The sequence below is a fragment of the Pseudomonas sp. NPDC088368 genome (assembly GCF_044753445.1).
GTDB lineage: Bacteria > Pseudomonadota > Gammaproteobacteria > Pseudomonadales > Pseudomonadaceae > Aquipseudomonas > Aquipseudomonas bambusae.
Map to the genome: position 1 here is coordinate 57,672 of NZ_JBIVNG010000017.1, position 57,217 is coordinate 114,888.

The window sequence follows — 57,217 nt, forward strand, 5'->3', positions numbered from 1 at the left end:
AGACCTTCCACAACGATCTGGCCAACTGGGTCCGTTTCGGTGATGCCGAGCCGGGTGATGCGCTGTACCGCGTTCCGTTGTCGACGCTGCCGTGATGATGAGTCTGCGAGACGTGCGCAAGACGCGGGGCGAAGGCAGCCAGCGTTACAGCCTGGTGATTCCGCGACTGGAATTGGCGGCGGGCAGGCAGTTTGCGTTGGTCGGCCCCAGCGGGTCCGGCAAAAGCACCGTCCTCGACTTGCTGGCGCTGGTTCTCTCGCCCGACGGGGCACAGCGGTTTGACTTCATCAGCGACCAAGGGCATGTCGATGTTTTCGGGCTGTGGCGTGCCGCGCGGCAGAATCAGCTGGCGCAATTACGCAGTCGGCAGATTGGCTATGTGCTGCAAACCGGTGGGCTGCTGAGCTATCTCGATGTGCGCAGCAACATCGATCTGCCGCGCCAATTGCTAGACCTGCCCGATGACGGCTCGGTCGAGCGATTGGCTGCGCAGTTGGAAGTCAGCGAACACTTGCACAAGAAGCCCCAGGCGCTCTCGGTCGGGCAACGGCAACGGGTCAGTTGCGCACGGGCGTTGGCTCATCATCCGCACGTGCTGCTCGCCGATGAACCCACGGCTTCGCTCGACCCGCTGAACGCCTTGCGTGTCATGCAATTGTTGTTGGGCCGCGTAAGAGAGCAGGGCGCCTGCTGCGTGATCGCGACCCACGACGAAGGGCTGGCGCGTAATGCGGGTCTGCATCCACTGCGGATTGCGTGTTCACGTGATGAAGATGGTGGCGTGACCGCAACGCTGGAGGACGCACGCTGATGCGTATTGCTCTGGTGATGTCGCTGGCCTGGCAGGATTTTCGCGCCGACGCGCGACTGTCGGCGTGCGCGGTGTTGGCGCTGGTCGCGGTGATTGCGCCGTTGCTGGTGCTGTTCGGGCTGAAGTTTGGACTGGTGGGCAGCCTCACCGAGCGCCTTGAACGTGACCCCACTGTGCGTGAAGTGATCCCCATGGGCGGCGGTCGTTTCAATGCCGAATTCATCAATGCGTTGGCGAAACGTCCGGACGTGGCATTCGCGTTACCCCGCACTCGGCAGATTGCGGCGACGGCGGACCTGTCGATGCCTGCGCAAGATTCAGTGCTCAATGTCGAAATGATCCCCACTGCTGTGGGCGATCCGCTGCTGGGCGCTGCCTTGGCGCCGACCGAACTGGACCGTGTACTGCTGACCCAGACCGCTGCGGAAAAGCTCGGCGCCAAAGTCGGGGATTGGTTGGACGCCACTTTCACCCGTCAGGTCGCGGGACAACCGCAGGCCCAGCGCACCCGATTGCAGGTCACGGGAATTTTGCCGCTTGAGGCGTTTGGCCGTGATGGAATCTTTACCTCCCTCGCCTTGTTGGAGGCTGTGGAAGATTACCGCGACGGACGCGCCGTGGAGGCCATGGGCTGGGCGGGCGAGGGGTCCAAAACCGTTCAAACACGCGTATTTCCAGCGTTTCGGCTTTACGCCCGCAACCTTGATGACGTCGAACCGTTGCGTGTGTATTTCGCTGAGCAGCACCTGTTGGTGTCGACTCAGGCACAGACCATCGCTCAGGTGCAGTCCCTCAGCCGCAACCTCACGCTGGTCTTCTGGATCATTGCTGCGCTGGCGGTCGCCGGTGCTATCGCCGCTGTGTTCGCCGGGTCCTTGGCGTCGGTCGAGCGCAAGCGTCGCGAGCTGTCGGTGCTGCGCTTGATTGGCTTCAGCACCGGCGCGCTGCTGTTGTTCGTCGTCCTGCAAGCGATCTACAGCGGGGTGCTGGCCGCGATCATCAGTTTTGCGCTCTACGGCTTGGCGGAGCGCGGCCTCAACCATCTGTTCGTGCAGGTGCCTGGCGAGTACGCCAGCCATCTGCTGATACGTCATTACGGCGTGGCCCTGCTGGCGGTGCTCGGTGCCAGTGCGACGGCGGCGGCATTGGGTGGCTGGCGTGTGGCGCGCATCGAAGCTTCGGAAGGAATACGCGATGTTTAAGTGGCGCAAGGCGTTCAACATAAGGGCCGCCGCAATGATATGTGCGTGTCTCGGCCTGTCTTCGGGACTGCTGGCTGCCGACGAAAACACGCTGGATAACCCCAAACCCTTGGCCGACGATGTGGTGCTGCCGTTGCCGTGCGATGGCGAGATGGTGTTCCGCTACGTCTACGTCCTGGCTCAAGGCACGCTGGACGATCGCGAAGTCAGCCTCGGCTACCCGTTCAGCGAGGGCGAGGCGGGGTACAAACAGTCGTTCATCTCCGGTTACCGGCGTGACTTCATCAACGGCCAGTTCACCCTCAACGACCTGCCCGGCGACTGGCGCAAGACCATCAGCCCGCAGTTGCCGAAGACCGACGCTGCCACGCCGCTTAAGCCGATGCTGTATTTCATCGGTAAGTACGAAGTCACGGCTCGGCAATATGCTCAAGTGATGTCACAGGCTCAGTCTTTGGCCAGTGGAGAACCGGCCCCCGCCTGCGAGGCGCCGGAAGGCATGGCGGGTCGCTTGCCCAAGGTCAAGCTGTCGCGCTTCGAAGCCGAGCGTTTTTCGGCGGTCTACAGCGCCTGGCTGATGAAATATCACCGCGATCTGCTGCCCGTCAGCGGACGCGGAAAAACCGAAGACGACGGCGGCGTAGGTTTCGTGCGCCTGCCGACGGAGGTCGAGTGGGAGTACGCCGCCCGTGGCGGTCAGGCCGTCAGCCGTCAGGAGCTTGAAGGCCGGTTATTTCCGCGCCGTGTCGAAGGCAGCGAAACGGACGGCCCGCTGGGCGACTGGGCAGTCTTCAACCAGGTCGCGGGCGGCACCGGACAGGCCGCACGCCTCATGCCCATCGGGACCAGGTTGCCCAACCCCATCGGCTTGTTCGACGTGATCGGCAACGCTGCGGAAATGGTTCAAGAGTCATTCCAGCTCGTACACGCAGGACGGCGCCAAGGGGCGTACGGCGGCTTCGTGGCCAAAGGCGGCAATTACCTGGAAGGCGAGGGCACGCTGTTCACGGGCATGCGTCGCGAGTACCCGCTGTTCGCCGCCGACGGCACCGAGCAAAGCAACGAAACCACCGGGTTCCGAGTCGCCATTGGGGCGCTGTCTGCCCCGCGCTCCCGCTATAAAGAGCTGTTCGAGCAATGGCAGAAAGAAGGACGACTGGCCTCGTTGACCGACGCCATCGACGACGCCCAAGACCCGACCAAGCGCCTCGACACCATCATCGCCGCCAGCACCGACCCTCGCCTGCAAGCCGAACTGGGGCTGGTCAACGAAGAGCTCAAGCGCAACGTCTCACTCATCGCCCAACAACGCGAAGAAGCCGCGGGCAACCTGATCCAGTCCTCGGCCCTCGTCGCTGAAACCATCAACAACTACAACATTCGCCTCACCAACCTGCGCAAAAGCCAAAAACAGGCCGCCGACGCCAAGGATGAAGCCAGCGCCAAGCTGTTCGCCGTGGCCATCGAAAACGGCAGCAGTGCGCTGGACGGGGCCGTCGCCATCTACATCGACAACCTTGCCACCGGCACGCGCTACACCGACGCGGTGATTCAGGCGCAGTTCCAGCGGGTCAAGGAAGAACTCAATCGCAAACCGGTGCTGGGCAAGAGCCTGGTCGCCCGCGCCACGTTATTCGTTCGCCATGTGAGCAACTACCGCCAGCAAAACCGCGCGGACCCACAGGCGATTCTGAAGGAATTGCTCGCTTCGACCGCTCAACCATGACGGTCGTTGTCCAGCGAGCTTAAAGGGAGTCCGGACGGTCATTCGCCTCCGGCGTTGTAAAACCAAAAAAGAGAGCATCACCATGCAGTTATCCCGTAACCCTGCTGTTAACACTGTGGTTTCGAACTCCAAATGCCGTGGGCTGTTGTTGGTCGCCGCAGGATTTGGCTTCGTACTGATGGCGGGATGCGCCAACTCGCCTGTGTCCAAGGTCGGCGCCAGCACCAAGGTCGAGTACTACCCGACGTGCTACGAGCCGGTGCAGCACTTGCGTCAAACTGACTCTGATGTGAGCAAATCCGTGATCGGCGGGGCTGCTGTGGGTGCGCTGGGCGGGGCATTGGCCGGGGCCTTGGTCGGCAACTCCCAAGACCGCGCGCGCAATGTCGCCATTGGCGTAGCCGGTGGTGCTTTGGTAGGTGGCGCGGCTGGCTATTACACCGAGAAACAAAAACAGATCACCGACGACAACCAGCGCATTGGCTCCTACGCCACCGATATCGACAAGAGCGCCGCCGACATCGACCGCAGCGTCGGTTACGCCAAAGCGTCGCAATCGTGCTATCAGGGCGAGTTCACCAAACTCCTCTCGGCGCGCAAAGCCAAGACCCTGAACGACACCGAGGGCCGCAAGCGTCTGGCCGAAATCGTCGCAGGTCTGAAGGAATCCAACGACCTGATCACCGCCGTAAACGGCCGCACCGGTGAAAACCTCGACAACTACACCCAAGCGTACGAAAAAGACCTGCAAACCGTAGGCGTTCAACGCGCCGACGTGGCCACCGTCGCCGCCGCAGACACCACCCCTGCCACCCCTACAACCAGTAAAAAGAAAGCACCGGCGAAGAAAAAACTGCCAACCGTACCTCAAGAAGCAGTCGCCACCGAGAAGACCATTCAGGACGCGAAAACCAAACAGGCCGCAGGCCAGCAGGTCGCCGCGACCGGCCAGTCCCAAGTCAACGCCATGTGCAAAAACCCGGACCTCGGCGACTGGGCACCGGTGCCTTGCCCGAATGTTTGATTAGTTTGGGTTGAGTTGAGTGACAAAAAACCGGCCCTGCTCAGAGAGTGGGGCCGGTTTTTTATAAAGGGGCCAAGTGCCGCAGGCTTAATGAGTCACCGCTTTCTTTGAGCGCGGCTCAGACGCTTTTCCAGTCGAGTGAGTGCCGCCAATTCAACGTCATCGGCGGCTTGCGCCTCTGCGCTTCGACGCTGTTGATCAAACGTCGCATAGCGCTCTTGGGCCACCTTCTTCATATGATCGTGACTGATGCTGCCAGCCGACTTAAGCAGTGGCTGCTCGTTGAAGGCCATGAAACTGTCGATGTATCGCTGCCAATCAGCCAGCTGCAAATGTTGGCGCTGTTCGGCCCGCAGCTCGGCGAAATCCAGAAACATACCGACCAGGCGGTTGAGCTGATCGAGCTCGTCGCTATTCAGGTAGTTCTTGGCGACGACCACATCGGCTTTACGTACCCGATCTCCTTTGAAACTGAGCAGGTTCATGTTCGGCGCGTTCGCATCGGCACGCTGCACAATCAGTTCCGCTGCAGTGGACCCGGTGACTGCAAAAAACAGTTTGTTCTGTACTTCGGCAAAAAGTAAGGCGGTGTCCTTCTCGTTCGCCCGGTAGTCCTCCGCCAGCGTGAACAGATCGCGAACCTTCTGGTAGAAACGCTTCTCCGAGGCACGAATGTCGCGGATACGCTTGAGCAACTCGTCGAAATAGTCCCAACGGGGTTCTTTCAAACGGGCGTCGTCCATGACGAAACCTTTTTGCAGGTATTCGGCCAAGGTGCGTGTGGCCCATTGCCGGAATTGCGTGCCCCGCGTTGAGCGTACGCGGTAGCCCACGGCGATGATCATGGGAAGGGCATAAAGGCGGGTCAGGTAGTTTTTTCCATCTGAAGCAGTTGTAAACTTCTGGTTTACAACTGCCCCTTCAGCCAGCTCTCCATCAGTAATCACCGCTTGAATGTGCTTACCGATATTCTGCTTGCTGGTCTGATAAAGCTCAGCCATTTCCAGTTGCGTCAACCAGACTTGACCGTCCATTTGGCGCAGCGAGAATTGCGCCAGGCCATCTTCCGTGCTGTAGAGGATCAGGTCGCTACCTGTCATTGGGCATTGCCTCCGCGTCTTGCCTCAAGTGCCGACTCTGGCTAATCAAGCCATCGTGAAGAGAAGGCGCAAGCTTAAACTTTCGCCCTGAACAGGACGCCCACAAAAAAGCCCGCGCATCGGCGGGCTTCTTTATAAAGCGGGTCCCGGTCTGCTGTGCATGACTCAGGATCGAAGATGGCGCACCTGGCGGGATTCGAACCCACGACCCCTGCCTTCGGAGGGCAGTACTCTATCCAGCTGAGCTACAGGTGCAACGCGGGCGCCATGATACCCATCTCGGTCCAAAGCGTCCATTGCATTGACTTGCCGTTTGTTTCGCCCTGACAAATGACCTTCGGGGCGTCGTCGTTCTGGTCATGCGCGGCCAGTTTACCCCATCACCCTTTCGCTTCAGCGATACCTATGTACCGCACCCCTCATGCGTCAGCTGCTTCCCTGACGGTCTTTCAATCAGCAAGGACTTTCAGGATGGCGATCGACCTCGAACACTTTGAGCGCAGTCTGCATTCGATGGCGGATGCGCGGGCTGTGATGGCGAAGGCACGTGCTTATTTGGAGGCGTGGCCGGACCTTTATAAGCTGGCGCGCAAGACGGCGGGTGAGTACCTGCTCAAACACACCGGCAAGCCGCTGGACCCGGATCGGGTGTGGTGGAACGTGTTCGACGACGCAGTCAGCGCGCCGACGTTTACCGGTTGGCGTCACAGCGAGGCGCCGACCCAGTCGATGACGTTCACGCAGCTGCTCATTCACCGTTTCAACGACGGATTCCAGGTCGCGCCCGACGTGTTGCCGGTGTATGGCGGCTTTTATACCCGTGGCAGCGGCGCCCGTGAATACGGTCAGCGCAATGAGGTGCAGCTCGACGCGGGCAAAGTGATGGGCGATTTGTGGGCGATGGATTTTGCGTCACTCCTTGCGCAACGTACTGAGCGATTCTGGCGTGAACATGGCGATGATTTCGCGCTGTTGGCGAAGGTGCGGCTCATTGCGAACATTGATGAGGCCTTGAAGTCGGGCGCGTTGACGTCTTCCGACCGCCAGCGTCTGCGTTCGTGGTTGGGGTTAGGACAAGGCGGCGTGACCCTGAGCAAGCTTGAAGCCAAGACGACTGACCATGCTTACCACATCCGGCATTACCTCGTGACGGGTGGGGGGCATCTGATCACGTTGCGCGCCGACGACGGGCGGACGGTGCTGTATTGCCCCGGCACTGAATGGCTTCCGCGCGCGTTTTCCAATCACGGGGATCTGGTGCATTGGCTCAATCGTCAGCTTCGTTCGCCAGAGGCATTCAGCGCACTGTTCCGGGCGAATCAGCAGTCAGGTGCTGAGGCGCATCAGAAGGCCATGGATGATCTGTTGAAACGCTTCGGCCCTGTGGAAGCTCCTGCCTGGCCATTCGGGGTAGGTCGGTGGGTGACCCGCGATCTGTTCGCCGAAATGCGGGATTGGGCCAAGGCCGATCTTGCAGTCAGCCACACGCAAGCTGTCAGCAATGCGGATCTGCGCAAGACACTCTGGCGCGGCTACCTCGGTGCTTTTCTTGGGGTCTTTGGTGGCTTTGGAGCGCTGGCGTGGCCGTTGGGGCTGGTGGTGCTCGGTGTAGGCGTCGCGCGTCTATCGCTGGATATCGACGCGGCTGTGCGCGCGCGTTCTGTGGTCGAGCGCACGCAGGCGGTCATTTCGGCCGTAGCGGACACGGTCGCTGCGGTGTTCTCGATCATCGATGTCGGGCTGGGCGTCAAGGCGCTGCATTTCCAGGCCCCACCCCATGAGCGACTGATGGCCACTCGGACTCTGGAGCCCACTGACCGGCTGAACGACGAGCTGGAGAGCCTGGACGGTAATCGCATCGTGCCGGAGCCTTTGGCCGCGTCTGGCGTGCTCAATGGCGTGAGCGTCGATGACGACGGCTCGACCTGGATCGAGATGAACGACCTCTCGCTCAGGGTTCGGCACAGCCCCGAGGCCGATGGCTGGTTGGCGGTGGATGACAACGATCCGTACGCCTTCCTACCGACGTGTCGGGTGAAAGTGGTGACGGATTTCATGTGGACGCCACTTGAGGTCGTCCAGCCTGAACAGGTGCCGTCCGGTCAATTGGAGACCGTAGCGTCCGGATTCTGGGACACCTACATGCACCCCAACTACGAATCGCACTGGGAGATGTCGCAGGCGTTGCTCGAACGTCAGCGTGAAACGTTATCCACCGTTGCGCTGCCCAGCCCTTCTCTCAGCAACCCGTTGTTGGAAAACCCACGGCAATTCCGTTATCTGCTCAAAGACGGCAAGCCGTTTTACACCTGGGTCGATGAGGAATATTTCAACAATGACCTGGTCGCTACGTACACCGATGAGCTGACGCAGGCCAACGGCGTGTTCCGCCACGGTGTAGAAATTGACAGTGATATGGTGGCTTATCTGAATGACCTGTTCGATTCGCTTGAGCAATTACCTCGTAGCGAAGCCGTGCGCTTATGGCGTGGGGGCAGTGGTGCGCGAGCGACCGGCGGCGGGCAATTTCGGAATGGGGAGCTGAACGTCGGCGACGTGCTGGTGACCACGGACATTACGTCGTTCACGGAAAACCCCTACGCGTTACGCGATTTTGTAGCACCGAAACAGGTAAAAGGGTTGGACCGGATAAACGTATTCGACGACACCTCGGTGGTGTACGAGTTGATTGGCAAGGGCCTGAACAGTGGCGTTCCCATCGGGCCGATGTCGCTGACCACCGCCGAGGCAGAGGTCGTGTTCACCCCCGGTCGCTATCTGCGCATCGAATCTGTGCGGGAAGTACGGGGCGACCATTACCACTTCGTCAGGGTAAGGCTGCGTGAAGTGGACAAACCGGATGTAGGCAGTGTCTATGACTTGCGTACGGGGGAACCCTTCGACCGTGTGGCGTATGTCAACCGCGTGCGGCATGCATCGTTGGTCGAGCGGTTCTTTCCCGCTGCCCAGTGGCCTTGATGAGGACCCGCTGATCCGGAACGTTTCGTAAATCGGGCGCGTTTGTTCTTTTTTTCGAACACCCTATTGTCCTTTGTTGTTCTTGAACCTAGGATTCGTTTGAGATTTCAAACGCTCCCGTTCGGTCACCCGCGCTTTTCGCGATCCGTGCGTGCGGGGCCCGGCGAATGTTTTCCTGACGGCAGCCTCGGCAGAGGCGCCTTTGAACAATCAATAATTCGCTCCGCCTTGCGCGGTGCTGTTTAGGAGGCCGACATGCAGCTCAAAGATTCGAAGTTGTTCCGCCAGCAGGCTTACATCAATGGCGCCTGGGCCGATGCCGACAGCGGCCAGACCATCAAGGTCAACAATCCGTCGAACAACGAGATTCTCGGCACCGTGCCGAAAATGGGCGCTGCCGAAACCCGCCGTGCCATCGAAGCCGCCGACAAGGCCCTGCCCGCCTGGCGTGCACTGACCGCCAAAGAGCGTGGCGCCAAGCTGCGTCGCTGGTTCGAACTGATGATCGAAAACCAGGACGACCTCGGTCGCCTGATGACCCTGGAGCAAGGCAAGCCGCTGGCCGAAGCCAAGGGCGAAATCGCCTACGCCGCGTCCTTCATCGAGTGGTTCTCTGAAGAAGCCAAGCGTATCTACGGCGACGTGATTCCAGGCCACCAGCCGGACAAACGCCTGATCGTGCTGAAACAACCTATCGGCGTGACTGCTGCGATCACTCCGTGGAACTTCCCGGCCGCGATGATCACCCGTAAAGCCGGCCCTGCGCTGGCCGCCGGTTGCACCATGGTCTTGAAGCCTGCTTCGCAAACGCCTTACTCCGCACTGGCGCTGGCTGAACTGGCCGAGCGAGCGGGCATTCCTGCTGGCGTGTTCAGCGTCGTGACCGGCAGCGCGGGCGACATCGGTTCCGAGCTGACCAGCAACCCGATCGTGCGCAAACTGTCGTTCACCGGCTCGACCGAAATCGGTCGTCAGCTGATGGCCGAATGCGCCCACGACATCAAGAAAGTCTCGCTGGAACTGGGCGGCAACGCGCCGTTCATCGTGTTCGACGACGCGGACCTGGATAAGGCCGTCGAAGGCGCGATCATCTCCAAATACCGCAACAACGGTCAGACCTGCGTCTGCGCCAACCGCATCTATGTGCAGGACTCGGTCTACGACGCGTTCGCCGAGAAACTGCAGGCGGCAGTCGCCAAGCTGAAAGTCGGCGACGGCCTGGCTGAGGGCACCACCACTGGCCCGTTGATCGACGAAAAAGCGGTTGCCAAGGTCAAGGAGCACATCGCTGATGCGCTGGGCAAAGGCGCGAAAGTGCTAAGCGGTGGCAACAGCCTGGAAGGCAACTTCTTCGAACCGACTATTCTGGTCAACGTGTCCAAAGACGCAGCTGTGGCCAAGGAAGAAACCTTCGGCCCATTGGCGCCACTGTTCCGCTTCAAAGACGAAGCGGAAGTGATCGCCATGGCCAACGACACCGAGTTCGGCCTGGCGTCGTACTTCTACGCCCAGAACATGAGCCGCGTGTTCCGCGTGGCCGAGGCGCTTGAATACGGCATGGTCGGCATCAACACCGGCCTGATTTCCAATGAAGTCGCGCCATTTGGCGGTGTGAAGGCCTCGGGTCTGGGTCGTGAAGGCTCCAAGTACGGCATCGAAGACTATTTGGAAATCAAATACCTCTGCCTCTCTGTTTAAAGCTGCTGCGCTCGGTGAGGCTGCTTGCCTGACCGTCGCACGCGACGCTTCAAATAGCGGTAGAAGATTCAACCCGCGCAGCGCGAGAGCGACGTTGTGCGGGTATTAGCAGCACCAAAACCATTCGCTGGCCGGGAGGCCGCGGCAGTCGATCATCGTATGCTGCCGCTGTTGACCCCCGCCGCCTGATCCTTGAACCACGCCGCCCGATGAGCGGTGAATGAGGAAACCATGAGCAAAACAAACGCATCCTTGATGAAACGCCGTGAAGCCGCTGTCCCGCGTGGCGTTGGTCAAATTCACCCGATCTTCGCCGAATCCGCGAAGAACGCTACCGTTACCGACGTTGAAGGTCGTGAGTTCATCGACTTCGCCGGCGGTATCGCTGTACTGAACACCGGTCACCTGCACCCGAAAATCGTCGCTGCCGTTCAAGAGCAACTGACCAAGCTGACCCACACTTGCTTCCAGGTATTGGCGTACGAGCCCTACGTTGAGCTGTGCGAAAAAATCAACGCCAAGGTCCCAGGCAATTTTGACAAGAAAACCCTGCTGGTCACCACCGGCTCCGAAGCCGTAGAGAACGCCGTCAAGATTGCCCGCGCTGCCACTGGCCGGGCTGGCGTGATCGCGTTCACTGGCGCTTACCACGGCCGCACCATGATGACCTTGGGTCTGACCGGTAAAGTCGTGCCGTACTCGGCCGGCATGGGCCTGATGCCAGGCGGCATCTTCCGTGCGCTGTACCCGAACGAGCTGCATGGCGTGAGCGTTGACGACTCCATCGCCAGCATCGAGCGCATCTTCAAGAACGACGCCGAGCCAAAAGACATCGCCGCAATCATCATCGAGCCAGTGCAGGGCGAAGGCGGTTTCTACGTCGCGCCTAAAGCGTTCATGGCTCGCCTGCGCGAACTGTGCGACAAGCACGGCATCCTGCTGATCGCTGACGAAGTGCAGACCGGCGCTGGCCGTACCGGCACCTTCTTTGCCATGGAACAGATGGGCGTCACTGCCGATCTGACCACCTTCGCTAAATCCATCGCTGGCGGCTTCCCGCTCGCGGGCGTTTGCGGCAAGGCCGAATACATGGACGCCATCGCACCAGGTGGCCTGGGCGGCACCTACGCCGGTAGCCCGATTGCCTGCGCCGCCGCGCTGGCGGTGATGGAAGTGTTCGAAGAAGAGCACCTGCTGGATCGCTGCAAAGCAGTGGGCGAGCATCTGGTCACCGGTCTGAAAGCCATCCAGGCCAAGCACCCGGTTATTGGCGAAGTGCGTGCTCTGGGCGCGATGATTGCGGTCGAGTGCTTTGAAAACGGTGACACCCACAAGCCGAACGCGGCGGCCGTGGCGTCCGTCGTGGCCAAGGCTCGCGAGAAAGGTCTGATCCTGCTGTCGTGCGGCACCTATGGCAACGTTCTGCGCGTGTTGGTCCCGCTGACCTCGCCTGACGAGCAGTTGGACAAAGGCCTGAAGATCATCGAAGAGTGCTTCGCTGAGATCGCCTGATGCGTCATTGAAGAGGGTCACATTGATCAAAATGTGACCACTTCGTCAGAAAAAACCTGCTTCGGCAGGTTTTTTCGTTTATTGACGTCAGAAAAGTCGCTTAAAGCCTGTCTCGCACGCCGCTCTTTGACTAAGGTACGAAGACTGATGCCGGAGAGTCATGATGACCGTTGTAGAGGCACCTGCTGTTCCTCGTATTTTGATTGCAGAAGGCGATCCTTGGGCACGTGAGATGCTCAATGAGCTGGTTCTGGACGTGCGCTGCGACGCGCAACTGGATGTGTGCTCGGACGGCAAGCAGGCGGTGGAGCTGATGCGTGGCTACATCCCGGATCTGGTGATCGCTTCCCGAGAGCTTCCGGGCGTTGATGGCCTGACCCTTCTGCGCGGCGTGCGCCTCCTTAAGCGCCAGCCGCCAGTGCGTTTTATCCTGCTCAGCAACCGTAACGACAGCGCCAGCGTGCGCGAAGCCGTGCAATTGGCGCCGACGGCCTATCTGACCAAGCCGCTAAACATCGAAAGCCTGCGTCAGCGGCTGGAAAATCTGTTGCTGAAGGACGGCGCACAGGTCGCGTGCGAAGTGCCTGCGCTGGCGCCTGGCGTCGGGCTGGATGCGTTCCTGGAAAAGCGTCGAGAACTGGCGGACGGCGGCCCGTTGTACGTCGATGTCCGCGAAGCGCTGACTCGCTGTCGCACGCCTGCCGGCATCGACCTCAAACGTCTTGAACAAGAATTGACCGACGACCCTCACGTTACCGCGGTGTTGATTGCCGCGGCGAACAGCGCCTCGCAGCATCAAGGCAAACCCCAGCAGACCCTCGGACAGGCACTGACAGTGCTGGGCGCGACTCAGAGCGCCAATTTGATTCAAGGGCTGGCGCTCAAGCGGGGCGCGATTCTGACGGACCCGTCGCTGATCATTCAAGCCAGTCAGGTGTGGGACGTTTCACGTCGAACAGCAGGATATGCGCGGATTCTCGCGCGCACGTTGGATCTGGATCACGAGCGCTGCTATTGCGCGGGCTTGCTCAGAGGGTTGGGTGATCTGTCGGTGATTCGTTGCCTTCAGGAATGGCTACAGGCCGGAGGCGTGCTAGACGATGCAACCATTGCCCACGCGCTGGACCAATATGCGGCGGCGTTCGGCTCGGCCCTGCGCACGCGCTGGCGTATTCCGTTGGAGCTGCGCGAACTGATCGCAGCGGTGTATCAATACACCACCGGGGTCTACACCCGCGAAGTGCTGGCCATGAACCTGGCGGGGCAGATGGGCCGTCTCGGTCAGGAAGACCCGCTGGAGGCGCTGGCCAAGAGCAAATCGGCGCGGTTGTTGAAGGTCAACGCGTCCGATCTGGAGCGGGTGCGAAACAAGCTCGTCGCCTGATTCACCGTCAGAGGGCGCTTCCACACATCCGCATCCGCGCCGCGAAGCACGGCCAGACAAGGACTTAACTGTGGGAGCGAATTCATTAGCGAATGATCGGTCGGCCGCCGGAGATGCATCGCCTGTCCCGGCCTCTCGCGAATGAATTCGCTCCCACAGGTATTTTTACGACAGCGAGCTCTACACCAACACAATCTGATTCTTGCCCTGACGCTTGGCCTGATACATCGCCGCGTCCGCGCGGGCGAAGAGGGCTTCGAGGCTCTGGTCGTTGCTGCCCAGGTTGGTCAAGCCCTGGCTGGCCGTGATGCCGAACGTCTTGTCATCCCGCTGAAAGCTCAGCCGCTGGATTTCTCGCTGTAATCGCTCGGCGATCTGCTTGGCCATGTCCGGTGCACAACCGATGAACACCGCCGCGAACTCTTCCCCGCCAATACGCCCGAAAAGGTCGCCCCGACGCAGCGTCGTGCGGCCGCATTCGGCAATGCGCTGGAGCACGATGTCACCTTCTTGGTGGCCGTAGGTGTCGTTGACCAGCTTGAAGTCATCCACGTCCAGCAGCAGAAACGCCATGGGCGTGCCTTGCAAACGGGCCTGTTCGAACTCGCGCTGGGCACATTCGAAGAAATGGCGACGGTTGCTGCTTTGAGTGAGGACGTCGGTGGTGGCCAAGCGTTGCAGCTCGTCTTCAAGCTGCTTCTTCTCGGTGATGTCTTCCGCGATGCCCACCACGACCAGACGCTGCCCGTGCTCGGCCTGATGGCTGACGAAGCATTTGTCGCTCAGCCAACGAACCTGGCCGTCGGCTCGGATGATCCGGTATTCGCGGTCTTCAATAGAGCCCTTCTCCAGCACTTCACTCAGGCTGCGCTCGGCGTAGTCGAGGTCATCCGGATAAATGCTGTCGCGCCATTCGTTGTAATCGGCCAGCAGCAGGCCAGCCGAACGACCGAAGATGCGCTCGTAGGCGGGGCTGACGTAGATCATGCGCTGGGTTTGCCAGTCGAATGCCCAGAGTACGGCGTTGACACTCACCAGCAGCGAGCTGAACAGCTGTTCACGTTCGCTCAGCCGGGCAACTTCCGCTTGGGCGTGCATCAGCGCCAGAAGAGTTTCTGCTGTGGCGGGGGTGTCTATAGAAGGCGTCTGGTTGTCCATGAGCACTGCATCTCAATATAAGGTGCGGCGCACAGCCACAACATGTCACACAGCATAGTGCGAAGGTGATAATGAGATTGGCGTAGTGGCACTAAGTTCCGACAAACACCCACCCGGACGGGTGGGCGCCGATCAATGGCTTAGCCGTGGGAAGGGCGTAGCGAGTAGGTTTTCAGCTGGTCGGCGAAGTCGCGCAGGGACTGAATGCCGCTGGCTTCCGCTTCGTGGACCCAGTCTTTGATGGCGGCGAGCATGTCGTGGCCGTTGCTGCTGGTGCGCGCCCAGATCTGCTGCAACGCGAGGCGTTTTTCGTAGATCACTTTCAGCGCCTGGCTGTGTTCCAGCATGGTCTGGATGCGCGCCTGATGTTTGTCTTCCAGCAGGCTGGTTTCGCGAGACAGCAGCCGTTTGGCCCGACGGAACTGATGACGAACCGACTCGTCGGCTTTGGCGAGTTCCTGTTTGACCAGCGGCGCGATCACCAGCTTGCGGTACTGGGCCATGATCTGGAACCGGTTGTTGAGGATGGCCATGGCGGTGTCCATGTCCACGTGGCCCTTGCCTGCGACCCGGTGGGCAATCGGCGCCACGCGCTGAACCTTGGCCAGACGCAGCCAGCAGAACACTTTGATCCACGCCCAGCCCATGTCGAACTCCCAGCGCTTGACCGACAGCTTGGCCGAGTTCGGGTAGGTGTGGTGATTGTTGTGCAGCTCTTCGCCGCCGATCAGGATGCCCCACGGCACCAGATTGGTCGCGGCGTCCCGGCATTCGAAATTGCGATAGCCGACCGCATGACCCAGGCCGTTGACCACACCAGCGGCCCACACCGGAATCCACATCATCTGGATCGCCCAGACGGTGATGCCGATGACGCCAAACAGCGCAAGGTCGATGGCGCCCATGATCATCACGCCCAAAAGCGGATAGCGCGAGTACAGGTTGCGCTCGATCCAGTCTTCCGGGCAGTTCTTGCCGTAGATGCGCAGCGTCTCGGGATTTTCTGCCTCGGCGCGGTACAACTCGGCGCCTTTGCGCAGAACCGTGGACAGGCCTTTGATGACCGGGCTGTGCGGGTCATCTGCTGTTTCGCATTTGGCGTGGTGTTTGCGGTGGATGGCCGTCCACTCGCGGGTGTTCTGTGCCGTGGTCAGCCACAGCCAGAAACGGAAAAAGTGCTTGAGCCCGGCGTTGAGTTCCAACGAGCGGTGCGCGGAGTAGCGATGGAGATAAACCGTGACGCTGACGATGGTGACGTGAGTCATCGCCAGAATGACTGCGACCAATTGCCAGACGGACAGGTCGAGCAGACCGTTGTTCCACATAGGCTGAGTTGCCCTCGGTTGTAACGCATGCGGGGTGCAGGGAGGTGAATACCGACCCTGAGACGACAGCGCGCATTATCACTTAGCCACCAGATAAAACCAGTCGGTGTTTTAGATAAGCGTCGCAGGATGTTTCTTATTCTATAATCCCGTCCTTTCGTAAGGTTTTTGGTTTTCATGTCAGCGATTACCCGAGATGCGCTCAAAACCGCACTGTTGTATGGGCTGCTGTCGATTTTCTGGCTGGCGTTCACCGACTATGTGCTCCCGCTTTTGATCGAGGATTCGATTCAGTTGGCCCGTGCTCAACTGATGAGCGGTTATGCCTGGCTGGCGCTCAGCGCGCTGTGCGTCTACTTCGCACGATTCCGGCTGCTGAGCTTCATGGGGGTCAAGGCCCGCCAACGCCGAAAAGAGGACATTCAACGCCTGCGTCTCGCCGCTGCGGTCTTCGACAGCACGCTGGAAGGGGTGCTGGTGACCGATGCAAGCGGCGTGATCGTTCATGTGAACCGGGCGTTCATGGAAATCACCGGCTATCAGCAGGACGAGGTGCTGGGCTTGACGCCGCAGAAGTTCAAGTCCGGACGGCACGGTCCCGAGTTCTACGAGCGCATGTACAAGTCCATTTCCAGCGCGGGCCAGTGGAGCGGCGAGATCTGGAATCGGCGTAAAAGCGGCGAGATTTATCCGCAATGGCAAAGCATTCGCTCAATCAAAGATGATCAGGGGGCGATCACGCATTACGTCGCGGTGTTTTCTGACATCACGTCTATCAAGCATTCCGAACGTGAATTGGTCCATCTGGCCCATTACGACGCCCTGACGGGCCTGCCCAACCGGCTGTTGTTCAGCGACCGAGCCGAGCAGGCGCTCACCCATGCCCGGCGAAAGAAAGAGACGCTGGCGCTGTTGCTGATCGATCTTGACCAATTCCAGCACATCAACGACAGCCTCGGGCACAACCTGGGCGACGAAGTGCTAAAGGCGGTCGGGGAGCGGTTGGCGAGCTTTTTGGAGAAAGGCCTGACACTCGCGCGATTGGGCGGTGATGAATTCGCCGTGTTGATCGAAAACCCACACCAGGCCGTGCAGGCGGCCGAACTGGCGCAAGGCATCCTCGACGGAATGCGCGAACCCTTCGTTATTGAAGGCCAGCCGCTGTTCCTTTCAGCGAGCATCGGCGTTAGCATTTTTCCCCACGACGCGATGAGCGCCGAGCAATTGTTGCGCAACGCCGATGCCGCGCTGTTTCTCGCCAAAAGCCAAGGGCGTGAACGCTACGCCCTGTACACCGAAGAACTCACGGCGCGCGCCCAGCGTCGAGTCGAACTGGCCGTTGAATTGCGGCAGGCGATCGTGCAGAACGAATTGCGCGTGTTTTATCAGCCGATCCACAACCTGCGCACCCGCCGCATTGAGGGCGTCGAGGCGCTGGTGCGTTGGCAGCATCCGCAGCGCGGGATGGTCTCGCCCGGCGACTTCATTCCCGTTGCCGAACAAAGCGGACTGATCGCGGAGATCGACAACTGGGTGCTGACCGAAGCCTGTCGGCAAATGCGCCAGTGGCTCAAGGACGGAGTGGTCCTGTCGTTTGTGGCGGTCAACGTGTCCAGCCGCCTGTTCGGCCGCGGCGATCTGGATCGGAGGGTCGCTCAGGTGCTGCATGAAACCGGGCTGGCGCCGGGTTATCTGGAGCTTGAAGTGACTGAGAGCGCGATCATGGACGATCCCGAGCAAGCGATTGAGCAGATGCATCGCTTGCGGGAGTTGGGCCTCAAGCTTTCCATCGATGATTTTGGTACGGGTTATTCGTCGCTGCTGCGGCTCAAGCGGATGCCGGTGCAGAAGCTGAAAATCGATCAGGGGTTTGTCGCGGGCCTTCCGGAAGATGAAGACGACATCGCCATCGTTCACGCGGTCATCGCGCTGGCCCAAGCCATGGGCATGCGGGTGTTGGCTGAAGGTATCGAGCAGGCCGATCAGGCAAATTTTCTGCTGAACAGCGAATGCGAGTTGGGCCAGGGCTACTGGTTTGCGCGGCCTATGCCTGCCGCGCAGATCGATTGGCAGCATGCGCCGGTGTTTGCGTTGAGCTGACGTCCGACGGCCAGGCATGGGCCTGTGGGAGCGGATTTATTCGCGAAATGGCAGAGGCGATGCAGTTGCATTGTCTGTACAGACCATTCGCGGATGAATTCGCTCCCTCAGTGGATGCCGTGCAGGCAGACGCGCATCCGGCGTCTGAAAAACAGCCAAATTCACTTTGGTTATATCTGCATTCTTAAATAGTATTTTTAAGAATAACCCTCCCTCTCTAATATCGCGCTTACGCCACGAGCAGCCGCCTTCCCACCGCCGCTGCGGGCAACTCTTTCAAGGAGCACGATAATGAGCGCATCTCTACGTAGCGTCGACGGCCAGGACGAAGCAAGCATTCTGCGAGAAATTCAGAGCGCTCTGCGTGACCTGCGTTTCGGCGCGGTTGAAATCACCGTGCACAACGCGCAGGTGGTCCAGATCGAACGCAAGGAAAAATTCCGTCTGCAGAACCCTGGCAAGCAGCAGGGTTGAGCACCACGAACACCGATTACGTGTAGCAGTCCGGCTTGCCGGCGGCGATGTTGAGGGCGCGACCGCCGGAAAGCCGTGCTGTTACAGACAACGCTTGACCCAAAAAACTAGAAAAAGCCAACAACACACAATTTCCAGGAGCTTGATTCATGTCCATTCGTCGTTACGCGCTGGCCGCACTCGCCAGTGCCGTGTTTGCCGGTTCCGCCGTTGCAAAGGACTACACGCTGTTGAACGTGTCGTATGACCCGACGCGTGAGCTGTATCAGGACTACAACGCTGAATTCATCAACTACTGGACCAAGGCCCACCCAGGCGACACGGTCAAGATCAACCAATCCCACGGTGGTTCGGGCAAGCAAGGCCGCTCGGTCATCGACGGTTCGCCTGCAGATGTTGTGACCCTGGCGTTGGCCGGTGACATCGACGAAATCTCGAAACTGGGCAAATCCATCCCGGAAAACTGGCAGACCAAACTGCCTGACGCCAGCACCCCGTACACCTCGACCATCGTGTTCCTGGTGCGCAAGGGCAACCCGAAAGGCATTCACGATTGGGCTGACCTGATCAAGAAAGACGTCGCGGTCATCACCCCGAACCCGAAAACCTCTGGCGGCGCTCGCTGGAACTTCCTGGCTGCGTACGCCTATGGCCTGAAAGCCAACGGTGGCGACGAGACCAAGGCCAAGGCCTACATCAAGACCCTGTTCGAACACGTGCCTGTGCTGGACACCGGTGCTCGCGGCGCAACCATCAGCTTCACCAACAACGGCCTGGGCGACGTCCTGCTGGCGTGGGAAAACGAAGCCTTCCTGTCGCTGAAAGAAGACGGCGGCGCCGACAAGTTCGACATCGTCGTGCCTTCCCTGTCGATCCTGGCCGAGCCACCGGTTGCGGTCGTCGAGAAGAACGCCGAGAAACATGGCACCACCGAAATCTCGACTGAATACCTCAAGCACCTGTACAGCAAGGAAGGTCAGGAAATCGCTGCGAAGAACTTCTATCGTCCTCGCGACAAGGAAATCGCGGCCAAGTACGAGAAGCAGTTCCCGAAACTGGAGCTGGTGACCATCGACAAGGACTTCGGCGGCTGGAAAGAGGCTCAGCCTAAGTTCTTCAACGACGGCGGCATCTTCGACCAGATCTATATTCCGAAGTAATTCTGGCGGATAGGACGCAGTACTGTGGGAGCCGGCTTGCTGGCGAAGGGGGTTTGTCTGATGCTGCTTTGGTGACTGACACACCGCTTTCGCCAGCAAGGTGGAACGCCACCCCGGCGGCTCCTACAAAATTCGTCGTGATCTGCTAGATTTTGCGACGTTTTTCAATATCAGGATTAAAGACCCGGACTCGCTCCGGGTTCTGTGTATCAACCAAGGACCTTTATGTCTCGACGCATATCCCCCGTCATACCCGGCTTCGGGCTGACGCTGGGCTACACCTTGGTGTACCTCAGCTTGATTGTGCTGATACCGCTCGCGTTCATGTTCATCCATGCGTCGCAACTGACCGCCGAGCAGTTCTGGAACATCGTCACCGCGCCTCGGGTGCTGGCCGCGCTGAAATTGAGCTTCGGCACGGCGTTCTACGCAGCGATCATCAACGGCATCATCGGTACGCTGTTGGCGTGGGTGCTGGTGCGTTACACCTTTCCGGGCCGCAAAATCATCGACGCGATGATCGACCTGCCATTCGCACTGCCCACGGCCGTTGCGGGCATCGCACTGACTGCCCTATACACGCCGGCCGGTCTGGTAGGCCAGTTCGCTACCGACTTGGGCATCAAGATCGCGTACACCCCGTTCGGCATTACCCTGGCGCTGACCTTCGTCACGATGCCGTTCGTGGTGCGGACCGTGCAGCCGGTGTTGGCCGACATACCCCGTGAAGTCGAAGAAGCCGCTGCCTGCCTCGGCGCTCGCCCGCTGCAAGTGTTCCGCTACATCCTCGTCCCTGCGTTGCTCCCCGCCTGGCTGACAGGCTTCGCGCTGGCGTTCGCCCGCGGCGTGGGCGAGTACGGTTCGGTGATTTTCATCGCGGGCAACATGCCGATGAAAACCGAAATCCTGCCGCTGCTGATCATGGTCAAACTCGACCAGTACGACTACGCGGGCGCGACCTCCATCGGCGTGCTGATGCTGGTGGTGTCATTCATCCTGTTGCTGCTGATCAACCTGCTGCAACGTCGAATCGAAACCCCGAACTGAGGAGGCGCACTATGTCTGGTCCATCGCTCATTGCCGCTTCCTCCGCCAACGCTGCCCGTCGTGGCAGTGCGGTGTCGCGGCGTATTCTGATCGGCCTTGCCTGGCTGGTTTTTGCAATCTTTCTGCTTTTGCCGTTGTTCGTTGTTGTCAGTCAGGGGCTGAAAAACGGTCTGGGCGGCTTCTTCACGGCGATTCTTGAGCCTGACGCGTTGTCGGCGTTGAAACTCACGGTGTATGCCGTGCTGATTTCCGTGCCGTTGAACGTCGTGTTCGGCGTCTCGGCTGCCTGGTGCGTGAGCAAATATTCGTTCCGGGGCAAGGCGATTCTGGTGACCCTGATCGACCTGCCGTTCTCGGTGTCGCCGGTGATTGCCGGTCTGGTCTACATCCTCATGTTCGGCGCCCGTGGCGTGTTCGGGCCGTGGCTTCAGGATCACGACATCCAGATCGTCTTCGCCCTGCCGGGTATCGTGCTGGCGACCATCTTCGTGACGGTGCCGTTCGTGGCCCGCGAGCTGATCCCGCTGATGCAGGAGCAGGGCACGCAGGAAGAAGAAGCGGCGCGCCTGCTGGGCGCCAACGGCTGGCAGATGTTCTGGCATGTGACTGTGCCGAACATCAAATGGGGTCTCATCTACGGCGTGGTGCTGTGTACCGCCCGTGCGATGGGTGAGTTCGGCGCGGTGTCGGTGGTGTCCGGCCACATTCGCGGCGTGACCAACACCCTGCCGCTGCATGTCGAGATTCTCTACAACGAGTACAACCACGTGGCTGCATTTGCCGTGGCGAGCCTGTTATTGATCCTTGCGCTGTTCATCCTGCTGCTCAAGCAGTGGAGCGAAGCGCGCATTAGCCGTCTGCGCCAAAGCGCGGCGGAGGAATAATTCATGTCGATCGAAGTCCGTAACGTCAGCAAGAATTTCAACGCTTTCAAGGCCCTCAACAGCATCAACCTGGACATCCAGAGTGGCGAGCTGGTGGCTTTGCTGGGTCCGTCCGGCTGTGGCAAAACCACGCTGCTGCGCATCATCGCGGGGCTGGAAACGCCGGATCAGGGCAGCATCGTGTTCCACGGCGAAGACGTCTCCGGTCACGATGTGCGTGATCGCAACGTCGGGTTCGTGTTCCAGCACTACGCGCTGTTCCGTCACATGACCGTGTTTGACAACGTTGCCTTTGGCCTGCGCATGAAGCCGAAAAACCAGCGCCCGAACGAAAGCCAGATCGCCGCCAAGGTTCATGAGCTGTTGAACATGGTGCAACTGGACTGGCTGTCGGATCGCTACCCTGAGCAATTGTCCGGTGGTCAGCGTCAGCGTATCGCCCTGGCGCGGGCATTGGCGGTCGAGCCAAAAGTGCTACTGCTGGACGAACCGTTCGGTGCTCTCGATGCCAAAGTGCGCAAGGAATTGCGCCGCTGGCTGGCGCGCCTGCACGAAGACATCAACCTGACATCGGTGTTCGTGACCCACGACCAGGAAGAGGCCATGGAAGTCGCCGACCGCATCGTGGTGATGAACAAGGGCGTGATCGAGCAGATCGGTTCACCGGGCGAGGTGTACGAGAACCCGGCGAGCGATTTCGTGTATCACTTCCTCGGCGACTCCAACCGTCTGCATCTGGGCGAAGACAATCATGTGCTGTTCCGTCCGCACGAAGTGTCGCTGTCGCGCCATGAAGTGGAAGGGCATCACGCAGCGGAAGTTCGCGACATTCGCCCATTGGGCGCGACGACGCGTGTGACGCTGAAAGTCGAAGGCCAGCCGGACCTGATCGAAGCGGAAGTGGTGAAGGATCACGACAGCCTGATCGGCCTGGCGCGCGGGGAGACGTTGTTCTTCAAGCCGAAGGTTTGGCAGAAGGTTGCCGACATTTAATCGGCGGTCCGCTCACTCGCGAAACCCTGTGGGAGCCAGCAAGCCGGCTCCCACCGGTGCTCATGCAGCAGCCTTCTTCAAATTCCGCTTGTGCGTCCGCCCCACTTTCCCCTCGATGCTGTTCTGCAATTTCTTGCGCATCCCCATCAGAAACGCCGCTTCGGCGGTGACGAACAGCGGGCCGATGATCAGGCCTGTGACGTCGTCGACGAACGCCGGTTTACGACCTTCGTAATAATGACCAACGAACTGGATCGCCCAGCCGATCACGAACAGCCCGACGCCCGAGCCTAGCCAGACCAGCGTGCTTTGCTGCGCGAGGTGCGCGCCGATCCACAGGAACAGCGTCAGTACGATGCCGAGGGCGATGCCCAACGGTTTGTCGAGGCGCAGGTAAAACAGCGTGGCCGCGACCGTCGCCAGCAAGGCGGGCGACAACCACAATTCGCCCAGCGCCCAACTGCTCCAGCCAGGCCGCGACAGCAGCACAGACACGGCAAGGACGATCAGCGGAACACCGACGAAATGGGTAGCAATGTTGCGGGTATCGCGGTGGTAAGCCGCGTACTGGCTGAGATGATCGATGAGGTTTTTCATTGTTATTCCTCCTGCGTGCGTTGATCATGCCGCTGCTTTTTGGGCCGGGGCCTGCCCGTTGGCTCAGCCTGCAATAAAACGCCTACGAGAAAAAGGAGATTCACGTGACGAATGGAACGCAATGGCGCTCATGGTTGGACAACGACCACTGGTTCAATGATTTGCCCGCTGCCTTGCAGGATAGCCTGCTGACCGGCATGCGGCAGCGGCGGGTCACCCCCGGCAAACTCATCCTCAAGCGCGGCGAGCCTGCGTGTGGGCTGTATGCGCTGCTTGCAGGCTCCGTCCGCTTCAACGACGTCAAACAGCAACGTCACTGGCTATCGCCCCAAACGGCATCCAAGCGGCCGTACTGGTTTGGTGAAATCTCCCTCTTTGATGAGCGGCCCCGCCTGCACGATGTCTACGCGGAAGACCAGGTCATCCTCCTGCACATGCCGCAGGCCCCTCTTGATCACATACTCGACCACAACCCTCGCTACTGGCGCTTGTTCCGGCAATTGCTGGGAAACAAGCTCGGCCTGGGCGTTCCTGCGCGGGATGAAATGACCCTGCTGCCCACCGACGAGCGCGTCGCGTTCCGGCTGCTCATGCTCAGCGAAGGCTACGGCGAACTTGACCGCTCCGTGCGCATCGTCTCCGTTCACGACATCCCCTCCAGCCGCTGCCTGGGCCTGACCCCGGACGTCATCGAGCGCGTGCTGACCGATTTCGCATCACGGGGAATCATCCGTCGGGATCATGATTTCATCAGCGTGCTGGATGCCGAAAAACTGCGCAGGGCAGCACGGCATCGGTTGACGCAGTTGCTCGCCTGAATTTTTCCCCAGATAAAAAATTCTGTAACAACCCGCCCGTATTCTTTCCCTATCCCCGGCGAGCTGGGGGCAGACAGCGTGATTATCAGGGCTACTCCTTAAGGCAGGGGGTGGCCCTCTTTTTTGGTCGCGTGATTGACTGTGTTTGCGGCATATGAAATTTGGGTATTAACAAATATCTTCTTATTCTTTTTCGAATATATGTCCCTTCCCTATACTCGCCGCCATGAACGCAAAAAGTGCAGGAGGCGAAGGCCGTGCATAACGAATCGATCCGTTACTTGATCGTGCCAGGCTGGCAAGGATCTGCCGAAGACCATTGGCAAACTCATTGGCAGAACAGCCTGCCCAACAGCGTGCGCGTGGAGCAGGCCGACTGGCTGAAACCTCGCCGCGAAGATTGGGTCGGTGAGTTGCAGCGAGCAATTGCCGTCGACAGTTCACCCGTGATTCTGATCGCCCACAGCCTTGGCTGTGTGACGGTGGCTCACTGGGCGCAACTGGCGCCATTGGAAACCTTGCGACAAGTGCGCGGCGCTTTGCTGGTGGCGCCTGCGGACGTCGAGCGACCGAACTGCCCGCCTGCGATTCGTAACTTTGCGCCTATCCCTGAGCACATGCTGCCGTTCCCGGCACAGGTGGTCAGTTCCGACAACGACTCCGCCGTCAGCGCCTTGCGTGCGATGGAAATGGCCCGCAACTGGGGTGCCGAGATCGGCATTCTGAGCGGCGCGGGTCATATCAACGTGAAATCCGGCCATCAACGCTGGGAACAGGGTTTCGCTTACCTGTATCGCCTGCAAGGCCGTATCGAACAACTCACACGACGCCGCGCATGAAGCCATGTTGCGTGGCGAGGATCGCGTTAGAACGCACGCTGATCACGACCTTTTTCGCCGCAGTGAACCGACGGGCGCTGCGGCCTTTTTTTTAACGCTCAGGCTTTGATGGCTTGGGCGGGAGCCTGCCATGAGCCCATCAGACGTACCTCAACAACCCCTCCTGACTTTTCCCGACGCTGAAAAAAGCCCCCTGAGCATCCGTGCCAAGGCGCTGGTGTTTTTCGACCCACGCTCTCGTCGCTTGCGTGAAGAAATGGAGCAGCTTGCCCCCGTGGATTTGCCGGTCTTGATCCGCGGCGAACCTGGCACCGGTAAAGAACTGTTGGCGCGGCATATCCACCGTGGCAGTGATCGTTCGGGGTTGTTCGTCTCGGTGAATTGCGGGGCGATCAGCCCGACCTACGCCGACGCCGAGCGTTTCGGCTACGCGGCCGGTGCGCACAGCGGGTCAGCGAGTAGCAGGGCGGGATGGTTCGGTTCGGCGACAGGCGGGACGCTGTACCTCGACGAGATCGCGGACCTGCCGTTACCGATTCAGATCAAATTGTTGTCGGCGCTGGAAAATCACGAAGTCACCCGGGTCGGCGCCTCGCAGCCGAGCCCTGTGGACGTACGTTTGGTGGCGGCGACGAGCATCGACCTGAAACTGGCCGTTGCCGCCGGGAAGTTTCACGAGCGGCTCTATAGCTACCTGAGCGAGGGGCGGTTGGACCTGCCATCCCTGCGTGAGCAGCCGGGCAACATTTTGCCGTTGGCCGAGTATTTTCTGGGGATCTATAGCCAGCGCCTCGACTTCGACATGCCCCTTATCAGCGACGCCGCGCAGAAAGTGCTGGAAGCGCACTACTGGCCGGGGAATACACGGGAGCTGGAGAACGTCATTCATTTTGCATTGCTGGTCAGCAGCGGGGCGGAGATTTTGCCGGAACATCTCAACCTTCCTTCCCGCTGACGGTTGAGCCGACCACCTGTGGGAGCAGCGCGACGGCCGCGAGAGCGCTGACGTAGAGCCATTTGGAGATCCTGAGAGATGGCCAAAAGCCTTATGAGAACCAAAAAGCATAACGATTCGCTTAAAAAGTATTGTCTCGGAATAAAAAATCTCGGTAATGTCCGCATCAGCCGCCACCCCATGGGGTCGTACCCGCGGCACTATCTCGACAGAGTTGCCCACAAGGCGACCGGATTTTAAGGACATCGCATGAAAAAGACGTTGTTGTTCACCGCACTGGCGGCTGCCCTCTCCTTTGGCGTCAACGCAGCCCAGGCTGCCGAGAAACTGGTCGTCGGCGCGACGGCCGTTCCCCACGCCGAGATCCTGAACCTGATCAAGCCTGAACTGGCCAAAGAAGGCGTGGACCTGGAGATCAAGGTGTTCACTGACTACGTGCAGCCAAACGTGCAGCTGAACGAAAAACGTCTGGACGCCAACTACTTCCAGACGAAGCCTTACCTGGATGGCTTCAACAAAGGTAAAGGCGCCACTCTGGTGACCGGCGTGGGCGTGCACGTTGAACCGTTCGGCGGCTACTCCAAGAAGTGGAAGTCCATCGACCAGCTGCCTGAAGGCGCCACCGTTGCCATTCCGAACGAAGGCAGCAACGCCGGTCGTGCGCTGCTCCTGCTGCAGAAGAACGGTCTGATCACCCTGAAGGACCCGACCAACGCGCTGGCGACCCCGAAAGACATCGCCACCAACCCGAAAAAACTGAAATTCCGCGAGCTGGAATCCGCTCTGCTGCCACGCGCTCTGGACCAGGTTGACCTGGACCTGATCAACACCAACTACGCGCTGGAAGCCAAACTGAATCCGAAGAAAGACGCGCTGATCATCGAAGGTGCCGATTCGCCTTACGTGAACTTCCTCGTCACCCGTACTGACAACGCCCACACCGACGCGATCAACAAGCTGTCGAAGGCGCTGACCAGCCAGGAAGTCAAAGACTTCATCAACAAGAAGTACGACGGTGCGGTATTGCCAGCGTTCTGATTGAAGTAAGTGCTGTCCGGGCTTAGCGGCGATGCATGATCTGTGGGAGTGAATTCATTCGCGAAAATTTGTCCGGTCGATACACATGTGTCGGCCGGACTGACCCTCGCGAATAAATTCGCTCCCACAGGTTAATGGCCTTGCCCATGGATCGCCCTGATCACTGCCCCACGTTTTTCACGCCGACGGCTCGTACATGCGTCGGCGTTTTTGCATCTGCGCTCAAGGCACGCCGTAAGGCAATGAGCAATTTCACGTTGTCGTCCAGCCCTTTGTCGGACGATTGATCGTTGAAGCCTGCGCGTTCCGGCATGATCGTTCCTCTTTTTCTTATCTCTGGAGAGCGCCTCGGGTCGCAGCGAGCAAGGCTGCGAGGCAGGAGATAGACACGCATTTTGCCTTTCGGGTTCGTGGCTAAAGATAAGAATTTGGTATCCGGACCGTTACCGATACTGGCATTGCGCCGTCGCTAGTTCTTTCAGCGCTATCCATATGCTCTAACGATATTTAAATTTCTCTTCTTATATCTATAAAGTCCCGACTTCTCAGTCACACCTATTCTGGAGTCGGAGTTCTCATGCCAGCAGCCTCCCAAGCTTCCACGTCCGCTCAAGCACCGAGTCAGCAGTTCGATGTGCGTCCATTCGCCGAAAAGGTGGGCGCAGAAATCGTCGGACTGGACCTGTCCCGCCCGCTGAATGACGCAGATTTCGCCCGCGTACACCGCGCGCACCTGGATCACCACGTTGTCGTGTTCCGCGATCAGCAGATCACGCCGCAGCAACAGATTGATTTCAGCCGCCGTTTCGGCGTGCTGCAGATTCACGTGCTCAAGCAGTTCCTGCTCGCCAACCACCCCGAAATCCTGATCGTCTCCAACATCGTTGAAAACGGTCAGCCGGTGGGTCTGGGCGATGCCGGTAAATACTGGCACTCGGACCTGTCCTACAAAGAGCTGCCGAGCCTCGGTTCGATGCTGTACGCCCAGGAGCTGCCGAGCGAAGGCGGCGACACGTTGTTCGCCGACATGCATCAGGCATGGGAAACTTTGCCTGAGCACCTGCGCAAAGCCGTTGAAGGCCGCAAAGCCGTTCACAGCTACACCTCGCGCTACAGCCACGGCAAAAACGCCGAGAACTGGCGCCCGACGCTGAGCGCCGAGCAATTGGCCCAGGTCGCAGTCGTCAGCCACCCGATCGTGCGCACGCACCCGGAAAACGGCCGCAAGGCACTGTTCGTCAGTGAGGGGTTCACCACGCACATCGTGGACATCCCGGAAGACGAAAGCCGCGCGATTCTCGAAGAGATCTACGCCCACAGCGTGCGTACGGAAAACGTCCTGCGCCACAAATGGCAGGAGAACGACATGGTGTTCTGGGACAACCGTTCCCTGATCCACCTGGCGGGCGGCACGCCTGACCATCTGCGTCGTCGTCTGCACCGCACCACCATTCAGGGCGATGCTCCGTTCTGATTCACACCGATTGAGGGAGCCCGCTCCATGAACGCTGTTCTGCAAAGCCACACGGCTAGCAATCGCTCGAACGCGCAAGAGGCCAATCAGCCTACCGCTGAAGCGCTATTGCAAGTCCAGGGCGTCAGCCTTGAATACCGCACGCCGGAGCGCGTTGTGCGGGCCACTCATCAAGTCAGTTTTGAAATCGATCCGGCTGACCGTTTCGTCCTCCTCGGCCCGTCGGGTTGCGGCAAATCGACGTTGCTCAAGGCCGTTGCCGGTTTCATCACGCCCAGCGAAGGGCAGATTCGTCTGGCCGGTCAGCAGGTCACAGAACCGGGGCCTGACCGAATCGTCGTGTTTCAGGAGTTCGATCAGCTTCCGCCCTGGAAGACCGTGATCGAGAACGTGATGTTTCCGCTGCTCGCCTCGCGCACTCTCAAGCGTCGCGAAGCGGAAGAGCGGGCGCGGCATTACCTGGAAAAGGTCGGCCTGAGCGCATTTGCCGACGCCTACCCGCACACCCTGTCGGGCGGCATGAAGGCGCGGGTGGCGATCGCCCGTGCGCTGGCAATGCAGCCGAAAATTCTGCTCATGGACGAGCCGTTCGCCGCGCTCGATGCCTTGACTCGTCGCAAGATGCAGGAAGAGCTGCTGGAGCTGTGGGAAGAGGTGCGCTTCACGCTGTTGTTCGTGACCCACTCCATTGAAGAAGCACTGGTCGTGGGTAACCGGATTTTGCTGCTGTCGCCGCATCCAGGCCGCGTGCGTGCCGAGATCAACAGCCATCAGTACGACCTGAAAAGCCTGGGTGGCGTGGATTTCCAGGCTTCGGCGCAGCGCATTCACCGGCTGCTGTTCGACGAAGGCGAAGCGCCTGCGGTCGAGCAGGATTTGCGGTTTCAGGATATTCGGATCGCTTACTGATCGCGCACTGATGCATGACTTGAACATCACCGAACGCCCGGATTGAACGCGCCTTGTAGGAGCCGGCTTGCTGGCGAAGGCGCCGTATCTGACGCCGCAGTGGTGAATGACCCACCGCTTTCGCCAGCAAGCCGGCTCCTACAGGGGGCCTGCGCTGGCCCAAATGAGACACCACCATGAGCCTTTCCCCCCCCATTCGCGAGGAATACGAAGTCGCACTGGAGCCTTTCACTCAGGAAGACCTGGCCCGCGACATTCCTCTCGTGCAGCGCATCTGGCAGCAAAGCTGGGTGCGCAAGACCGTGATCCTGATCGCCCTGGCGGCGATCTGGGAAATCGCCGCGCGCATTCAGGGCAATGACCTGTTGCTGCCGAGTTTCATCGACACCGCCAAGGCCTTCATCGACGGCATCGTCACTGGCGAGCTGCTGGCGAAGGTGTGGATTTCCCTGACCGTGCTGGTCAAGGGCTACCTGATCGGCATCGTGCTGGCGTTCTTCATGACCACACTGGCGGTGTCCACGCAATTGGGCCGCGACCTGCTCGGGACGCTGACCTCGATGCTCAACCCACTGCCCGCCATCGCGCTGCTGCCGCTGTCGCTGCTCTGGTTTGGGTTGGGCGAAAACAGCCTGATCTTCGTGCTGGTTCACTCGGTGCTGTGGGCCTTGGCGCTGAATACGTACGCGGGCTTTCTTGGCGTGTCCGAAACTCAGCGCATGGCCGGTCGCAATTACGGCCTGAAGGGTATTCGCTTCGTCTGGCACATCCTGATTCCTGCGGCGCTGCCGTCGATTCTGGCGGGCCTGAAAATCGGCTGGGCGTTCGCCTGGCGCACCCTTATCGCCGCCGAGCTGGTGTTCGGCGCGTCTTCGGGGAAAGGCGGTCTGGGTTGGTACATCTTCCAGAACCGCAACGAGCTGTACACCGACAAGGTGTTTGCGGGCCTCGCGGCCGTGATCATCATCGGGCTGCTGGTGGAAAACCTGCTGTTCAGCAATGTGGAGCGCCTGACCGTCAAGCGATGGGGCATGCAGCGCTGAGGCCGGGACATAAGACTCATCCAACACTTTTCGCTTCTTTTGTGAGGAATTTATGGGGACTTCTTTCAAACGCCCGACGCTGACCGCGCTGGCCGTCACACTCGGTCTGACCGGCGCATTGCTGAGCAGCGGCGCACACGCCGAAGGCAAGATCAGCATCGCCCAGCAGTTCGGCATCGGTTACCTGATTCTCGACGTCGTGCAGCAGCAGAAGCTGATCGAGAAGCACGGCAAGGAAGAGGGCATTGACATCAAGGTCGACTGGAACAGCATTTCCGGCGCCACCGCGATGAACGAAGCGCTGCTGGCGGGTGCGCTGGACGTGGTGTCGGCAGGCGTACCGCCGATGTTGACCATCTGGGACCGCACCAAGGGCAAGCAGAACGTCAAGGCCATCGCCTCGCTGGGTTCGATGCCGAACTACCTGCTGAGCAACAAGCCGGACGTGAAGACCGTGAAGGATTTCACCGACAAAGACCGCATTGCCGTCCCGGCAGCGGGCGTGGGCTTCCAGTCGCGCACCTTGCAGATCGAGACCGCCAAGCTGTTCGGTAACGCCAACTACAAGAAATTCGACGACATCTCCGTCAGCCTGCCGCACCCGGACGCCACCTCGGCGCTGATCGCAGGCGGCTCGGAAATCAGTGCGCACTTCTCCAGCCCGCCGTTCCAGTATCAGGAGTTGGAAAACCCGAACGTGCATAAAGTGCTGAGTTCGTACGATGTGCTGGGCGGTCAGGCCACGTTCAACGTGCTCTACACCACCCAGAAATTCCACGACGAAAACCCGAAGACCTACAAGGCCTTCTACGACGCGCTGGCGGAAGCCGAGAAGATCATCAAGGCCGACAAGAACGCCGCAGCGAAGACCTACATCGAGGTCGAGAAGTCCAAGCTGCCGTTGCCGTTGGTAGAGAAGATCGTCAACGACCCGGAAATCGACTTCACCATCGTGCCGCAACGCACTTATATCTATGCCGAGAAACTGAATGAGATCGGCGTGCTGAAGAACAAGGCCGACAGCTGGAAGGATTTCTTCTTTGAAGAAGCCCATGGTGGGGCGGGTAGCTAGCGCGTAATACCTGTAGGAGTGAGCTTGCTCGCGATTGCGTCGTGTCAGACGTTATCAATGGTTCTGATACTCCGCCATCGCGAGCAAGCTCACTCCTACAAAACGGTGATCGTCTCCACCCCGCGTGGGATTGATCAAACGTTCTTCAATCCGGCCAATGCCACGCCGGTTGATCCAGCATCCCCTGACCGACAATCCCGGTCTGTCCCAATTCTTTCTCCAGCACGATGCTGTTGCATTCCGGGTCCTGCTCCAGCGCGGCGATCAGACGGCTGGCGTGTGAGACAACCCACACCTGACAACGCTGTGACGCGCGGATGATCAACCTTGCCAAGGCAGGCAGCAGGTCAGGATGAAGGCTGGTTTCCGGCTCGTTGAGTACCATCATCGTCGGCGGGCGCGGTGTCAGCAGGGCCGCGATCAGCAGCAGATACCGCAAGGTGCCGTCCGACAGTTCGGACGCGGACAGCGGCCTCAATAACCCCTCTTGATAAAACTCCAATGAGAACAGCCCGCCGCCCTGCGCATCGATGGCGACACGCGCGCCCGGAAAGGCATCGCTGATCGCGGCGTCCAGCGCCTCCGGTTCGCCAATCTCCCGAATGGTCTGCAAGGCCGCCGCCAGGTCCCGTCCATCGTGATGCAACACCGGCGTGCGCGTGCCCAGTTGCGGTTTGCGCGCAGGCGCGTCGGAATCGCTGCGGAAGTGATCATAAAATCGCCAACCGCGAATGCTCTCCCGCAGTTGCAGCACTTCCGGCGAGGAGCGCAAGTTGCCCACCTGATCGAACAGGCTGTCGAAGGCCGGTGTGTGTTGCGCGAGAACCTCCCAACTGCGGCCTTCGCGGGTCCGAACCATCGGCCCGGCGCGGTCCACCAGCAGACTGGCAGGGCGATACAGCGGCCCGGCCCAGATGCATTCGCGCTTGATCTCCGGGTCCAGGGCGAATGCCGTGGGCGCGTTCGACGGCGGAGGCAGCCCCAGTGAAATCGCGTAGCTGAAATCCTCGGCCGCAAACCCCAGGCGCAATCGAACGACCTCTTTGCGCGGCCCGCCCTGCACTTCGACTTCGCCGTTGCGCATGCGTCGGCTGATGCTCTCCGGTCCCGCCCAGAACGTGGACTTCAACCCGCCCTCACGGGCCAGCGCATTGATCACCCCGCCTTGGGCCGTTTCGGCCAGCAAACGCAGGGCGCGGTAGAGGTTGGACTTGCCGCTGCCGTTGGGTCCGGTGATCAGGTTCAGGCGTGCCAGCGGCATCACCAGCGTGTTGATCGAGCGGTAATTGGCGACGGCGAGGGTGGTCAGCATCGGGCCTTCCTTGCGATGAGCATGTGCGACCGACGGGTCAGGTTTCGCCGAGTTTAGCGGCCAAAGGAACCCTGATCTACGCTCACAGTCGCATGATCACACCACGACGACGCTCGGCGGCGCGGTGTACGCAACGGCAGTAGCACAAGGAGCTTGCATGCCCGCTCAACCCTCGGTTCTTCACACTGGCCTAACGGCCCTCGCGCTCGGCATGTGCCTGGCGCTGCTGTCTGGCTGCGGCAAGGAAAAGCCCAAAGACCCCGTGCTGCCGCGCGTGCAGGTTCAACAGGTCAAAACCGCCGAGTTCGCGGCGGCCGTCGCGCTGACGGGCGATATCCAGGCGCGGGTGCAAACCCAACTGTCATTCCGCGTCGGCGGCAAGATCATTCAGCGCATGGTCGATGTGGGCGACCGTATTACGGCCAAGCAGGTACTCGCCAAGCTCGACCCCAAGGATTTGCAGACCAATGTCGATTCGGCCAACGCTGCTGTAGCTGCCGAGCAGGCGCGCGTGAAACAGACCGCCGCCGCGTTCGTGCGTCAGGAAAAGCTGCTGCCGAAAGGCTACACCAGCAAAAGCGAATACGACTCCGCGCAAGCCCAACTGCGTGGCAGCCAGAGCGCCTTGAAGGCCGCTCAGGCGCAGTTGGCCAACGCGCGCGAACAACTGGGCTACACGTCGTTGATCGCCGATGCGCCGGGCATCATCACGGCACGTCAGGCCGAGGTGGGTCAGGTGGTGCAGGCGACCATGCCGATCTTCAGCCAGGCTCGGGATGGCGAACGCGACGCTGTGTTCAACGTCTACGAGTCGTTGTTCGTCAACCCGCCAACGGATCAGCCGGTCGAAGTCACGCTGCTGGATAACCCGCAAATCAAGGCCACCGGGAAGGTGCGCGAAGTCACCCCAGCGGTCTCGGCGCAGACCGGCACGCTGCAAGTGAAGATCGCACTGGAGACTTTGCCTCAAGGCATGCAGCTCGGCTCTGTGGTCAGCGCCGCGTTATCGGTGCCTGCGAAACAGAGCGTCGAACTGCCATGGTCGGCGCTCACGAAAGGGCTGGGGGATCAACTCGGCCAACCTGCCGTTTGGGTGGTCGATGACCAGAACAAAGTCAGCCTGCGCGGCGTGACGGTCGGGCGTTACCTGACGGGCAAAGTCATCATCATCGACGGTTTGAAGAACGACGAAAAAGTCGTGGTCGCCGGCAATCAACTGCTGCACCCGGACATGAAGGTCGAACTGGCTGACGTCTACAAGAGCCCGACAGGAGCACCGCAATGAAGCGCCTGACGGGAGTGACGTTGATGGCATTGCTCATCAGCGCGTGCAGCAAGGAAGAGCCACCACCGGAGCCGGTGCGCCCAGTGTTGTTCGTCGAGGTGAAACCTCAGGCGGAGGAAAGCCTGGGACGTTTCGCCGGGAACATCGCCGCGCGTTATGAAAGCACCCTCGGTTTCCGCGTCTCGGGCCGCATCGCCCAGCGCAGTGTCGATGTGGGCGCCGAGGTGAAGAAGGGTGACATGCTCGCCGTACTCGACCCGACCGACCAGCAGAATCAGGTGCGTTCCACCCAGGGCGATCTGGCCCGCGTCGAAGCGCAGTTGATCAATGCCCAGGCCAATGCGCGGCGTCAGCAGGAGCTGTTCGACCGAGGCGTCGGCGCGCAGGCGGCGCTGGATGTCGCAGTGACCGACCTCAAAACCTCACAGTCTTCCTTCGATCAGTCCAAGGCTGCGTTGCAACAGGCCAAGGACCAATTGAGCTACAGCGAGTTGCGCACCGATCACGACGCCGTCGTGACCCAATGGAAAGTCGAAGCGGGTCAAGTGGTCAGCGCGGGCGAGCAAGTGGTGACGCTGGCGCGTCCGGACATCAAGGAAGCGGTGATCGACCTGCCGGGACCGCTGGCTGAACAGTTGCCCAAAGACGTGGTGTTCAAAGTCGCCAGCCAACTGGAACCAGACATCAATACCACGGCCACCCTGCGTGAACTCGAACCGCAAGCTGAAAGCACGACGCGTACCCGTCGCGCCCGCCTGACGCTGGCCGACACGCCGCCGTCATTCCGGTTGGGCACGGCGATCAGCGTGACCCTCAGTTCGGCCATCGAGCCGCGCATCGAATTGCCGCTCACGGCGTTGCAGGAGGTCGACGGCAAGCAGCAGATCTGGATCGTCGACACGCAGAACCAGACCGTGTCGCCGCGCCCGGTGCAGGTCGTCAGCCGCGACACCGACAGCGTGGTGCTGGCCGGTGGTGTGAAGGGTGGCGAGCGCGTAGTGACTGCCGGAGTGAACAGCCTCAAACCGGGGCAGAAAGTCAAAGTCGATAAGGACAGCCCACGATGAAAGGGAAGTTCAACCTCTCCGATTGGGCGCTCAAGCATCAGTCTTTTGTCTGGTACCTGATGTTCGTCGGCTTGCTGATGGGCGTGTTTTCGTACATGAACCTGGGCCGCGAGGAAGACCCCTCGTTCACCATCAAAACCATGGTCATCCAGACCCGCTGGCCGGGCGCGACGGTGGACGAAACCCTGGAGCAAGTCACCGACCGCATCGAGAAAAAACTCGAAGAGCTCGACTCCCTCGACTACGTGAAAAGCTACACCCGACCGGGCGAGTCCACGGTGTTCGTTTACCTGCGGGACACTACCAGCGCGGCCGCAATTCCTGAGATCTGGTACCAGGTCCGCAAGAAGATCGACGACATTCGCGGGACCTTCCCTCAAGGCCTGCAAGGGCCCGCGTTCAACGACGAGTTCGGTGACGTCTACGGCTCGATCTACGCGTTTACCGCCGACGGCCTGACAATGCGCCAGCTGCGCGACTACGTCGAACAGGTCCGCGTGCAAATCCGCGATGTGCCGGGGCTGGGCAAGGTCGAGATGATCGGCCAGCAGGACGAAGTGCTGTACTTGAATTTCTCCACCCGCAAACTGGCGGCGCTGGGGCTGGATCAGCGCCAGGTCGTGCAAAGCCTGCAATCGCAGAACACCGTGACGCCTGCGGGGGTGATCGAGGCTGGGCCTGAGCGCATTTCGGTGCGCACGTCTGGCCAGTTCGCCTCCGAGAAGGATCTGGAAACGGTCAACTTGCGCCTCAACGACCGCTTCTATCGCCTGACCGATATCGCCGACATCAGCCGTGGCTACGTCGATCCGCCCAAGCCGCTGTTTCGCTACAACGGCAAGCCGGCCATCGGCCTCGCAATTGCGATGAAAAAAGGCGGCAACGTTCAAGAGTTCGGCAAAGACCTGCACGCGCGGATGGAGGCGGCGACTGCCGACCTGCCCATCGGCGTGGGCGTGAACAACGTGTCAGATCAGGCGCAGGTGGTTGAAAAAGCCGTCGGTGGTTTCACCAGCGCGCTGTTCGAGGCGGTGGTGATCGTGCTAATCGTCAGCTTCATCAGCCTTGGTATGCGCGCCGGATTGGTGGTGGCGTGCTCGATCCCGCTGGTGCTGGCGATGGTCTTCGTGTTCATGGAATACAGCGGCATCACCATGCAACGGATTTCGCTGGGCGCGCTGATCATCGCCCTCGGCTTGCTGGTGGACGACGCCATGATCACGGTCGAGATGATGGTCTCGCGGCTGGAAATGGGTGACTCCAAAGAGCAGGCGGCCACATTCGCCTACACCTCCACCGCGTTCCCGATGCTCACCGGCACGCTGGTGACGGTGGCCGGTTTCGTGCCCATCGGCCTCAACGCCAGTTCGGCGGGGGAATACACCTTCACGCTGTTCGCGGTGATTGCCGTGGCGATGCTGGTGTCGTGGGTCGTGGCGGTGCTGTTCGCGCCGGTCATTGGTGTACACATTCTCAGCGAGAAGGTGAAAAAGAAAGACGAACACCACAAGCCGGGCCGCATCGCCCGAGCCTTCAACAGCTCGATGTTCTGGGCCATGCGGCATCGCTGGCTGACGATCATCGTCACGGTGCTGCTGTTCGCGACCTCGGTGTTTTGCATGCGCTTTGTGCAGAACCAGTTCTTCCCGTCCTCTGACCGACCGGAAATCCTCGTCGACCTCAATTTGCCGCAGAACGCCTCGATCAACGAGACGCGCAAGGCTGTGGACAAACTGGAAGCGAGCCTCAAAGACGATCCGGACATCGTGCGCTGGAGCACCTACATCGGGCAGGGTGCGGTGCGTTTCTACCTGCCGTTGGACCAGCAACTGGAAAACCCGTATTACGCGCAATTGGTGATCGTCAGCAAAGGCCTGGAAGAGCGCGCCGGGCTGATGGACCGCCTGAAAAAACGCCTGCGTGATGAGTTCGTCGGCATTGGCACCTACGTGCAGCCGCTGGAAATGGGCCCGCCAGTGGGGCGTCCGATTCAGTACCGGGTCAGCGGCGATAACATCGACAAAGTGCGCCAGCACGCGATTGACCTCGCGACGCTGCTCGACAAGAACCAGCACATCGGGGAAATGATTTACGACTGGAACGAGCCGGGCAAGGTCCTGCGCATCGACATCAATCAGGACAAGGCACGGCAACTCGGGCTGTCGTCGGAAGACGTCGCCCAGCTGATGAACAGCATCGTGACCGGTTCGGCCGTGACCCAGGTGCGCGACGACATTTACCTGATCAACGTGGTCGGGCGCGCTGTGGACGCCGAGCGGGGTTCGCCGGAGACCCTGCAAAACCTGCAGATCGTCACGCCGCAAGGCACGTCGATTCCGTTGCTGGCGTTCGCCAATGTTCGGTATGAGCTGGAGCAGCCGCTGGTCTGGCGCCGAGACCGCAAGCCGACCATCACTCTCAAGGCCGCTGTGCGTGACGAGATGCAGCCGACCGATCTGGTAAAAGAGTTGAAGCCCGAAATCGACAAGTTCGCCTCGGCGCTGCCGCCGGGCTATAAGATCGCCACGGGCGGTACGGTGGAAGAGAGCGGCAAGGCTCAAGGGCCGATTGCCAAGGTCGTGCCGCTGATGATCTTCCTCATGGCGACCTTCTTGATGATCCAGCTGCACAGTGTGCAGAAGATGTTCCTGGTGGCGAGTGTCGCGCCGCTTGGGTTGATCGGCGTGGTGCTGGCGCTGGTGCCGACCGGCACGCCCATGGGCTTCGTGGCGATCCTCGGGATTCTGGCGCTGATCGGCATCATCATCCGCAACTCGGTGATTCTGGTGACGCAAATCCACGAATACGAAGTCGCCGGTTACCTGCCGTGGGACGCTGTGGCCGAAGCCACCGAGCATCGACGGCGCCCGATTCTGTTGACGGCCGCGGCGGCGAGTCTGGGCATGATTCCGATTGCCCGCGAGGTGTTCTGGGGGCCCATGGCCTACGCGATGATCGGCGGGATCATCATCGCGACGCTGCTCACGCTGTTGTTCCTGCCTGCGCTGTACGTGGCCTGGTACAAGATCAAAGAGCCGACGCAGGAACAGCGGGATAAATCCGAACAGGAGAAAAAACGCAGAGCCGAGGGCCACGGCGCGGACGATGAAAACGAAGACGAAGAGGGTGAGCCCGCACCTACACGCTAAGTCTCATCGGCCTACGTTGCCGTGGGAAACGTCTGAACGACGTTTGTAGGCTCCCTGAGTACGGTCGACAGCCTTGATCACTCAGTGGGTTGTCGTCATGTCCGGTTTCATTTTGCGTGCCGTGGGAGTGCTGTGTGCGTTCGTTTGCGGGTCTGTTGTCGCTAGTGAAACGTTGGAAAATGAATTCTGGCGGGTCGAGCTTGAGCCGAAGACGCTGGCGATCAGGGTGCATCCCATTGGCCAATCGGCGGTTCATGTGTCGTCGGGCGTTGCGTTGCATGCCGTCGGTCACATCGAACGGACTTCGGATCGCCTGAATTGGCAATGGGATGACGGTGCCTGGGCGCTTGAGGCTCGTCTCGAACGGCGCGAATTGCTGCTGACTGTCAAAGCCCGCGAAGCTGGAACACTGACGTTCCTCAACCAACCCGCCAACGCGATGGGCCGCGCCTTGATCTGGCCACTTGCCGAGGGGCATTACGTGCCTCGCGGTCACGGGGTGTGGCAGCGGTTTCTGGCCGAGCAAGGGCCGCTCAATACCACGCAGGACCTGAGCCTGCCGCTGTGGGGCATGGACCACGGCGCGTTCAGCCTCACGTGGTTGATGACGCAACCGTTCAATAATCGGCTGACACTCAAGGCTCAGGGCGACGGGCTGGCGTTGACTGCGGCTCACGAATTCACGTCCCTCGATCCCCATGCGCCCCTGACTTTTCGCCTTTACCTTGGGGATTCAGATCCGCTGGCGGGTGCGCGTCGCTACCGGCAATGGCTGATCGACAGTGGCGCCTATCAGACACTCGACGAGAAACTCGCCAAAACCCCCGAAGCCCGCAAATTGATCGGGGCGGCCCATGCGTACCTATGGGGCAATGATTTGCTGGGGTTGAAAGATGTTCGATCCTGGTCGCGGCTGATCGACGCGCTGAACTCTTCTGCACCGCTCGCCGTACGTTTCAAAAGGCTCATGAATGCGGAGGCGCGCGCGATGCTTGACCCTTCGCGTCCGCCGCTGCAGCGCTGGGAGCAAGTCGTGGTGTTACGCGATTTGAACGGGGCGTTCAACACGGCGGCTCGCGCACGTTGGCGCACAGGTGCTCAACCAGACATGGACGTTCTGGCGTCGAGTTACGGTGAGTTGCGAACTGAAATCGCGCGGTTTTTTGGGGATGCACTGACGGGTGATCCCTCGCGTTGGGGCGGCACACTGACGGCGAAGACCATTGAATCGTTGCAGGCGGCCGGTCTCACCCGATTGTGGCTTGGGCTGGGCGACGGCTGGGAAGGCGGGCTGTGGCATCCCGAAGCGGTGCGTGCAGCCGTGAAGGCCGGCTACCTGATTTCCCCCTACGACTCGTACGAAACGGCGCTGTCCGACAGCGAAAACCCGGACTGGACCACCGCACACCTGGGCAGCGACGCGCACCGCGACTGCGGCATCGTATTGAAGAACGGCACAGCGAAGAGCGGCTTTCAGCAGGCCGGGCATTACACCGATCCTCGTTGCGTCAGGCCATTGCTCGAAGCCCGTGTTCGGGCCGTGCGCGGGGTCGCCGGTTTCAACAGCTGGTTTCTCGACGCCTACGCCACGGGCATGGTCTTCGACAGCTACCGCTCTGGTGCGACCTTGACCCAATCACAGAATGCCGCTGCAAACGAAGACGCAGCGCGTTGGGTGGGCGAGTCTCAGGGGCTGGTCGTGGGCTCAGAAGACGGCCATGCCAGCACCTCGCAGGGCATCTTCTTCGCCCACGGCATGCAGACCCCGGTGATCGGTTGGGGCGATGCGGACATGAGCACGCTCGCTCAATCGCCCTGGTTCGTGGGCAATTGGTATCCCCCGGAAAAACCTGCCGTGTTCTTCAAATCCGTGCCCATCAAAGAGCGCTATCGCGCCGTGCATTTCGACCCGACGACACGCCTTCCGCTGTACCAGGCAGTGTTCCACGGCTCGGTCATCACGACCCATCATTGGCTGTTCGACAGCTTGAAACTGAACAACGTCAGGGCGGAGAACGAGCTGACTCAACTGCTCTACAACGTGCCGCCGTTGTACCACCTGAGCCAGGACACGCTTCAGGCCCGGTTGAAGATCATTCAAAAGCAGGACGCTTTCTTTCGCCCACTGCATGAGCGATTGGCGACACAGGCCATGATCGGATTCGAGTGGCTGACGGCTGACCGGTTGGTGCAACAGACCACGTTCAACGACGGCACGCGGCTGGTGGCGAATTTTGATGAAAGGGTGCGAGAGGTGGGCGGGCGTTCGTTTGCCCGGCAGAGTCTTACTGCGTTTGGACAGGGAGGTGACGTGACGATTTACCAATCGGCTCCGAAGTGAGCACAAGATGTTCTGTCACCGCGCTAACCCTGTAGGAGCGAATTCATTCGCGAGGGGCCAGTACAACCGACCTCTATGTGTCGGCATTACCACCGATTCGCGAATGAATTCGCTCCCACAGGTCTGTCATTTGCCGTGAGGTCGGTGGTGCTTCAAACCCTACGCCACACACTCGCCAACCACGGCTGCTGCTCCCTCGGCAGCCCTTCCGGCCGGTAATAATGCTCGACCTCTACGAACCCCGCTTCGGCCAGCAGCGCGCTCCAGGATTCAAGATCATGGAACGAGCCATACCGCTCGCCCTTCCAGCCTTCCTGATTGTTGCCCCGAGGGTTGGAGCTGAACAGCACGCCGCCCGGTTTCAAGGCATCGCGCAGCTCGCTCAGGACACGCGGCAATTCCTGACGGGGCACGTGGAAGAGAGAGGCGTTGGCGAAAATGCCGTCGAAGCGCTCGGCGGGCAGATCCAATTCGAGAAAGTTCTGGTGGAAGACTTCACAGCCACTGTCGACACGGGCCATGTCGGCGAAACGTTCCGAGCCGTCCAGCCCGGTGGCTACGTGACCCAAGGCGGTAAACGTGCGCAGATCCCGCCCCGGCCCGCAGCCAAAGTCGAGAATCTGAAACGGCGCAACGCCCTGGATATTCCGCAACAACGCGTCGATGTTCTGGCTGACATCATGATCCCGCGTGCCCTCACGAAACCCCTCGGCCACATCGTTGTAATTGCCCAGCGTGGTGGCGGTGATCTGAGCGAGGTCCTGCGGGTCGAGTTTCATGGGATCGGATTCTGAGCGGAGGAAGCGGCCAATATACCCTTGCTCACGCTCTCCGCAATCCTGCACATCGCCGCCGTTGGGCACGCCCCGATCCCGCTTCTGCCGAAGGCGTGGGAGTTGGCTTGCCTACGATCGGCACGGGGTCGCGTCCGACCGCAGCAGTCGTCAATCCGGTGAATGCGGTGTACCTGACACAACCGAGGTGTCTGGTTTTACTGCCGCTGCGCGCCAGATCGTCTGATCGCAGCCCGGAGCAAGCAACGCTCCTACGGCCTTCGGCCAGAATCAGAAGCGTTGACCGCGCCGCAGTCCCGATTCTGCCGAAGGCGTGGGAGTTGGCTTGCCTACGATCTGCTGCGTAGCAGTAGTAAAACCTGGCGACTCGGTATGCCTGATACACCACACGCGCCGACTTTACTGCCGCTCCGCGTCAGATCGCAGGCAAGCCAGCTCCCACGGCCTGCGGCCAGATTCAAAGGCGGGGTGCCAGGTTCCAGTCAGACCCAGGGTCAGAATCAAAAGCGTATCGAGACCGACCGCCAACGAGCTGCACGCGCCTCATCACCGCTTATTCAACCGCAACGCCAACCGATCCCCGCCCAGTTGAATCACCGCCACCAATACCACCAGCAGCACGATCACGGTCAGCATTACTTGCGTATCGAACCGCTGATACCCGTAGCGGTAGGCGATGTCGCCGAGGCCGCCTGCGCCAATCGCGCCGGCCATGGCTGAGGAGTTGATCATGGTGACGAGGGTGATGGTGAAGCCGCCGACGATCCCCGGCAGGGATTCAGGCAGCAGAACATGCCAGACGATGTGCCAGCGGCGGCAGCCCATGGCTTGCGCCGCTTCGATCAGGCCGTGGTCGACTTCGCGCAGACTGACTTCCGCGATACGGGCGAAGAACGGTGTGGCGGCGATGGTCAGCGGCACCACGGCGGCCCAGACGCCATAGGTCGTGCCAACGATCAGGCGCGTGAAAGGGATCAGCGCGACCATCAGAATCAGGAACGGCACCGAGCGAAAGATGTTCACGAACGCGCCCAGCACGCGATTCACGTTGGGCGCTTCGAAGATCCCGCCTTTGCCGCTGGTGACCAGAATCACCGCCAGCGGAACACCCAGCAGCAGCGCAATCAGTGAAGAGACGCCGACCATGAGAAACGTGTCGAGCGTGCCTTGCCACAAGCGTTCAAACCACATAACCCAGTACCTTTGCGTGTTGCGCCTGTTTGCGGGCGCGGATGAGCAGTTCTTCGACAGACAACGGCGAGTGGCTGATGGCGAGCAGCAAATGCCCCAGCGCACGTCCCTGAATGCGCTCGACGCCGCCGTGCAACAGGCTGACGCGACCGCCAAAGGCACTGAACAGCGCCGACAAGTCCGGTTCGCTGCCGTGGCTGCCGGTGAACTGCAAGTCCAGCACGACGCTCGCGTTTTTGTCTGTCGGCTGAGGCTGCAAGCGGGCCTGGAGATCATCGGGCAGCGCGTGTTGCAGCGGGGCCAACAGGGTTTTGCTCACCTCGTGTTGTGGATCGCCGAACACCTGCCAGACCGGGCCTTGCTCGACGAGCTGGCCTTTTTCCAGGACCACGACGCGGTCGCAGATTTCCCGGATCACGGCCATTTCGTGGGTAATGAGGATGATCGTGAGGCCCAGACGCTGATTGATCTCGCGCAACAGGCCGAGGATCGATTGCGTGGTTTCCGGATCGAGCGCCGAGGTGGCTTCGTCGCACAGCAGAATTTCCGGGTCATGAACCAGCGCGCGGGCGATCCCGACGCGCTGTTTCTGGCCGCCGGACAACTGCGCCGGGTAGGCGTTGTGCTTGTCTTGCAGGCCTACCAGTTCCAGCAATTCGGCGACCTTGCGCTGACGCTGCTCCTTGGGAACGCCCGCCACTTTCAGCGGCAGCTCGACGTTCTTCCAGACGGTCTTGGCTGACATCAGGTTGAAGTGCTGGAAGATCATGCCGATCCGTCGGCGCAGTTCCACCAGCTTGTCTTCATTGAAGGCGGCAATGTCGATCTGATCGATCAACACCCGGCCACTGCTGGGCTGTTCCAACCGGTTGATGGTGCGGATCAGCGACGACTTGCCCGCGCCGCTGCGTCCGATGATGCCGAACACCTCGCCGCGCTGGATATCCAGGTCGATGCCTTGCAGGGCCGCAATCGGGCCCTGCTGCCCTTCATACACCTTGCCCAGCTGGCTGAAGCGCACGTGGGCGTTGGCTTTTTCCGGGTGCAGACGCGCCTGTGCGGCGGAATGCGGCGTGAGCTCTTCCAGTGGCAGGGAGCGTTGCACGGTGGCGCTCATGGTCAGTTCTTCCAGCCAGGTTGATAGAGCGTGCCGTTGGCTTTATCCAGCGCGGCGCGGACGACAGGGGAGTGTTGGTAGATGTCGATGAACTTGGCCAGACGCGGGTCGTCCTTGTGGTCCGGCTTGATCACAAACTGAATCACGTATTCCGGGTGATCGAGGCCGTCGAACAGAATCGCCGAGGTGGCATCGAAGCTCTTCGCCGAGCGAATGTAGGCCGGGTAGCCCTGCACCAGATCGGCGTCGTCATAGGCGCGCACCAGTTGCACGGCTTCGACCTGGATCAGCTTGATCTTCTTCGGGTTGGTGAGGATGTCGTCTTCAGTGGCCTTGTAGCCCACGCCCGGTTTGAGGGTCAGCAGACCGGCCTTGGCCAGCAGTTGCAGACCGCGTCCGCCGTTGATCGGGTCGTTGGCGATGGCCACGGTGGCGCCAGTCGGCAGTTCATCGAAGCTTTTGTATTTCTTCGAGTACAGGCCGACGTTGTTGATGATCCCCGGCGCATAGGGCACCAGATCGAAGCCCGACGCGGCTTTGGCGTTTTCCAGAAACGGAATGTGCTGGAAGTAGTTCACGTCGATGTCGCCCGCATTGAGGCTGACGTTCGGCGCGATCCAGTCGGTGAACTCCACCAGTTCGACTTTCAGCCCTTGTTTTTCGGCTTCGGCGACAGCGGTTTCAAGGGGAATGGCGAAGGCAGCGGTGGTGCCGACTTTAAGCGGCTTGTCGGCTGCTTGGGTGAGGCTGGCAAACAGCCCGAGGGAAAGGGCCAGGGTGAGCAGGGTTTTTGTCATGTTGTGTTATCCGGTTCAATGTCGGTGTGGGATATATCGGGCTGTCGCAGATCCCCTGTGGGAGCGAATTCATTCGCGATGCGGGTGTTCAGGCGACGAATCTCCATCGGCTGTACCGCCCTTTCGCCGGAGTGCTGTCCAGAATGAATTCGCTCCCGCAGTTGGGGCATCGTTCGTCGTTAAGTCGGTGTCGCGTTATCGAGCGTGTTTGCTGCTCTGTATCCCGCGCCGGCGTGCCTCTCTGGCAACCGAGCATCCCCGTCGGCAAACAGCTTTTCGCGCAGGGTCCCGTGCTCGTAAGCGGTCTTGTACGAACCCCGCCGTTGCAGCTCGGGAATCACCAGATCGATGAAGTCCTCATAGCTCTCCGGAGTGACGATGCGGGTCAGGTTGAAGCCGTCGAGGCCGGTCTCGGCGATCCAGGATTCCAGCTCGTCCGCCACCTGCTCCGGCGAACCGATGACGTTGATGTAACGCCCGCCCAGCGCGTGCTGATCCAGCAGTTTTTTCCGGGTCCAGTCGTTGTTCTTGAGAATTTTGGTCGCCGATTGAATAGCGTTGCTTTTCACGTGCTGGATGGGTTCATCCAGTTCGTAATCGGCGAAATCAATGCCAGTCGATGCCGAAAAATGCGCAAGCCCTGCTTCGGCACTGGCGTACTTCAGGTACTCGGCATGCTTGGCGCGAGCGGCCTCTTCCGTCGCGCCGACGATGACGTTCAGGCCCATGAAAATCTTGATGTCGTCCGGATTGCGGCCGGCCGCCACGGCGCTCGCGCGCACTTTATCCACCTGCTCGCGGGTCGCCGGTTTGTTCTGGCCGCTGATGAATACGCACTCGGCGTTGCTGCCCGCAAACTGCAGGCCGCGATCCGAGCTGCCCGCCTGAAACAGCACCGGCGTGCGTTGTGGCGACGGCTCGCAAAGGTGATACCCCTCGACCTGATAAAACTCGCCGTGATGCCGCACGTAGTGGACTTTTTCCGGCTGCGCGTAGACCCGCGCTTCACGGTCTTCGATGACCGCGTCGTCCTCCCAACTGCCTTCCCAGAGCTTGTACAGCACGTCCAGGTATTCGTCGGCCTGGTCGTAGCGGCGGTCGTGTTCGATCTGCTCGCTCAGGCCCATGGCCTTGGCCGCGCTGTCCAGATAACCGGTGACGATGTTCCAGCCGACGCGGCCTCGGGTCAGGTGGTCGAGCGTGGACATGCGACGAGCGAAGAGATACGGCGCTTCGTACGTCAGGTTGGCGGTCAGGCCGAAGCCGAGGTTTTTCGTGACCGCTGCCATGGCCGACACCAGCAACAGCGGGTCGTTGACTGGCAGTTGAATCGACTCTTTCAGCGAGACATCAATGGACTTTTGGTACACGTCGTACACGCCGACGATGTCGGCGATAAATAGCCCGTCGAATAGCCCACGTTCCAGCAACTGCGCAAGATTCGTCCAGTATTCGATCGTCTTGTACTGGGTGGACGTGTCCCGAGGGTGCGTCCAGAAACCGTGGTTGATATGCCCGATGCAGTTCATGTTGAACGCGTTGAGCAGGATCTTTTTCTTGCTCATCAGATCGTCCCCCGGCGCGGCGGATTGACGTCGTTCAGGTAAAAGTTGCCGATGGCGTGGTACTTCCAGCGCACCGGGTCATGCAGCGTGTGAACCCGCGCGTTGCGCCAGTGACGATCAAGGCCATGCTCGGCCAGCGTCGATTGAGAACCGGCCAGTTCGAACAGCGTGCTGCCAGCGGCGAGCGAAATCTCGGTGCTGATGGCGCGGGCCTCGGCCACTGCAATCGACGCTTCGGCGACGTTCTGCGCACTGCTGTCGGCCCGGGCGCGATCCAGAAATTCGCCCGAGCGTTCGAGCAAGGCTTCAGCGGCGTGCAGGCGAATGCCGAGCTTGCCGAAGCTGTGCAGCGTCAATGGGTCATCCACGGCTTTTTCAATGCCGGAATCAATCCAGGGACGGGTGCGGGTCCGCACGAAATGCAAGGCGTCTTCATAGGCTGCGCGAGCGATCCCGGTGTCGATGGCGGCGTGAAGAATCTGCGCCAGCGGGCCGACAGTGGTCGGGCGTTCGAAGGCGGTCTGGAACGGCACTACGTCTTCATCGCTGACGTAAACGTTGTCGAACACCACCGAGCCGCTGCCCGTGGTGCGCTGACCGAAGCCGCTCCAGTCGTCGATGACGGTCAGCCCCTCAGTGTCGGCGGGAACAAATGCGAGCTGCTGAATGCCATCGTCATCGATCACCGACGTCGGAATGCGCTGGGCGTAGATCGCGCCGGTGGAGTAGAACTTCCGGCCATTGATACGCCAGCCTTTTCCGTCACGGCTCAGACGCGTGGTGCGGTCATGGGCGATACGGGTGCCGAGTTCCGCCAGCGCATTGCCAAAGCGCTGACCAGCGAGCACTTCGGCATACAGCCGCTTTTGCTGCTCAGGGCTGCCGTTCACGCGCAGCACTTCGAGGGCGTAAAAATGGTTCTGCGGGATCTGGCCCAGCGAGCCGTCGGCCGCCGAAATGATGCGAATGACTTCCGCCAGCGTGACGTACGAAACACCTGCGCCACCGAAGGCTTTGGGTACGCTGATGCCCCACAGGCCCGAGCGGGAGAACTGTTCGAGTTCCGCGTGGGGCAAGCGGCGTTCGCGATCACGCACGGCGCTCTCTTGTTTGAAACTCTCGGCCAGCGCGCGGGCGACAGCCAGTGCCTGGGCGTCATCTTCGATGATCGCGGTAACCGCCTGCGTATCACGCGGCAAGGATTGAAGACTCATATGTGTGCTTCCAGTTGTCTGGTTCAGATCCAGGAGTGGCGGGCAGGCAGGGTGCCGTTGAGGTTCCAGGCGCCGACGGCGTGGACTTTCCAGCGCACGGGATCGTGCAAGGTGTGAACGCGGGCGTTACGCCAGTGCCGGTCGAGGTTGAATTCGGCCAGGGTGGCGCGGCTGCCGGAAAGTTCGAATAGCTTCTCGCTGGCCTGAAGGGCGATCTCGGTGGTCAACACCTTGGCTTCGGCGACCACGATGGAGGCGCGGGCTGCGGATTGCGCGTCAATGGGCGCCGCGGCAATTTCATCGAGCACACGACCGGCCTTGTTCAGCAGCGCTTCGGCGGCGTGAAGTTCCAGCTTCAACTTGCCGATGTCGGCGATGACATACGGATCATCGCTGGCGCGTTCGACGTTCGCTTCAATCCACGGACGCGAACGTTCGCGCACGAAGCGGATGCTCTCGTCGATGGCTTCTCGGGCAATGCCAGCGTCGATGGCGGCTTGAATCAGTTGAGACACCGCGCCCTGAATGCTCGGCGCGAGGGCCAGCTTCCAGTTTTCGATCACCAGGTTGCCGCTGATTCGCACGTTGTCCAGCAGCACGCTGCCGCTGGCGGTCGTGCGCTGTCCGAAGCCGGACCAGTCGTCGATGATGTGCAGGCCTGGCGTGCCACGGGGCACGAACACCAGCACTTGCTTGCCGTCGTCGTTGATCGCTTTGACCGCGACCCAATGGGCGAACAGCGCGCCGGTCGAATAGAACTTGCGACCATTGAGCAAAAATTGATCACCGTCGGCGGTCAGGCGTGTTTTCACGTCGAGGGTGTTTTTAGTGCCGCGCTCCGGCCCGCCGTTGCCAATGCGTGCGCCGTTCAGGATGCTGTCGAACAGCACTTTCTTCTGTGCGTCGGTGGCGCTGCCGACCAGAGAATTGAGAATGCCGAAATGGTTTTGCGGGATCTGTCCCACAGCGGGATCGGCGGCGGACAGGATGGCGAACACCTGCGCCACCGTCGCGAATGACACTTGCGGCCCGCCATACGCACGGGGCACGGCAATGCTGCCGAGGCCACTGCGGGTGAAATGCTCGATTTCAGCCCACGGCAACTGGCGCTCTCGATCACGCGTAGCGGCAGTGGGACGTACGAACGCTGCGAGTTCATGGGCGGCGGCGATCGCTTCGGCGTCGTTGCGCAGCACCTTGGCAGGCAGCAGAGGGGGAGCGATGTCCAGGGGATGCTGGACAGAAAGTGCGTTCAGATCAGTCATGGTGTTGACCATTCTCAACGCGCAATGCCTTAGCGTTATGCACTGGGGCAATTGTGTACGTGACCATTGGAACCTCGATTCAAGACCGCAAGGGCGGCAGGGAAACTAGCGATGGTCCGGTGGTCCGGTGCATATACCCTAAGCGTGTATAAAAATTAAATAAACTTGCATTTAGGAATAAGCATAGAAGGCGAAGAGGGCCTGCGGACTGCTCGTCAGCGGGTCGGTCCAGACGAGGCAGGAATTGAAGACCAACAGGAGCGTGAAGTACTTGACGATATGTTTGCAGTGCATGGCGAACGTCTCGTAAAGGGTTTCCACGAGGCTAGCAGCGGGCAGCGGGGCGTCCCGGGCGGGGTTTGTAGGAAGGGTTATTCTGAGCTGTCGGACTTTTCGTAAGAGGCCTGGAGTTGCAGACCGGCTCACATTTCAGTCAGACCGCCATCCTGGAGGGCCGCCGCGGCAGGGGCCGAAACCGCGACGGAACGTTGAGCGACAAACGTGTCTTACCCGTTCGACATTGGAGCCTCGCCGGTGCTGACCCGGATGGATCGTACAGGCGCCCACCGTGAGTTGTTGCCGACACGGTCAATGACGCAGTAAGTGACTTCCTGATGTGAGTCATCCCCGGCTTCCTGAATCAGTGTGGCAGGCACATGAACGTCGATGTCCTGCCCGACTTGTTCTTCGGTCAGCGCCGGAAGGTCCATCCGGATATCTCCCCAGCGCAGGGTGATTTCGTCGTAGACCTCCATGTGTGGGTAGCACTCGATTGAAATGTGCACGCCGTTCACCCATTGTTCGGCGCTCACCCCGTGACGCATGACCGTTTCGTCAAACATGACGGGTGCCAGGCCTTGGTTTTCTTCACCTTCGGTACTGACCAGGTGACCGCCGGGAATTTCTAGTTTGACCCACACCTTGCAACTTGGTGATCGCACCGATTCGCTGCCTATCTTCGTGACGCGATAGTAGGTTTTAACCTTCCCGCTTTGTAGGAAGCTCTCAGGAATATGTAGGACTGTTGTGTATCCGATGTCGGACTCAGATAAAAGTGTTGACGCAACATAACAGTCTCCCCAGAACAGTTCGATCAAGTCACCGCTCTCCATTTCTGGATAAGGATCGATATTCACCCGCAAATCGCTTGCGGCCAAGGCGCCTATTCCTTGTTTGTTCAACTGCGGTAAATAAGGGGCGAAGAGCTTGAGAGGCATACAGCTGATGGGGGTGTGAATCATTTTGAGTTCTCACTGAATGATGGACTTGAACAAAGCATGCACCGGTTTTTCTCGATGCAAGCCCTCTCTGGAAACGATGTCGTTAGTACACGCTCGATGCGCAGTGTTGGCAAACCATACAAATAGTGCCAAATACCAGCTTGCTAATTTTTCAAGGCGATAGTTAGTTTTCGATTCGAGCTAATTGTGTTACTGGATATCTGTCAATGGCTCTGAAGGCTTAACGGCGTTTGTGTCAAATAAACAGACCCTTCCTACACAGTATCAAAGGGCAGGGGCGGAGAACCCGGCATGCTGCCTTACTTGAATTAGGTGGCGTGTTTGTCGCGATAAAGACACGCGAGACCCGAGAACGCGCTGGGCTTTATTTGTAGGATGTGAGGAAGTCAATCGACGTTATAAGAAGTGAAGCGAATTGTTGAACGAAACATTGAATAAGCCGATGGAAAACGCGCGAAGGTACGAACAAGTGTTAGGGATGTTCGCTTGATCCAAATTTTTCCAAATGTTGGACCCAAAGAAAACGGCGCCCAAGGGCGCCGTTCGATACTGCAAGTGCTGTAGGACTAATTCCTGCTGCGCTCCAGAAATTGCCGAGTGCGTTCTTCTTTAGGGTTGGCGAACAGTTCCTTTGCGTCGCCCTGTTCGACAATCACGCCCTTGTCGATGAACACCACGCGGTTGGCCACGTCACGGGCGAATTTCATTTCGTGGGTGACGATGACCATCGTGCGTTTTTCTTCGGCCAGGGCACGGATGGCGCTCAACACCTCGCCCACCAGCTCCGGGTCCAGCGCAGAGGTCGGTTCGTCGAAGAGAATGACTTCCGGCTCCATCGCCAAGGCCCGGGCAATGGCCACGCGCTGTTGCTGGCCGCCGGACAGACGACGCGGGTAGGCGTCTTCTTTGCCCGCCAAGCCAACCTTGGCCAACAGCGAGCGCCCCAATTCGATGGCTTGGGCACGTGGCATCTTCTTGACCACGGTCGGGCCTTCGATGACGTTTTCCAGCGCCGTGCGATGAGGGAACAGGTTGAAGTTCTGAAACACGAAACCGACATGCTGGCGCAGTTGCCGGATCAAAGCCGCCTGTTGGGTCAGCGGTCGGCTGCCATCGATTTTGATATCGCCCACGACGATCGTGCCGCTGGTGGGCTCTTCAAGGAAATTCAGGCAACGCAGAAACGTCGTCTTGCCGGAGCCGCTGGGGCCGATGATGGCCACCACTTCGCCCGGCTCGACTTTGAGGTCGATGCCCTTGAGGACCTGATTGCCCTTGAATTCCTTGGTCAGTTTTTCAACGGTGATCATGGCTCAGGACTCCACGTCGTGGCGGTTGGCCCGGGCTTCCAGACGGTTCTGGAAGTGCGCGAGCACGGTGCACAGGACCCAGTAAATCACCGCGACGGTGAAATACATGGTGAAGACTTCCAGTGTCCTCGACGAAATCAGCTGCGCCTGACGGAACACTTCCGGCACCTGAATGGTGGCGGCCATGGCCGTGTCCTTTACCAGCGAGATAAAACTGTTGCCCAGTGGTGGCAATGCGGTCCGCGCAGCTTGCGGCAGAATCGCCCGACGCATGGCCTGAGCGCGGGTCATGCCAATGCTGGCGGCGGCTTCCCACTGACCCCGATCCACCGCGCCGATGGCGGCACGCAGGATTTCACAGGCGTAGGCCGCCATGTTCAGTGACAAACCGATGAGCGCTGCCGTGATCGCATCGAGTTCGATGCCCAGATCAGGCAGGCCGTAATAAATCATGAAGAGCTGAACCAGCAGGGGCGTGCCGCGAAAGAACGACACGTACACCCTGGCGATGGCGCTGATGAGCCAGACTTTCGATAAACGCATCAGTGCCAGGCCGAAGCCCAGCACCAATCCGAAAAACATCGATCCGAGACTCAGACCCACCGTGTAATACGCGCCCTTGAGCAGAAAGGGCGCGGAGTCCAGCGCGAGCTGTAGGCTCTCTGGAATCATTTGGTCACGTCAGCCTTGAAGTATTTCTGCGACAGCTTGGCGAGGGTGCCGTCAGCGCGCAGTTTGTCGATGGCCTTGTTGATCGCGGCCAGCAGCTCAGGCTCGCCTTTACGCAGTGCGATACCGGCTTCCTGACGAGAGAACGCTTCGCCGGAAACGGCCAGTTTGTCCTTGGTTTTGGCGACCAGCTCCAATGCGGCCAGACGGTCCACCAGAATGGCGTCGATACGGCCTACGCGCAGGTCCTGATATTTGGTTGGATCATCGTCGTAGGTTTTGACGATGGCATCAGGCACGTTGGCTTTCAGCCATTCCTCGTAGTTGGTCCCCAGGCCGACGCCGACTTTTTTGCCTTTCAGGTCGGCGGCGGTCTTGATCACGCCAGCGTCCTTGGTTTGCACCAGGGCCTGGATCCCGGAGACGGTGTACGGCTCAGAGAAGTCGTATTTTTTCTTGCGCTCGTCGGAGATGGTCACCTGGTTGATCACCACGTCCAGACGCTTGGACTCCAGTGCTGCCAGGATGCCCGCCCATGGGGTGGCGGTCAGCTTGACCTTGACGCCCAGCTCCTTGGCCAGCGCTTCAGAGAACTCGACCTCGAAACCGGTCAGCTTGCCGTCTTCGCCCACGAAGCTGAACGGTGGGTAAGTGCCTTCAAGGCCGACGTTGAGGGTGCCGTTCTTTTTGATGGCGTCCAGCTGTTCACCTGCGACGGCGTGGGTCACCAGGCCAGTGCCCAGCACCAGACTGAAAGCCGACAGCAGGAAGGTGCGGCGAATTGCAGACATGTTCATGTGAGTCCCCTGTTTTAATTGGAATGTCAGGTGCGATTCAGACCTGACGAAACTACTGTGACATCGCCGCTTTATCCAGCTTTTTCAGAGGTCTGCCGGATTTTTTGGGAGCGGCTCGCGGCGATGATATAAGCAGCCTTTTAGTTTTAAAAATAATTAAAAATCGATTGCTTAGTTGATGTTGTTCTATGTGCCCCGGGTTGCCTGCACTGCTCTACCTGTAGGAGCCGGCTTGCTGGCGAATGCGTAGGGGCAGCGCATGGAGGGTGACAGACCTGACGCTTTCGCCAGCAAGCCGGCTCCTACGCCTTCGGCAGAAGCCAGCGCGAGGCGTCGCGTTCACTGCCCCGAAAAAACACCCGGATAAGCAAAAAGCGCAGGACCGCCACCGGTGTGCAGGAAGATGACCGGGCCGTCGTCCAGACGCTGCCGACCGATGCCGTCCAGCAAGCCGGCCATTGCCTTGCCGGTGTACACCGGGTCCAGCAGCAGCCCTTCCTGACTGGCAACCAATCGGATCGCTGCGAGGGTGCCAGCGTTCGGTTCGCCATAACGCGGACCGTAGTATTCATCCCACAGGTTGACCTTGAACGCAGAGGGCAGTGCCTCGCCCAGCAGCTCGACGGTGCGTTCGGCCAGTCCTTGTACCTTCGGCGCTTGGGTTTCCTCAGGGCGGGAAACCGTCACGCCGATCACCGGCAAATCCGGCAAGGCCTCTGCCAACGCCAGACCAAGGCCGCTGTGGGTGCCTGCGCTTCCAGAAGCCAGCACGACAGCGGCGAATTCCAGTCCCGTCTGATGAATCTGTTCGGCCAGTTCAAAGCCTGCCCGCACATAACCGAGCGCGCCCACCGGACTGGAACCGCCAATCGGCACGAGGTACGGCTTTTTGCCGCTGTTGCTGAGGCGAGCGGCCAAGGCCTGAAGAAGCTCGTCCGCGTTGTCCAGGTTTACTACCAACTCGACCTTGGCGTCGAACAGGTCTAGCAGCAGACGGTTGCCGTTGCCGAGGTAATTGGTGTCTTCGGTGGCGATCGGGTTTTCCAGCAGGGCGACGCAACCCAGACCCAGCTTGGCGGCCAGCGCGGCGGTCTGGCGCACGTGATTCGACTGGATGGCACCCGCAGTGATCAGGGTGTCAGCGCCTTGGGCCAAGGCGTCGGCGGCGAGGTATTCGAGCTTGCGCAGCTTGTTACCGCCCATAGCGAGCGGTGTGATGTCGTCGCGCTTCACGTAAATGTCGCGACCGGCCCAGGCCGACAGGCGTTCCAGCTTCTCCAGCGGCGTTGGAGCACCCAGCAGGTCCAGGCGATTAAAACGGTCGAGCTGTTGTTTGATCATGGTCGTGTCGAGGTATCCGCGAGTGAGTCGCTGGACTATAGGCAGACGTTTCCCACAGGGCAACCTGACGCTTTCCTGCGCTCGGCGGAAGAAAACCTCACGAAAATTGTTATTTTTTTGCGGCAACGCTCGCCGTAGAGTGGTTTCACTTTCGGCCATGTCCAGCCTGACGAGCCGTCGAACTGAGGAGAAATTTGCGTGAGCACTATTCCCGAACTGTCCCCGAAAGACTGCGAGGCGGGGGTGACCGGCCACTGGCAGTTGCAGCGGATCGTGGGCGAGTTGCGCGCCGCGCGTGACGATTGGCGCACCCGCAACGGTCGTGTCAGCGGTGAGAAGGGTGGCCGAGAGCTGCCTTCCCGAGAAGCCATGCGCGACATTCTTGAGGCCCTGAGCGGTGCGCTGTTCCCCATGCGTCTTGGGCCGGTGGACCTGCGCGAAGAGAGCGAAGATTTTTACGTCGGCCACACGCTGGACGTGGCGCTGAATTCGCTGCTGGGCCAGGCGCGACTCGAGTTGCGCTATGTCGCCCGCCAACGGGGCGAAGATGCCAGCTGTGCCGATGTGCATGCCGAGCGATTGATTCAGGACTTCGCCAGCGCATTGCCCAACATTCGGCGCGTGCTCGACACCGATGTGTTGGCAGCCTATCAGGGCGACCCGGCGGCGCGCAGCGTCGATGAAGTGCTGCTGTGCTATCCGGGCATTCTGGCGGTGATCCATCATCGTCTGGCGCACCACCTCTATAACAATGGTTTGCCGTTACTGGCGCGGATCAGTTCCGAGTTGGCGCATTCGGCTACGGGCATCGATATTCACCCCGGCGCGCAGATCGGCCTGAGTTTTTTCATCGATCACGGCACGGGCGTGGTCATTGGCGAGACGGCAATCATCGGCGAGCGCGTGCGCATCTATCAGGCCGTCACATTGGGGGCCAAGCGCTTCCCGGCGGACGAAGATGGCCATCTGCAGAAAGGTCATGCGCGGCACCCGATTGTTGAAGACGACGTGGTGATTTACGCGGGCGCGACCATTCTGGGCCGTATCACTATCGGCAAAGGCTCGACCATCGGCGGCAACGTCTGGCTTACCCGCAGCGTGGCGCCTGACAGCAACGTGAATCAGGCGAGCCTGCAACACGACGACGGGACGCAGAAGTAGCGTCTGACCCCCGCTCGTCTTTAGCAATCCGGCTTGTCGGCGGTAGCAATCTCAGGGCCACCACCGTCGTCAAGCAGTGCTGCTACAGTGGCAATCACCTTCCCCTCTAAGGCCTGCAATTGGTCCTTTGACGTCTATCCATGCTTTAATTGAACGTTCAATCAAGTTAAACCGGTGGTTCGCTGCCCGCTTGCAACAGGAGGCCTACCCTTGCCGTATCCGCTTCAGACGAACGTTTTCACCCCGCTCACGGCGGTATTCGCATGAGTGTTCCGAGCGCGCAAAGCGGCGCGCCGGTGCGCATGAACGCTCCCGTTTTCTACTTCGCTGCCAGCTTCATCCTGATCTTCGGACTGGTGGTCATCAGCTTCCCCGAGGCGTCAGGCCAGTGGCTCCTTGCCGCTCAGAACTGGGCCGCCAATACCGTCGGCTGGTATTACATGCTGGCCATGACCCTGTACTTGCTGTTCGTGGTGATCACGGCGCTGTCCGGCTACGGCAAGATCAAACTCGGCGCCGATCACGACGAACCTGAGTTCAGCTACCTGTCTTGGGCAGGCATGCTCTTCGCAGCGGGGATCAGCATCACGCTGTTTTTCTTCTGCGTGTCCGAACCCTTGACCCACATGCTGCAACCGCCACAAGGCGAGGGCGGGACTACAGAATCGGCACGTCAGGCCATGCAACTGCTGTTTCTGCATTGGGGCCTGCACGGCTGGGGCGTTTTCGCCTTTGTCGGCATGGCGCTGGCCTACTTCGCTTATCGCCACAACCTGCCGCTGGCGTTGCGCTCGGCGCTGTACCCGTTGATCGGCAAACGCATCAACGGCCCCATCGGCTACGCGGTGGACGGTTTCGGCATCATCGCCACGGTCTTCGGCCTCGGCGCCGACATGGGCTTCGGCGTGCTGCACTTGAATTCGGGGCTGGACTACCTGTTCGGCGTGGCCCACACCCACTGGATTCAGGTCGGGTTGATCACGCTGATGATGGGCGCGGCGATTCTCGTGGCCGTGGCGGGCGTCGACAAGGGCGTGCGGGTCATGTCCGACATCAATATGTTGCTCGCCTGCGCGTTGCTGCTGTTCGTGCTGTTCGCAGGGCCGACTCAGCATCTGCTCAATACGCTGGTGCAGAACATCGGCGACTACCTCGGCGCGCTGCCCACCAAAAGCTTCGACGTGTACGCCTACGACGCTCCGAACAACTGGCTGGGTGGCTGGACCGTGTTTTATTGGGCGTGGTGGATTGCGTGGTCGCCCTTTGTCGGGCTGTTCATTGCCCGTATTTCACGAGGCCGCACGATTCGCGAATTCGTCTTTGGCGTGTTGTTGATTCCGCTAGGATTTACCCTCGCGTGGATGTCGATCTTCGGCAACAGCGCCATCGACCAGGTGCTCAACCATGGCATGACCGCGCTGGGACAGTCGGCCATCGACGACCCGTCCATGACCCTCTACCTGATGCTGCACAACTACCCGTGGAGCAAAACCGTCATCGCCGTCACGGTGTTCATCAGCTTTGTGTTCTTCGTCACTTCGGCGGATTCGGGCACGGTCGTGTTGTCAACGCTGTCGGCCAAAGGCGGCAGTCCAGACGAAGACGGTCCGAAATGGCTGCGGGTGTTCTGGGGCGTGATGACAGCCCTGATCACCAGCGGGCTGTTGTTTTCCGGGAGCATCGACGCGCTCAAATCGGCGGTGGTGCTGACTTCGCTGCCGTTTTCGTTGATTTTGCTAACGATGATGTGGGGGCTGCACAAGGCGTTCCATCTGGAATCGCAGCGGCAGATCGCCCAGTTGTATTCGCTGGCGCCTGTGTCGGGCGCAAGGCGTGGAGGCTGGCGCCAGCGTTTGAGTCAGGCCGTGCATTTTCCGTCTCGCGACGAGGTGTACCGTTTCCTCGACCAGACCGTGCGCCCGGCGATTCAGGACGTCACCGAGGTGTTCGCTGAAAAGGGTTTGAGCGTGGACACACAGCCCGACCCGGCGAATCACACCGTCGGCCTGGAAATCGGCCATGGCGAGGAACGGCCATTTATCTATCAGGTGACGATGCGTGGCTATTTCACGCCGTCCTTCGCGCGGGCAGGGATGGGATCGAAGCAACTGAACAACCGTCGTTACTACCGTGCTGAGGTGCATTTGAGCGAGGGCAGTCAGGATTACGACCTGGTGGGCTACACCAAGGAGCAGGTGATCAACGACATCCTCGACCAGTACGAACGGCACATGCAGTTTTTGCATTTGGTGCGGTAGAAAGGCATACACAGGGAGCTG

Annotated in this window: 47 protein-coding genes, 1 tRNA gene and 1 pseudogene (1 of these 49 running past the window's edge); 29 read left to right on the forward strand and 20 right to left on the reverse strand. The window is 60.1% G+C overall.

Going from position 1 to position 57,217, the window contains the following annotated elements; translation table 11 throughout:
* The 5 genes from ACIQAL_RS29300 to tagQ form a co-directional block, all read left to right on the forward strand.
* On the forward strand, positions 1-95 hold the 3' portion of the coding sequence (locus tag ACIQAL_RS29300; protein WP_401151718.1) for a protein kinase. 2,986 nt of this gene lie to the left of the window's left edge; only the last 95 of its 3,081 coding nucleotides appear in the window; the start codon falls outside the window, past its left edge; its stop codon occupies positions 93-95.
* Complete coding sequence (locus ACIQAL_RS29305; RefSeq protein ID WP_401151720.1) at positions 95-811, forward strand: ABC transporter ATP-binding protein; 717 nt, start codon at positions 95-97, stop codon at positions 809-811. The genes ACIQAL_RS29300 and ACIQAL_RS29305 overlap by 1 nt, the downstream gene beginning before the upstream one ends.
* Positions 811-2,013: an ABC transporter permease gene (locus tag ACIQAL_RS29310; protein ID WP_401151722.1), complete on the forward strand. Its 1,203-nt coding sequence runs from the start codon at positions 811-813 to the stop codon at positions 2,011-2,013. The genes ACIQAL_RS29305 and ACIQAL_RS29310 overlap by 1 nt, the downstream gene beginning before the upstream one ends.
* A 34-nt stretch (positions 2,014-2,047) precedes the next feature.
* Positions 2,048-3,739 (forward strand): formylglycine-generating enzyme family protein, encoded by a 1,692-nt coding sequence (locus ACIQAL_RS29315; RefSeq protein ID WP_401151725.1) that lies wholly within the window; start codon positions 2,048-2,050, stop codon positions 3,737-3,739.
* A gap of 82 nt (positions 3,740-3,821) precedes the next feature.
* Complete coding sequence (tagQ, locus tag ACIQAL_RS29320) at positions 3,822-4,763, forward strand: type VI secretion system-associated lipoprotein TagQ (RefSeq protein ID WP_401151728.1); 942 nt, start codon at positions 3,822-3,824, stop codon at positions 4,761-4,763.
* Positions 4,764-4,858: 95 nt separating this feature from the next.
* On the opposite strand, the gene ACIQAL_RS29325 is transcribed toward tagQ, so the two are convergent.
* Both ACIQAL_RS29325 and ACIQAL_RS29330 read right to left on the reverse strand, forming a co-directional pair.
* Entirely contained in the window at positions 4,859-5,863 is a 1,005-nt protein-coding gene (locus ACIQAL_RS29325; RefSeq protein WP_401151730.1) for a virulence RhuM family protein, read from the reverse strand.
* Positions 5,864-6,041: 178 nt separating this feature from the next.
* Positions 6,042-6,118, reverse strand: a tRNA-Arg gene (locus ACIQAL_RS29330).
* Between the two features lie 216 nt (positions 6,119-6,334).
* Here ACIQAL_RS29330 and ACIQAL_RS29335 point away from each other — a divergent pair.
* The 4 genes from ACIQAL_RS29335 (at position 6,335) to ACIQAL_RS29350 (ending at position 13,436) form a co-directional block, all read left to right on the forward strand.
* Complete coding sequence (locus tag ACIQAL_RS29335; protein WP_401151733.1) at positions 6,335-8,842, forward strand: dermonecrotic toxin domain-containing protein; 2,508 nt, start codon at positions 6,335-6,337, stop codon at positions 8,840-8,842.
* A 255-nt stretch (positions 8,843-9,097) separates the two neighbouring features.
* A complete protein-coding gene (gene gabD, locus ACIQAL_RS29340) occupies positions 9,098-10,540 on the forward strand; it encodes an NADP-dependent succinate-semialdehyde dehydrogenase (protein WP_166595841.1) in 1,443 nt (480 codons plus the stop codon).
* A 231-nt stretch (positions 10,541-10,771) separates the two neighbouring features.
* The gene (gene gabT, locus ACIQAL_RS29345; RefSeq protein ID WP_401151735.1) at positions 10,772-12,052 is read left to right on the forward strand and encodes a 4-aminobutyrate--2-oxoglutarate transaminase; all 1,281 of its coding nucleotides are present in this window, start codon (positions 10,772-10,774) and stop codon (positions 12,050-12,052) included.
* 163 nt (positions 12,053-12,215) lie between these two features.
* On the forward strand, positions 12,216-13,436 hold the full coding sequence (locus ACIQAL_RS29350) for an HDOD domain-containing protein (RefSeq protein WP_401151738.1): 1,221 nt from the start codon (positions 12,216-12,218) through the stop codon (positions 13,434-13,436).
* A gap of 180 nt (positions 13,437-13,616) precedes the next feature.
* Here the strand turns inward: ACIQAL_RS29350 and ACIQAL_RS29355 are convergent, their stop codons facing one another.
* Both ACIQAL_RS29355 and desA read right to left on the reverse strand, forming a co-directional pair.
* Complete coding sequence (locus ACIQAL_RS29355; protein ID WP_178115725.1) at positions 13,617-14,594, reverse strand: sensor domain-containing diguanylate cyclase; 978 nt, start codon at positions 14,592-14,594, stop codon at positions 13,617-13,619.
* Between the two features lie 140 nt (positions 14,595-14,734).
* Complete coding sequence (gene desA / locus ACIQAL_RS29360; protein WP_401151741.1) at positions 14,735-15,919, reverse strand: delta-9 fatty acid desaturase DesA; 1,185 nt, start codon at positions 15,917-15,919, stop codon at positions 14,735-14,737.
* A gap of 177 nt (positions 15,920-16,096) precedes the next feature.
* Between desA and dibA the strand changes: the two genes are divergently transcribed.
* Positions 16,097-18,019, forward strand: a complete 1,923-nt coding sequence (gene dibA / locus ACIQAL_RS29365) for a phosphodiesterase DibA (RefSeq protein WP_401151743.1) — start codon at positions 16,097-16,099, stop codon at positions 18,017-18,019.
* 291 nt (positions 18,020-18,310) lie between these two features.
* Entirely contained in the window at positions 18,311-18,493 is a 183-nt protein-coding gene (oscA, locus tag ACIQAL_RS29370; RefSeq protein ID WP_081565193.1) for a sulfur starvation response protein OscA, read from the forward strand.
* A 16-nt stretch (positions 18,494-18,509) separates the two neighbouring features.
* Here the strand turns inward: oscA and ACIQAL_RS29375 are convergent, their stop codons facing one another.
* Complete coding sequence (locus tag ACIQAL_RS29375) at positions 18,510-18,644, reverse strand: hypothetical protein (protein WP_401151747.1); 135 nt, start codon at positions 18,642-18,644, stop codon at positions 18,510-18,512.
* On the opposite strand from ACIQAL_RS29375, the gene ACIQAL_RS29380 reads away from it, so the two are divergent.
* The 4 genes from ACIQAL_RS29380 (at position 18,643) to ACIQAL_RS29395 (ending at position 22,577) form a co-directional block, all read left to right on the forward strand.
* The gene (locus tag ACIQAL_RS29380) at positions 18,643-19,653 is read left to right on the forward strand and encodes a sulfate ABC transporter substrate-binding protein (RefSeq protein ID WP_166595837.1); all 1,011 of its coding nucleotides are present in this window, start codon (positions 18,643-18,645) and stop codon (positions 19,651-19,653) included. The two genes, ACIQAL_RS29375 and ACIQAL_RS29380, sit on opposite strands and share 2 nt — an antisense overlap.
* 225 nt (positions 19,654-19,878) lie before the next feature.
* Complete coding sequence (gene cysT, locus ACIQAL_RS29385) at positions 19,879-20,700, forward strand: sulfate ABC transporter permease subunit CysT (RefSeq protein WP_166595836.1); 822 nt, start codon at positions 19,879-19,881, stop codon at positions 20,698-20,700.
* Between the two features lie 11 nt (positions 20,701-20,711).
* Positions 20,712-21,584, forward strand: coding sequence for a sulfate ABC transporter permease subunit CysW (gene cysW / locus ACIQAL_RS29390; protein WP_166595835.1), 873 nt, complete (start codon positions 20,712-20,714; stop codon positions 21,582-21,584).
* Between the two features lie 3 nt (positions 21,585-21,587).
* A complete protein-coding gene (locus tag ACIQAL_RS29395; RefSeq protein WP_341961284.1) occupies positions 21,588-22,577 on the forward strand; it encodes a sulfate ABC transporter ATP-binding protein in 990 nt (329 codons plus the stop codon).
* Positions 22,578-22,637: 60 nt separating this feature from the next.
* On the opposite strand, the gene ACIQAL_RS29400 is transcribed toward ACIQAL_RS29395, so the two are convergent.
* Positions 22,638-23,174 carry a DUF962 domain-containing protein gene (locus ACIQAL_RS29400; protein WP_166595833.1) on the reverse strand — a complete coding sequence of 179 codons (537 nt, stop codon included), beginning with the start codon at positions 23,172-23,174 and terminating at the stop codon, positions 22,638-22,640.
* A gap of 104 nt (positions 23,175-23,278) precedes the next feature.
* Here ACIQAL_RS29400 and ACIQAL_RS29405 point away from each other — a divergent pair, with 104 nt between their 5' ends.
* From ACIQAL_RS29405 to ACIQAL_RS29420, 4 genes and pseudogenes are all read left to right on the forward strand, one after another.
* On the forward strand, positions 23,279-23,992 hold the full coding sequence (locus ACIQAL_RS29405; protein WP_401151751.1) for a Crp/Fnr family transcriptional regulator: 714 nt from the start codon (positions 23,279-23,281) through the stop codon (positions 23,990-23,992).
* 257 nt (positions 23,993-24,249) lie between these two features.
* Positions 24,250-24,831, forward strand: coding sequence for an alpha/beta hydrolase (locus ACIQAL_RS29410; RefSeq protein WP_341961287.1), 582 nt, complete (start codon positions 24,250-24,252; stop codon positions 24,829-24,831).
* Between the two features lie 130 nt (positions 24,832-24,961).
* Positions 24,962-25,777, forward strand: a pseudogene (locus tag ACIQAL_RS29415) (sigma 54-interacting transcriptional regulator); the annotation flags it as partial.
* A 258-nt stretch (positions 25,778-26,035) separates the two neighbouring features.
* Positions 26,036-26,824: a MetQ/NlpA family ABC transporter substrate-binding protein gene (locus ACIQAL_RS29420; protein WP_166595830.1), complete on the forward strand. Its 789-nt coding sequence runs from the start codon at positions 26,036-26,038 to the stop codon at positions 26,822-26,824.
* A 160-nt stretch (positions 26,825-26,984) separates the two neighbouring features.
* Here the strand turns inward: ACIQAL_RS29420 and ACIQAL_RS29425 are convergent, their stop codons facing one another.
* Positions 26,985-27,137, reverse strand: coding sequence for a hypothetical protein (locus tag ACIQAL_RS29425; protein WP_401151754.1), 153 nt, complete (start codon positions 27,135-27,137; stop codon positions 26,985-26,987).
* A 264-nt stretch (positions 27,138-27,401) separates the two neighbouring features.
* Between ACIQAL_RS29425 and ACIQAL_RS29430 the strand changes: the two genes are divergently transcribed.
* The 4 genes from ACIQAL_RS29430 (at position 27,402) to ACIQAL_RS29445 (ending at position 31,322) form a co-directional block, all read left to right on the forward strand.
* Entirely contained in the window at positions 27,402-28,298 is an 897-nt protein-coding gene (locus ACIQAL_RS29430) for a TauD/TfdA dioxygenase family protein (protein WP_401151757.1), read from the forward strand.
* A gap of 27 nt (positions 28,299-28,325) precedes the next feature.
* Positions 28,326-29,207, forward strand: a complete 882-nt coding sequence (locus ACIQAL_RS29435; protein ID WP_166595827.1) for an ABC transporter ATP-binding protein — start codon at positions 28,326-28,328, stop codon at positions 29,205-29,207.
* A gap of 176 nt (positions 29,208-29,383) precedes the next feature.
* The gene (locus tag ACIQAL_RS29440) at positions 29,384-30,250 is read left to right on the forward strand and encodes an ABC transporter permease (protein WP_401151760.1); all 867 of its coding nucleotides are present in this window, start codon (positions 29,384-29,386) and stop codon (positions 30,248-30,250) included.
* Between the two features lie 52 nt (positions 30,251-30,302).
* Positions 30,303-31,322, forward strand: a complete 1,020-nt coding sequence (locus ACIQAL_RS29445; protein ID WP_341961293.1) for an ABC transporter substrate-binding protein — start codon at positions 30,303-30,305, stop codon at positions 31,320-31,322.
* A 145-nt stretch (positions 31,323-31,467) separates the two neighbouring features.
* Here ACIQAL_RS29445 and ACIQAL_RS29450 read toward each other — a convergent pair whose 3' ends face one another.
* Entirely contained in the window at positions 31,468-32,634 is a 1,167-nt protein-coding gene (locus ACIQAL_RS29450; protein ID WP_401151764.1) for an AAA family ATPase, read from the reverse strand.
* Between the two features lie 157 nt (positions 32,635-32,791).
* On the opposite strand from ACIQAL_RS29450, the gene ACIQAL_RS29455 reads away from it, so the two are divergent.
* The 4 genes from ACIQAL_RS29455 (at position 32,792) to ACIQAL_RS29470 (ending at position 40,476) form a co-directional block, all read left to right on the forward strand.
* The gene (locus ACIQAL_RS29455) at positions 32,792-33,919 is read left to right on the forward strand and encodes an efflux RND transporter periplasmic adaptor subunit (RefSeq protein ID WP_401151766.1); all 1,128 of its coding nucleotides are present in this window, start codon (positions 32,792-32,794) and stop codon (positions 33,917-33,919) included.
* Positions 33,916-34,986 carry an efflux RND transporter periplasmic adaptor subunit gene (locus ACIQAL_RS29460; protein WP_401151768.1) on the forward strand — a complete coding sequence of 357 codons (1,071 nt, stop codon included), beginning with the start codon at positions 33,916-33,918 and terminating at the stop codon, positions 34,984-34,986. Before ACIQAL_RS29455 ends, ACIQAL_RS29460 begins: the two co-directional genes overlap by 4 nt.
* Entirely contained in the window at positions 34,983-38,135 is a 3,153-nt protein-coding gene (locus tag ACIQAL_RS29465) for an efflux RND transporter permease subunit (RefSeq protein WP_401151771.1), read from the forward strand. Before ACIQAL_RS29460 ends, ACIQAL_RS29465 begins: the two co-directional genes overlap by 4 nt.
* A 97-nt stretch (positions 38,136-38,232) precedes the next feature.
* Positions 38,233-40,476, forward strand: a complete 2,244-nt coding sequence (locus ACIQAL_RS29470; RefSeq protein WP_401151773.1) for a glycoside hydrolase — start codon at positions 38,233-38,235, stop codon at positions 40,474-40,476.
* A 152-nt stretch (positions 40,477-40,628) separates the two neighbouring features.
* Here the strand turns inward: ACIQAL_RS29470 and ACIQAL_RS29475 are convergent, their stop codons facing one another.
* The 12 genes from ACIQAL_RS29475 to ACIQAL_RS29530 all read right to left on the reverse strand — a co-directional run bounded on the left by ACIQAL_RS29475 (position 40,629) and on the right by ACIQAL_RS29530 (position 53,777).
* A complete protein-coding gene (locus tag ACIQAL_RS29475) occupies positions 40,629-41,255 on the reverse strand; it encodes a class I SAM-dependent methyltransferase (protein WP_401151776.1) in 627 nt (208 codons plus the stop codon).
* Between the two features lie 561 nt (positions 41,256-41,816).
* A complete protein-coding gene (locus tag ACIQAL_RS29480) occupies positions 41,817-42,461 on the reverse strand; it encodes a methionine ABC transporter permease (RefSeq protein ID WP_166595818.1) in 645 nt (214 codons plus the stop codon).
* Positions 42,451-43,578: a methionine ABC transporter ATP-binding protein gene (locus tag ACIQAL_RS29485; protein ID WP_401151779.1), complete on the reverse strand. Its 1,128-nt coding sequence runs from the start codon at positions 43,576-43,578 to the stop codon at positions 42,451-42,453. Before ACIQAL_RS29485 ends, ACIQAL_RS29480 begins: the two co-directional genes overlap by 11 nt.
* Before the next feature lie 2 nt (positions 43,579-43,580).
* Positions 43,581-44,375: a MetQ/NlpA family ABC transporter substrate-binding protein gene (locus ACIQAL_RS29490; protein WP_401151782.1), complete on the reverse strand. Its 795-nt coding sequence runs from the start codon at positions 44,373-44,375 to the stop codon at positions 43,581-43,583.
* A 179-nt stretch (positions 44,376-44,554) separates the two neighbouring features.
* Positions 44,555-45,940: an LLM class flavin-dependent oxidoreductase gene (locus ACIQAL_RS29495; protein WP_401151784.1), complete on the reverse strand. Its 1,386-nt coding sequence runs from the start codon at positions 45,938-45,940 to the stop codon at positions 44,555-44,557.
* Complete coding sequence (locus ACIQAL_RS29500) at positions 45,940-47,154, reverse strand: SfnB family sulfur acquisition oxidoreductase (protein ID WP_401151786.1); 1,215 nt, start codon at positions 47,152-47,154, stop codon at positions 45,940-45,942. Before ACIQAL_RS29500 ends, ACIQAL_RS29495 begins: the two co-directional genes overlap by 1 nt.
* Positions 47,155-47,177: 23 nt before the next feature.
* Positions 47,178-48,419: an SfnB family sulfur acquisition oxidoreductase gene (locus ACIQAL_RS29505; RefSeq protein WP_401151789.1), complete on the reverse strand. Its 1,242-nt coding sequence runs from the start codon at positions 48,417-48,419 to the stop codon at positions 47,178-47,180.
* Positions 48,420-48,925: 506 nt separating this feature from the next.
* A complete protein-coding gene (locus ACIQAL_RS29510; RefSeq protein WP_401151792.1) occupies positions 48,926-49,660 on the reverse strand; it encodes a hypothetical protein in 735 nt (244 codons plus the stop codon).
* A 566-nt stretch (positions 49,661-50,226) separates the two neighbouring features.
* Complete coding sequence (gene tcyN, locus ACIQAL_RS29515) at positions 50,227-50,970, reverse strand: L-cystine ABC transporter ATP-binding protein TcyN (RefSeq protein ID WP_401151794.1); 744 nt, start codon at positions 50,968-50,970, stop codon at positions 50,227-50,229.
* 3 nt (positions 50,971-50,973) lie between these two features.
* Positions 50,974-51,642: a cystine ABC transporter permease gene (tcyL, locus tag ACIQAL_RS29520; protein WP_166595810.1), complete on the reverse strand. Its 669-nt coding sequence runs from the start codon at positions 51,640-51,642 to the stop codon at positions 50,974-50,976.
* Positions 51,639-52,436 (reverse strand): cystine ABC transporter substrate-binding protein, encoded by a 798-nt coding sequence (gene tcyJ, locus ACIQAL_RS29525; RefSeq protein WP_401151797.1) that lies wholly within the window; start codon positions 52,434-52,436, stop codon positions 51,639-51,641. Before tcyJ ends, tcyL begins: the two co-directional genes overlap by 4 nt.
* A 339-nt stretch (positions 52,437-52,775) precedes the next feature.
* Positions 52,776-53,777 (reverse strand): D-cysteine desulfhydrase, encoded by a 1,002-nt coding sequence (locus tag ACIQAL_RS29530; RefSeq protein ID WP_401151799.1) that lies wholly within the window; start codon positions 53,775-53,777, stop codon positions 52,776-52,778.
* Between the two features lie 198 nt (positions 53,778-53,975).
* Here ACIQAL_RS29530 and epsC point away from each other — a divergent pair, with 198 nt between their 5' ends.
* Together epsC and betT are read left to right on the forward strand one after the other, a co-directional pair.
* Positions 53,976-54,938, forward strand: coding sequence for a serine O-acetyltransferase EpsC (gene epsC / locus ACIQAL_RS29535; protein WP_401151801.1), 963 nt, complete (start codon positions 53,976-53,978; stop codon positions 54,936-54,938).
* A gap of 302 nt (positions 54,939-55,240) precedes the next feature.
* Entirely contained in the window at positions 55,241-57,196 is a 1,956-nt protein-coding gene (gene betT, locus ACIQAL_RS29540; RefSeq protein WP_401151821.1) for a choline transporter BetT, read from the forward strand.
* The last annotated feature ends 21 nt before the right edge of the window (positions 57,197-57,217 follow it).

Excerpts from the sequence above, each read along its gene's own strand:
- ACIQAL_RS29510 (WP_401151792.1), bottom strand. The coding sequence starts at position 49,660 with ATGATTCACACCCCCATCAGCTGTATGCCTCTCAAGCTCTTCGCCCCT.
- ACIQAL_RS29350 (WP_401151738.1), top strand. The coding sequence starts at position 12,216 with ATGACCGTTGTAGAGGCACCTGCTGTTCCTCGTATTTTGATTGCAGAA.
- ACIQAL_RS29310 (WP_401151722.1), top strand. The coding sequence starts at position 811 with ATGCGTATTGCTCTGGTGATGTCGCTGGCCTGGCAGGATTTTCGCGCC.
- ACIQAL_RS29315 (WP_401151725.1), top strand. The coding sequence starts at position 2,048 with ATGATATGTGCGTGTCTCGGCCTGTCTTCGGGACTGCTGGCTGCCGAC.
- ACIQAL_RS29430 (WP_401151757.1), top strand. The coding sequence starts at position 27,402 with ATGCCAGCAGCCTCCCAAGCTTCCACGTCCGCTCAAGCACCGAGTCAG.
- oscA (WP_081565193.1), top strand. The coding sequence starts at position 18,311 with ATGAGCGCATCTCTACGTAGCGTCGACGGCCAGGACGAAGCAAGCATT.
- gabD (WP_166595841.1), top strand. The coding sequence starts at position 9,098 with ATGCAGCTCAAAGATTCGAAGTTGTTCCGCCAGCAGGCTTACATCAAT.
- cysT (WP_166595836.1), top strand. The coding sequence starts at position 19,879 with ATGTCTCGACGCATATCCCCCGTCATACCCGGCTTCGGGCTGACGCTG.
- ACIQAL_RS29375 (WP_401151747.1), bottom strand. The coding sequence starts at position 18,644 with ATGAATCAAGCTCCTGGAAATTGTGTGTTGTTGGCTTTTTCTAGTTTT.
- ACIQAL_RS29480 (WP_166595818.1), bottom strand. The coding sequence starts at position 42,461 with ATGTGGTTTGAACGCTTGTGGCAAGGCACGCTCGACACGTTTCTCATG.
- ACIQAL_RS29400 (WP_166595833.1), bottom strand. The coding sequence starts at position 23,174 with ATGAAAAACCTCATCGATCATCTCAGCCAGTACGCGGCTTACCACCGC.
- ACIQAL_RS29495 (WP_401151784.1), bottom strand. The coding sequence starts at position 45,940 with ATGAGCAAGAAAAAGATCCTGCTCAACGCGTTCAACATGAACTGCATC.
- ACIQAL_RS29450 (WP_401151764.1), bottom strand. The coding sequence starts at position 32,634 with ATGCTGACCACCCTCGCCGTCGCCAATTACCGCTCGATCAACACGCTG.
- ACIQAL_RS29435 (WP_166595827.1), top strand. The coding sequence starts at position 28,326 with ATGAACGCTGTTCTGCAAAGCCACACGGCTAGCAATCGCTCGAACGCG.
- ACIQAL_RS29455 (WP_401151766.1), top strand. The coding sequence starts at position 32,792 with ATGCCCGCTCAACCCTCGGTTCTTCACACTGGCCTAACGGCCCTCGCG.
- gabT (WP_401151735.1), top strand. The coding sequence starts at position 10,772 with ATGAGCAAAACAAACGCATCCTTGATGAAACGCCGTGAAGCCGCTGTC.
- ACIQAL_RS29395 (WP_341961284.1), top strand. The coding sequence starts at position 21,588 with ATGTCGATCGAAGTCCGTAACGTCAGCAAGAATTTCAACGCTTTCAAG.
- ACIQAL_RS29380 (WP_166595837.1), top strand. The coding sequence starts at position 18,643 with ATGTCCATTCGTCGTTACGCGCTGGCCGCACTCGCCAGTGCCGTGTTT.
- tcyJ (WP_401151797.1), bottom strand. The coding sequence starts at position 52,436 with ATGAACATGTCTGCAATTCGCCGCACCTTCCTGCTGTCGGCTTTCAGT.
- ACIQAL_RS29505 (WP_401151789.1), bottom strand. The coding sequence starts at position 48,419 with ATGACTGATCTGAACGCACTTTCTGTCCAGCATCCCCTGGACATCGCT.
- ACIQAL_RS29485 (WP_401151779.1), bottom strand. The coding sequence starts at position 43,578 with ATGAGCGCCACCGTGCAACGCTCCCTGCCACTGGAAGAGCTCACGCCG.
- tcyL (WP_166595810.1), bottom strand. The coding sequence starts at position 51,642 with ATGATTCCAGAGAGCCTACAGCTCGCGCTGGACTCCGCGCCCTTTCTG.
- tagQ (WP_401151728.1), top strand. The coding sequence starts at position 3,822 with ATGCAGTTATCCCGTAACCCTGCTGTTAACACTGTGGTTTCGAACTCC.
- ACIQAL_RS29355 (WP_178115725.1), bottom strand. The coding sequence starts at position 14,594 with ATGGACAACCAGACGCCTTCTATAGACACCCCCGCCACAGCAGAAACT.
- ACIQAL_RS29305 (WP_401151720.1), top strand. The coding sequence starts at position 95 with ATGATGAGTCTGCGAGACGTGCGCAAGACGCGGGGCGAAGGCAGCCAG.
- ACIQAL_RS29530 (WP_401151799.1), bottom strand. The coding sequence starts at position 53,777 with ATGATCAAACAACAGCTCGACCGTTTTAATCGCCTGGACCTGCTGGGT.
- cysW (WP_166595835.1), top strand. The coding sequence starts at position 20,712 with ATGTCTGGTCCATCGCTCATTGCCGCTTCCTCCGCCAACGCTGCCCGT.
- ACIQAL_RS29425 (WP_401151754.1), bottom strand. The coding sequence starts at position 27,137 with ATGCCGGAACGCGCAGGCTTCAACGATCAATCGTCCGACAAAGGGCTG.
- ACIQAL_RS29475 (WP_401151776.1), bottom strand. The coding sequence starts at position 41,255 with ATGAAACTCGACCCGCAGGACCTCGCTCAGATCACCGCCACCACGCTG.
- ACIQAL_RS29460 (WP_401151768.1), top strand. The coding sequence starts at position 33,916 with ATGAAGCGCCTGACGGGAGTGACGTTGATGGCATTGCTCATCAGCGCG.
- ACIQAL_RS29470 (WP_401151773.1), top strand. The coding sequence starts at position 38,233 with ATGTCCGGTTTCATTTTGCGTGCCGTGGGAGTGCTGTGTGCGTTCGTT.
- ACIQAL_RS29420 (WP_166595830.1), top strand. The coding sequence starts at position 26,036 with ATGAAAAAGACGTTGTTGTTCACCGCACTGGCGGCTGCCCTCTCCTTT.
- betT (WP_401151821.1), top strand. The coding sequence starts at position 55,241 with ATGAACGCTCCCGTTTTCTACTTCGCTGCCAGCTTCATCCTGATCTTC.
- ACIQAL_RS29500 (WP_401151786.1), bottom strand. The coding sequence starts at position 47,154 with ATGAGTCTTCAATCCTTGCCGCGTGATACGCAGGCGGTTACCGCGATC.
- dibA (WP_401151743.1), top strand. The coding sequence starts at position 16,097 with ATGTCAGCGATTACCCGAGATGCGCTCAAAACCGCACTGTTGTATGGG.
- ACIQAL_RS29465 (WP_401151771.1), top strand. The coding sequence starts at position 34,983 with ATGAAAGGGAAGTTCAACCTCTCCGATTGGGCGCTCAAGCATCAGTCT.
- ACIQAL_RS29440 (WP_401151760.1), top strand. The coding sequence starts at position 29,384 with ATGAGCCTTTCCCCCCCCATTCGCGAGGAATACGAAGTCGCACTGGAG.
- desA (WP_401151741.1), bottom strand. The coding sequence starts at position 15,919 with ATGTGGAACAACGGTCTGCTCGACCTGTCCGTCTGGCAATTGGTCGCA.
- ACIQAL_RS29335 (WP_401151733.1), top strand. The coding sequence starts at position 6,335 with ATGGCGATCGACCTCGAACACTTTGAGCGCAGTCTGCATTCGATGGCG.
- ACIQAL_RS29325 (WP_401151730.1), bottom strand. The coding sequence starts at position 5,863 with ATGACAGGTAGCGACCTGATCCTCTACAGCACGGAAGATGGCCTGGCG.
- ACIQAL_RS29490 (WP_401151782.1), bottom strand. The coding sequence starts at position 44,375 with ATGACAAAAACCCTGCTCACCCTGGCCCTTTCCCTCGGGCTGTTTGCC.
- tcyN (WP_401151794.1), bottom strand. The coding sequence starts at position 50,970 with ATGATCACCGTTGAAAAACTGACCAAGGAATTCAAGGGCAATCAGGTC.
- ACIQAL_RS29445 (WP_341961293.1), top strand. The coding sequence starts at position 30,303 with ATGGGGACTTCTTTCAAACGCCCGACGCTGACCGCGCTGGCCGTCACA.